The sequence below is a fragment of the Cupriavidus lacunae genome, assembly GCF_003353055.1.
Taxonomy (GTDB): Bacteria; Pseudomonadota; Gammaproteobacteria; order Burkholderiales; family Burkholderiaceae; genus Cupriavidus; species Cupriavidus lacunae.
This window is the reverse complement of sequence record NZ_QKWJ01000030.1, coordinates 1-55,867: the sequence shown is the minus strand read 5'-3', so window position 1 is coordinate 55,867 and position 55,867 is coordinate 1. Positions and strand designations below refer to the sequence as shown.

Sequence of the window (55,867 nt, the reverse complement as noted above, 5' to 3'; positions counted from 1 at the left end):
GCGTGGGCACCATCGCCGCCGCGCACGGCTTCTGCACGCTGCCGCAGCTGGCCTGGGGCACCGAGCTGTTCGGCCCGCTGCTGCTCAAGGACGATATCGTGCAGCAGCGCCCCGAGTACCGCGATTTCAGCCTGCACCTGCCCGAAGGCCCGGGCCTGGGCCTGGCGCTGGACGAAGACAAGCTGGCGCACTACCGCCGCGGCTGATCTGGCAGGCAATTGCCCCGCATGGCACGCCTGTGCCAGGGGACGCATCAAACAGTGAGGAGACTAATGAAGACGTTATTCCAGCGGCTGGCAAGCACCGGCCGCGCAGGGGCGCTGGCACTGGCTGCCGGCCTGTCGTTTGCCGCACCCGCCGCGCACGCGGCCTATCCCGACCATCCGATCCGCTGGATCGTGCCGTTCCCTGCGGGCGGCGCCATGGACAATATCGCGCGCACGCTGGGCGAAGACATGTCGCGCACGCTGGGCCAGGCCATCGTTGTCGAGAACCGTCCGGGCGCCGGCGGCAATATCGGTGCCGAACTGGTGGCGCGCGCGCCCGCCGACGGCTACACGCTGATCATCGTCGCAAACGGCATGGCCGTGAACCCGGCGCTGTACGGCAAGCTGAGCTACGACCCGGTCAAGGACTTCGCGCCCGTGTCGCTGCTGGCGGTGGTGCCCAACGTGCTGGTGGCCAACAAGGCGCGGCGCCAGGAAAGCACCGTCAAGGACGTGGTCGCGCACGCCAAGGCGGCGCCGGGCAAGTACACCTATGCCTCCGCCGGCAACGGCACCTCGCTCCACCTGGCGGGCGAGCTGTTCACGTCGATGGCCGGCGTCGACATGCTGCATATCCCCTACAAGGGCAGCGGCCCGGCCATGACCGACCTGCTGGGCGGGCAGGTCGACTATATGTTCGACAGCATTACCTCGGCCAAGCCGCATATCGAATCGGGCAAGCTGACGGCCATCGCGGTCACCACCAGCAAGCGCTCCAGCGCGCTGCCCAATGTGCCGACGGTGGCGGAAGCCGGCCTGCCGGGCTATGAACTGTCGCCGTGGTTCGCCGCCTTTGTGCCGGCAAAGACGCCACAGCCGGTCATCGACACGCTCAACCGCGCCATGCTCGAGGCGCTGCGCAAGCCTGCCGTGCAGAAGCGGCTGGCGCTGATCGGCGCCGAGCCGATTGGCAGTTCGCCGGCGGTGCTGCGCGAGCACCTGGCGAAGGAAACCGAGAAGTGGGGTGCGCTGATCCGGCAGCGGGGGATTCGGGCGGATTGAACCGGCTCAGTCCCTCAGTCCATAGGTCACACCCTTTCTGTTTACCCTTTCCCCCACTTCCGTAGGGATCAGCTCCCCTTACCCAGACCGTTAGCCAGCGCAACAAAGAGCACGGATGCGAAGACAGTTGCCGGGGCAATGTATCCCTGCCGATCGCGAACGCCGGGCCGAACAGCGGGAACGGGCGCGCAGTGTCATGCAGTTGTCGGGCATGCCAGGGTTGGATCCATAACAAACGAAGCGCATACGTCTTCTGGGACGGCAAGGGGAGTGATCATGAATTTCAGGAGTCTGTCTATCCGCACGCGGCTGCTGGCCGGGTTTGGCACGCTGGCGGGCATGGTGCTGGTGGTGGCCGCGTATTCGCTGCATGCGCTCGGGGATGCGACCGCCGGATTCAACGACTATCTGAACGGGCTGAACGCCCGCGCAGACATGGCCGCGAAAGTGCGCAGGGCGGTGGACCGTCGTGCCGTTGCGGCGCGCAACATGGTGCTGGTGACCGATGCGGCCGAGCTGGAGCGTGAGAAAGCCGAGGCGTTGCGCGCGCACGAGGACGTGCAGGCGCGGCTGGCGCGGCTCAATGAGATGGTGCGCCAGCCCGGCGTCGGCGACGAGGCGCGCAGGCTGGTCGACGAAGTGGCGAAGGTCGAGGCCCAGTACGGCCCGGTCGCCACGGCCATCGTCGGCCTGGCCGCGGAGCGCAAGATCGACGAAGCGGTTTCCCGTATCGACAAGCAATGCCGTCCGCTGCTGGCGGCACTGATCAAGGCGACCAACGCCTACGCCGAGTTCACCGCGGCGCGCCAGAAGGAGATGGAGCGCCAGCTCGAGGCGGACTATGAGCGCCAGCGCAACCTGCTGATCCTGGTTTCGCTGGTGTCCGCGGGTTTGGCCGTTGCCGGCGGCATCCTGATCACGCGTGCCATCACGCGGCCGATCCAACGCGCCGTTGAGGTGGCCGACACCGTGGCCAGCGGCGACCTGGGCGCGCGCATCGAGGTCGACCGCCATGACGAGACCGGCCGCCTGCTGGCGGCGCTGCGCGACATGAACGAGCGCCTCACCGCCACGGTCACCCATGTGCGCGCAAGCAGCGGCAATATTGCCGTAAGCACCAGCGAGATCGCGCGCGGCAATGCCGACCTGAGCAGCCGCACCGAGGAGCAGGCGGCTTCGCTGGAGGAAACCGCGGCCAGCATGGAGGAACTGACCGAGACCGTGCGCCAGAACACCGAGAATGCCCGCCAGGCCAGCGAACTCGCGCGCAACGCGGCGGATGTGGCGCAGCGCGGCAGCACCACGGTGCAGCGCGTGGTCGACACGATGCAGGACATCAGCGCCAGTTCGACCAAGATCGCGGAGATCACCGGCATCATCGAGGGTATTGCCTTCCAGACCAACATCCTGGCGCTGAATGCGGCGGTGGAAGCCGCGCGCGCCGGTGAGCAGGGCCGCGGCTTTGCCGTGGTGGCCAGCGAGGTGCGCGGTCTGGCCCAGCGCTCGTCGAGCGCGGCCAAGGAGATCAAGGAGCTGATCGAGGCCTCGGGGCGCCAGGTGCACGACGGCTCGTCGCTGGCTACTGAGGCCGGCCAGACCATGGCCGAGGTGACCCAGGCCGTGGCGCGCGTGACCGGCATCGTGGAAGAGATTGCCACGGCGTCGGCCGAGCAGACCCGCGGCATCGAGCAGGTCAACCAGGCCATCGTGCAGATCGACCAGGTGACGCAGCAGAACGCATCGCTGGTGAGCGAGGCGGCCGACGCGTCGCGCGCGCTGGAAGAGCAGGGGCGTGAACTCAGCGAGGTGGTGGCGTTCTTCCGCCTGCCGGGCGAGGGCGGCGGCTCGCACCTGGGGACCGGCACGCCGGGCACGCAGCGGCGCACGGCTCAAAGGCTGGCCGCGGCATAGGGCCACGCCAGGGCGGCGTGGCTGCAAGGTGGCCGCGGGGCGGGTAAACTGGCCTGTCCCAGCCCTCCTTGCCATCGCCATCGCCATGACCTCCCTGCCTATCTCCTTCGACGACGTCGCCGCCGCCCACGAACGCATCCGCGCGGCGGCCCACCGCACCCCGGTGCTGACTTCTTCCACCGCCGACGCGGCCACCGGTGCGCAGCTGTTCTTCAAGTGCGAGAACTTCCAGCGCATCGGCGCCTTCAAGTTCCGCGGCGCTTACAACGCCATCGCCCAGTTCACGCCGCAGCAGAAGGCGGGCGGCGTGCTGGCGTTCTCCTCCGGCAATCATGCGCAGGCGATCGCGCTGTCGGCCCGCTTGCTGGGCGTGCCGGCGGTGATCGTGATGCCGCAGGACGCTCCCGCGATCAAGATCGAGGCCACGCGCGGCTACGGCGCCGAAGTGGTGCTGTACGACCGCTACCAGGAAGATCGCGAGGCGCTGGGCCGGCGCATCGCTGCCGAGCGCGGCATGACGCTGATCCCGCCCTACGACCACCCGCATGTGATGGCGGGGCAGGGCACGGCGGCCAAGGAACTGTTCGAGGAAACCGGTCCGCTGGACATGCTGGTGGTATGCCTGGGCGGCGGCGGGTTGCTGTCGGGCTGCGCGGTTGCCGCGCAGGCGATGTCGCCCGGATGCGCCGTGTACGGCGTCGAACCCGAGGCCGGCAACGACGGCCAGCGCAGCCTGCGCAGCGGCGAGATCGTGCGCATCGACACCCCGCGCACCATTGCCGACGGCGCGCAGACGCCGTTCCTGGGCAACCACACCTTCGCTGTAATCCGCGAGCTGGTCACGGACATCGTCACCGTGTCGGATGCCGAACTGGTCGACACCATGAAATTCTTCGCCGGGCGCATGAAGATCGTGGCCGAGCCCACCGGCTGCCTGGCCGCCGCCGCAGTGCTGCACGGCAAGCTGGATGTGAAGGGCAAGCGCGTGGGGGTCATTATCTCGGGCGGCAATGTCGACCTCGGCGCCTTTGCCAGCTTCCTGCTGGGATAAGAGCGGATAAAAAACCCATGTCATCGTACGGCGCCTGATCGGTGTTAGCGATGGCATGGCGCGAAAGCAGTCAATAACGAATGCTGGAAGGCACTGGAATTCAGCGGCAACGGAGAGATTTCCGGGCAGATCGTGGCTGTCTTCAAGCAGTGAAGCGGTGAGAGCCCGAAGACAAGGGAGAGACTGACCTCTATTGGGTAGAGCGCTGGTGCGGTTATACTCCGCGCTTCACAACTAACGGGTAATTGATATGGTCGCAGCAAATAAATCCACGACTCAGGTCAGCGCAGTTGCCAAGAGGAAGCCTGCCGCAAAGAAGGTGGCCGTGCCAACGAAAAAGGCGAGCGTGCTCGCACGTGAGGCTCAGGCAGCGAAGAAGGGCTTGCTGAAGCTGCGCGCCGACACCAAGAAGGCCATCGAAGCGGCAAAGCGCGAAGTTGCGCAGGCAGTGGAAGCGGCAAAGTCCGCGCTCCGCTTTGAAAAGCAAGCCGCGAAGGACAAGCTCGCGGCGAAGAAGGCCAAGGCTGCGGGCGCCCGTAAGGCAACGGGCAACAAGGCTGCTGCCACGAAGGCGGCGCCGAAGAAGGCGGCCCCGAAGACAGCGGCAACGGGTAGCAAGGGCGCGGCGAAAACTGCCCCGAAGACTGCCGCAGTGAAATCCGTGCCGAAGAAGCGTGCTCCGGCGAAGAAGGCCGCGCGGACTGTCGCGGCAGTTGAAGCGTCGGCTTGATCCTTGCCTCGGCTGGCTTGGCAGACTTTGCCAACCGGCCGATCGATGGCAACGGTGCACCGCTGGTGCCCAAAACGGATAGACCGGGAAGGCCAAGGCCTCAGAGGTTTGGCGCTGATGGCTTTCCCCCTGCAGTATCGGGCCGCTGGCTCATGCTTGGTCAGAGCAGCAGACGCATAATGCGTTGGTGCCGAGTCCGACTCACGGGAGGCCCACCATTCAACCGGTCGGGCGTACCCGTTTCTGCGAGCCACTGCCTAGGGGCGGATGTCGGCCACGCCCGGCAAGGGCATTATCTTCATAGCGCCCCATTTACCGCCCAAGGCCAGGCCATGTGCTAATACGCATTGGATCTGAATGGATTACCAGGTTCCCTCTGAGGGTAGAGAATGAATACCTTGCAGACGGACTTCGGAATGCGTATAAGTAAAAAGTGACTGAAAAATTGGAGCCAAAGATGGCGACATATAAAGAACTAATTGCGCAGAAGCAAGCCTTGGAAGCACAGATCGAAGCGGCGCGCGCGACCGAGGTCGCGAGCGTGATCGAGCAGATTCGAGGCCTGATGACTCAGTATGGTCTGACGCAGGAAGACGTCGCGCCGCGCCGCCGCCGGGGCCGCCCCGCCGGTGCCGTTTCTGCCTCCGCTTCCGCTTCCGCGGAAAAGGAACCGCTGCCGCCGAAGTATCTGGATCCCAAGACCGGAAAAACCTGGTCCGGACGAGGCCGCACGCCGGCGTGGCTGGGGAAGAATCCGAAGCGGTTCCTGATTGCAGCAGAGTAGGCGTTCCTCATCTTTGGGCGCCACAGGCCGGCGGCAAGCGCAACGGGCGAGCTGACTGCAATACTCTTGTGGCCGCGATACTGAACCCGTACACCAAGTCTTTCACCAGGCCTGCCAGGCGCAATGGCATCTTGCCAACCTGACATGTAGTCCGGCTCGACCAGGCGCTCCGAACGTCGCCTCGGCATCCATGTCGCGCTGCTCACGATTTGTTGCGGAGTTTTGTTAGTGGCCCTTGGTTGGGCGACCGGGAATCCCGCGTGGGCGTGGGCCGTCTAACCTGCAATCCGCGACGACATTGCCAGGGGCGGCCATGACAGACAAGCGCCACTATGACGTGCTGGACACCGGCGCCGGCAAGCCGGTCAAGCTGTGGACGCGCGGCGTCCCGGTGGAGAGCGCTGCCCGCCAGCAACTGGTGAACACGGCGCAGATGCCGTTTATCTTCCGCCATCTCGCGGTGATGCCGGATGTACATCTGGGCAAGGGCTCGACCATCGGCTCGGTGATCCCGACCGTGGGCGCGGTAATTCCCGCCGCGGTGGGCGTGGACATCGGCTGCGGCATGATGGCCGTGAAGAGCTCGCTCACTGCCGCTGACCTGCCCGACAACCTCGGACCGCTGCGCAGCGCGATCGAGCATGCCGTGCCGCACGGCCGCACCGCGCAAGGCGGGCGGCGCGACCAGGGCGCCTGGGGCTCGGCGCCGGCGCCTGTTGACGCGGCATGGGCCGAAATGGCACCGGGCTTTCGCCGCATCACCGACAAGTATCCACACCTGGCGCGCACCAACCATCGCAATCATCTGGGCACCCTCGGCACGGGCAATCACTTTATCGAGGTGTGCCTGGACGAAGCCCAGTCAGTCTGGTTCATGCTGCACAGCGGCTCGCGCGGCGTCGGCAATGCCATAGGCACCACGTTCATTTCGCTGGCGCAGCAGGACATGCGCAAGCATCTCGCCAACCTGCCGGACCGTGACCTGGCCTACCTGGTCGAAGGCTCCGCGCACTACGAGGACTATATCTTCGCCGTGTCGTGGGCCCAGGCCTACGCGCGCCGCAACCGCGAGCTGATGATGGAGGCGGTGCTGGCCGCAGCGCAGCGCGTGCTGCGCAAGCCCTTCAAGGCGCAGCTGGAGGCGGTCAACTGCCATCACAACTATGTGCAGAAGGAACACCACTTCGGCGCCGACGTGCTGGTCACGCGCAAGGGCGCCGTCAGCGCGCGCGTGGGTGAGCTGGGCATCATCCCGGGATCGATGGGCGCGCGCTCGTTCATCGTGCGCGGCAAGGGCAACCCGGAGTCGTTCTGTTCATGCAGCCACGGCGCGGGGCGCACCATGAGCCGCAGTGAGGCCAAGCGCCGCTTCACCGTGGCCGACCAGGTGCATGCGACTGAAGGCGTCGAATGCCGCAAGGACGCCGCCGTGATCGACGAGATCCCGATGGCGTACAAGGACATCGACGCGGTGATGGCGGCGCAGGCGGACCTGGTGGAGATCGTGCACACGTTGCGGCAGGTGGTGTGCGTGAAGGGGTGAGTGGCTCGCGAAGTGCGTTGGGTAGACGCCGTTCCTGGCTGGCTTGCGTTGCCCGACGAAGGGCCCTCCTGCCGGTCAACTGGATAAACCGGTGGGGATACCTGTTACGTCTGCGTCGCGTCGGCGGCACAAGCGGCACATATGCCGTTCATCGCTTCGCGCACTAGTGGCGCCAGGGCAAGGTGGGAGAGGCCCTGCCATGACATCGGCGTTTGCGTGCGCGCGCTTGAGAAGGCTGGGTTCGTTCCTTACGATCACTTCTTACCGCCAGGATTTTAATAGACGGATCCCTTGGCACCCGCACCGGCACCCGCATTCCCCTTGAACGTTGCAGCAAGGTATTTTGCGGCTCTTACCAATAGCGTGGTGTCGACGCCCACTGCAACGAACAAAGCGCCGGCCTCGATGTAGCGCAGCGCCAGGGCGTTGTCCGCCGTGAGAATGCCCGGCGCCTTGCCGGTGCGGCGTACCGTTTCGATACCGTCGAGGATGGCGCGCTGCACATCCGGATGGGCGGGATTGCCAAGGTGCCCCATTGACGCAGAAAGGTCGGCTGGACCGAAGAACACACCGTCGACACCTTCTGTCGCCGCAATGGCATCGAGATTCGACAAGCCCTTCGTTGTCTCGACTTGCACCAATACACACATCTCCGCGTCGGCTTTGTGAAGGTAGTTGTCGACTTGGTTCCATCGCGACGACCTAGCCAGCGCGCTTCCCACACCACGGATACCGCGGGGCGGATACCGGGTTGCCGCTACCATCTCGGCGGCGTGCTCGGCGGTCTCTACCACAGGCACAAGCAGCGTTTGGGCTCCAACGTCAAGTATCTGCTTAATCAGCGGGACGTCGCCAATGACGGGACGAACTACCGGATGTACCGGGTATGGTGCCACCGCCTGCAATTGGGCGAGGATCCGCCGAACGTCATTCGGAGCGTGCTCGCCATCAATCAGCAGCCAGTCATAGCCTGTCGCGGCCAACGCCTCGGCCGCGTACGGGTCCGCCAAACCGACCCACAGACCAATCTGAACACGGCCCTCCTTGATCGCGGCTTTAAACGTGTTACGTGGAATGTCCATGGCCTTAGTTCCTTAAACAAGTCGGAAATTCAGAACGCCCAGCTAATCATGATCTGCCTCGAATGCGTCGCCGGCCTTTGCCAGAACAGGGCGCGTGAACGGGACAATAGTCGGAACGACTCACCAGGGTTCAGATTGACTTGCGCTGAAGAAGCCACCAGACGGGCCGTCATCGGCGAGTAGGGCAAGCTGGATTGCTGCTGCCGCTCCCTGAGCAACAGTCTGGTGGCCACTGTGGCCGTTCAGGTCAGTAGCCGTAAAGCCCGGATCGGCGGAGTTCACCTTGATTCCCATATCCCTCAGCTCGGCGGCGAGCTGCACCGTTAGCATGTTGAGCGCAGCCTTCGAGGCGTTGTAGCCGAGTAGCTTGACCTGTGCGAACTCCCACGTCGGATCACTGTTGTGTGTGAGCGAGCCAAGCCCGCTCGACACATTGACAATCCGTGAGGCAGTTGATTTGCGCAGCAGCGGCAACATCGCCTGAGTAACAGCCAGCGCGCCGAAAAAATTGGTGTCGAAGATGTGGCGCACGGCGCTGATGCTCGTCTTGCTGGGCCAGCCGTCGGCTTGGTCGGCGATGCCGGCATTGTTGACCAGTACGTCGAGCCGGCCGTACCTGGCTCCGATAGCCGCAGCGGCAGCCTCGATGGTGGACGGCTCGGCGAGATCGATTTGGACGAAATGCGCGTCGATGCCCTCCGACTTGAGGCTGGCAGCGGCTGCTTCGCCACGGGCCGTGTCGCGCGCCCCCAGCAGGATGCTGGCCCCCGACTTGCCCAACTGGCGAGCGATTTCGAAACCGATGCCCTTATTGGCGCCGGTGACCAGCGCAATGCGGTCGGCTGATGCTTGCATGATGAATTCCCTGGTTTGTTTAAGTAGAAACTGCTCTGCGGATGCACTAGAGTTTATGAATATTCCTTCAGCTTTTGCATTCGCATATGGAAGCACTGCACCCAGAGGGCCTGAAGCCAAGAAAGACGCCGAGGCAAGCCCGATCGGAAGCCACCGTCCAGGCTATTTTTGAAGCGACCATTCAGGTTTTGCTGTCTGAAGGCGCCAGCCGGCTGACCACCACGCGGGTGGCCGAGCGAGCAGGTGTATCAGTGGGCACGATGTATCAGTATTTCCCCCACAAGCAGGCCTTGCTCTATGCCGTTCTGAGCAAGCACCTCGAAGCCGTGGCCAGTGCGGTGGAGGCCGCATGTCTGAAGTACCGGGAGACCCCGGCCGCCACGATGGCAAGCGGCCTGGTCACCGCCTACGTCGATGCCAAGACAGCCCACGCGGACTTGTCGCACGCCCTCTACCTGATCGCAGGCGAGTTGGACACCGCCGACCTGGTGGGCGGCGTCACACAGCGCTTGCAAGACGCCATGGCCAAGCTGTTAGCCAGTGCGGTGGATGCCGAGTTCGATGACCTGCCTTCCATCACGTTCGCCTTGGGCGCTGCGATGGCTGGCATGACGCGTGCGGTATTCGAGCGGGGCGCACCGCCGCCCCTGTTGCGGGTGCTCCGCACTCAGCTTGCTACGATGTGCGTTGCGTATTTGCAGGCGATGGCCGTTGAAAAGGTACCCCCCCGTCGTCGAGCGCGTTGAGCGCCCCGGGAAGGGCACAGGTCAGGCGGCCGCGAGCGTGGTGCCCGCCAGAGCTCCGTCAGGACCGGCTAGTGCGGCCGTTGCCTTTGCCCGGGATGCACGAAACCGGGCGCTATGGGCCGATCTGTTCAACGGCTCATGCGGCCACGTTACCGAGCCCGCCCGAACAATTTACCAAATACGTCTCTGAGCCACTGATGACCTGCGTCGCCGTCCTGGCGTGAGTGCCAGAAGATTCGCACGTCGAGTTTGGGTGAGGGAAAGGGCAGCTCGTGAACCTGAATGTCCTCTGCGCTATGTATGCTCGATGCCACCGAACTCGGAACGGTGGCAATGAGATCCGAGTTCAGGATGACGTTGGGCAACGCGAAAAAGTGCGGCAGCGTCAATACAACAGAAGGTGCGACGCTCCTTCGCGTCACCTCGGCCTGCAACACCTTCTCGGCGCCGCTTCCAGGAGGGTTGACCACGACGTGGGGAAACCGTTCGAAGTCGTCTGCGGTGAGGGGAGGATTGCCCGGATAGAAACGTGCTCCCCTTAGCACTACCCAGCGATCTTCGAACAGGCGGGCGTTTCTCAGTAACTTCTCCAGCATGGGCAAATGCCCAACCGTGATGTCAGCCTCGCGCGCGCGCAGCATAGCTTCGTAGTTCGTTCGCGATGCCTGCAGTGCCGTGATGGTGGCGTTGGGTGCGTGCTCTCGGAAGAACTGAAGCAATTTGGGTATGAAGATCAGCTCCCCAACATCGGACAGCAAGAGGCGAAACTCCCGCCGGGTCTTAAGGGGATCGAACGTGGACGACGAGGCGAGGCACTCCTCGATGATCCCCAGCGCCGCCCTGATCGGCCCGATCAGTTCGTCGCTTCTCAGTGTTGGCTCAAGACCCGATGCAGTGCGGATGAACAATGGATCGTTCATGGTCGCGCGTAGCCTGCCGAGCGCATGGCTGACCGCGGGCTGGGTCAAGCTGATTTCATGGGCCACCTGGGTGAGATTGCGCACCCGGTAGATGCACTCGAACACTCCCAGGAGATTCAGGTCGACTTTACGAAGATCCATCACTTGCATCCTGTCACGGAACGTTTTCCATATTAATTCAGTGAATATTGGAGATCAACATTCTTCAGTGGATTGATGGGTGAGCCAGTCCTATAGTCAACTCACTCAGGTCCGGACGCCTTGCCTCATCGAGCGGTGTGGCGAGTCGGCCGAGGCATCGGCAAAGAGGGATCATCCATGAAGCTTGTCCGCTATAGACACAACGGCACCAACTCCTGGGGCGTCCTGGAAGACGGCCTCGTCGCGCCTATGGCGGGCGCATGGGCGACGATGCCGGAAGCGCTTGCCGAGGGGGGCGAGTCCATCGCCAGGGCGATGCATGCCGTGACGGCACGCATCGCCGTGTCGGATCTGGTGCTGCTCAAGCCCGTGGAGCAGGGCGTGCGCATCTTCTGCATCGGACTCAATTACGCGGGGCACGTTGCGGAGACCGCGCGTGAAGCGCCGCAGTTTCCCTCAGTGTTCCTTCGCACCCATGAATCGCTGGTGGGGCCCGGGGACACCATCGTCCTCCCGCTGGCGTCGTCGCGATTCGACTTCGAGGCCGAACTTGCGGTGGTCATCGGCGTCGGGGGGCGACGCATCCGCATGGAGGATGCGGACAAGCACATTGCCGGCTATACGTGCATGGGCGAGCACTCGGTGCGGGATTTCCAACGACACAATGCGCAGGTGACGCCGGGCAAGAACTTCGACGGCAGCGGCGCCATCGGGCCGTGGATCACCACGGCGGACGCTGTGCCCGACCCAGCGTCGTTGCAGGTGCTGGGCCGATTGAACGGCAATTCCGTGCAGCAAGGGCACATTGGGGATCTCATCTATCCCATTGCACGGCTGATCGCTTACATCAGCGAATTTACTTCTCTGAGACCCGGCGACGTCATTGCAACGGGCACGCCCGCCGGCGTCGGCGCCACGCGGGTGCCGCCGCTGTTTATGACCGAGGGTGACCGCTTCGAGGTTGAAATTCCCGGTGTCGGTTCTCTGGTCAACCTGGTTGTGCCTGAGCGCTCGCTGCCGAGCGACGAGGCAACGCAGCCTCGTGCGGCCTGATGTGTTGCGCCGTTGTAGCCGGAATCCTGTCCCAGGACCACGGACAGGACCATCCAAAGCTTAATTTCCTAGATATCCCTTTTGATTGCGATGCCGCAGATCCATACGCCACAGGCTAGTCCGTGCGTTGCCACGGTAATTGATTTTTTCTACTTCCTCGACATGCGCCAGCACGCCGACGCCGCTGCCTTGATGGCGGAGCAGGGTACCTGGACGCGCGGCGAAGAACTGTTGCGGGGGCCTGGAGAAGTGCTTTCGGCGCTCGAACAGCGCCCCCTGAACCGTACCACCTGCCATGTGGTGACCAACCTTCGAGTGGCACACCTCTCAGAATGCAGCGCCACGATTCGCTTTTACATGTCGGCCTATGTGGGAGTCGCGGGCGAAGAAGAGATGCGGCTTGTATCGCTCAGGCGGTGCACCGATGAACTGGTCCTCGCCGATGGCGCCTGGAAGATCGGAAAGAAGACCAGCGCACAGATGCTGCCATGACACGTGCCATGACGTGATCAACGCGCTGACACGGCAGCGTTCACGGCTATAGAGACATCCTTCATAGCCACATCCAGGATCCAGAGGGAATCCGAATGGAGATAAAGATGAATATCACACGTCGCCGGCTCATCGCGGCCGCGGGAATTCTTGCGTCATCACACGTGTTTGGTCAAAAGAGCGACGATGCCAGAATCGTCGTTCCGGTCGGTCCTGGCGGCCAGATGGACGACCTGGGCAGGATGATCGCCCAGGGTCTGGCGAGCGCGCAGAAGCGATCGTTCATCGTCGAGAATCGGGGTGGAGCCGCAGGACAGATCGCGGCCACTGCGACCGCCAGGTCCGCCGGCGATCCAAACACGATGTTCCTCGCTTCGATGGGCATCATGGCTGTGGCGCCGCACCTTTACCCGAACTTGCCTTACGATGTCCAACGCGATTTCACACCGATATCCTTGTGCGCACTTGCCCCCAGCGCGCTCATTGTTAATCCCTCCGTGGTTCCAGCAAGGACAGTGCAGGAGTTCGTCCAATGGGCGCGGAAGCAGAAGGACCCCATTCCGTATGGATCATATGGCAGCGGCTCTGTAGCACACATCGCGGCAGAGATGTTCAAGAACGCCGCATCCGTGCAGATGACGCAGGTGCCATATCGCGACGTGCCGCGCATCCAGGCCGATCTGGTCAAGGGCGACATACCGCTCGTCTTTGATGCACCAAGTGGCTACGTGGGCTATGAGAAGGATAACCGACTGCGCATTCTGGCGATAACTTCCAAGGCGCGTTCGCCGGCGTTCCCGGCGCTACCGACCATGGACCGGTCCGGATTTCCCGGCTTCGATTTCTCGAACTGGTACGCGCTATTCATGCCTCGCAACGTTCCAACGGCCGCAGTGGCGCAGATGCGGATTTCGCTGAGAGCAATCCTGAACTCAAGCAGGATCAGAGAGCATTTTCTGCCGACCGGACTTGAAGTGCCCGGCATCGGCGCCGAGGACTTCCCAGCCTTCTATGGGCGGGAATTTGCCCGCTGGCAAGCTTTTATTCGCCAGAACGACATCCGCATCACCACCTGATTGGAGGAACCCAATGTCTTGGCTGAGAAACACCTGGTATGCGGTGGCATGGTCCGACGAAGTCGAGAGCACACCATTCGGGCGCAGGATCTTGAACGACGCGATTGTGTTCTTTCGTGACGGTGCTGGCCGGTTGGCTGCTATCGGCGGTCGCTGTCCGCATCGATTCGCACCGCTGGCAATGGGGAAAATTGTCGACGATACGCTCGAGTGCCCGTATCACGGCCTACGGTTCGACAAGAGTGGCACATGCGTCCACAATCCGCACGGCGGAGGCCGGATTCCCATGAATGCCCGTGTTCCCAAGTATAGGATCGCGGAGCGTTGGGGACTCGTATGGCTATGGCCGGGTGATCCCGACGCAGCGGACGAAGACAAGATCCCCGATCTTTCGCATCTGCTACGCGACGACCTCGGGCATGTTCGAGGATATATGGGCATGCAGGCGAACTACATGCTCGGCGTGGACAACCTCATCGACCTTAGCCATGCACAGTTCGTTCACGGAGATCGCCTGATGTCTAATAACTTCGACGATGCGAAAGTCGCCGTGGAGCAGAATGGCAACGATGTCACGAATCGCCTGTCCATCCCCAATAGCAGCGTTCCCCCCGCGCTTCGCTCTCGTGTGCCGGCGGAGATCGACGTCGTCGACTATTGGCTCGATTCCACCTGGCGCGTTCCGTCAGTTGTTACCAATGACGTTGGCATTACCTTGCCGGGCAGGCCAAGGGAAGAGGGACAGCGCAGTTTCGGTGTTCACATCGTCACCCCTGAAACCGAAAGATCGTCTCACTACCTGTTTGCCCACTCCAGGAACTACGCGGTCGGCGATCCCTTGATCGACGAGAAGATCCGGGAATGGCAGCGAGTGGGATTCAGTGAGCAGGATAAGCCAATCATTGAGGCAACAGCAAGGATGATGGGCGAGGAAACGGATCCACTCGCGCTGCGGCCCGTATTGTTGCCGACGGACGCCGCGGCGGTGCGTGCGCGACGGCTTCTTTCAAAGCTGATTGACGAAGAGACAAAGGCTTGCGGCGAAGTCAGCATCCCGCTTGACGCGGTACGGCGCACGCTTTCAGGTTGATTTGCTCCGCCCAGGGGCTGAGAGGTGTAGCGCTTAGCGCCAACCGCATGCGCATCGCTTGGCCTCACAGCCACAGGCTCACTCAAGTACAACGGAAGACCGCAGAAGATGGACACCGAGTCGTTGATCGAGGTTCGCGTTGCACGAAAGACAGTCGAAGCTGAAGGCATTGCCGGCTTTTGCCTCGTGCCTACCGGGGGAACTCTCCCTCCGTTTGATGCCGGCGCCCACATCGACGTCCACCTGCCCGGTGGTCTTGTGCGGCAGTATTCGCTGTGCGGACCGCCACAGGCCGTCAATGCATACCATATAGGTGTGCTTCACGACGCGGCATCGCGCGGCGGATCAAGAACGATGCACGAGCTGGTCAATGAGGGGGATGTACTCAGAATCGGCCAGCCAAAGAATCACTTTCGGCTCAACGAAGGCGCGGCTCGCAGCCTGCTGTTCGCTGGCGGGATCGGCGTCACCCCAATCATTGCCATGGCAGATCGATTGGCGGCGATCGGTGCCGACTTCGAGTTCCACTATTGCACTCGTTCGCAGGCTCGAACAGCGTTCATGCGTCGCCTGCTCGGCAGTGCGTTTGCGTCCAAGGTTCGCTTCCACTTCGATGATGGTGCCGCCGAGCAGAAGCTGGACTTTGCCGCGACGCTCGCACACCCCGGGGCGCAGACCCACCTTTACGTGTGTGGGCCTAACGGCTTTCTCGATACTGTGTGCGCCTCCGCGCGCGCCATAGGGTGGAGCGACGCACAGATTCACTTCGAATATTTCGCGGGCCAGCAAAGCAGCTCAACCGGCGACAGCGGCTTTGAACTCGAGTTGCGTCAAAGCGGCCGCGTCATTCGTGTCGAGGCAGAGCAGACATGCGTCGACGCGCTCGCCGCGATCGGTGTGGAAATTCCAACATCGTGCCGCCAGGGGGTGTGCGGCACCTGCCTGACAGGCGTGATCGACGGTCTGGTCGATCACAGGGACCTATACCTTTTGCCGGATGAGCAGGCAGCCAACGACAAGTTCCTGCCGTGTTGCTCGCGTGCCAAGTCGCCGAGGCTTGTCATCGATCTCTAGTGAAAGGATGACCTGAGACTCGGGTGCTTGAGTCCTGGGCGGTGCTCAGGGGCTTGCACTCGGCCTGCTGCGGCATGCGTCTTCCTCGTCCGAGATTAATCGCTGAATCGTTGGATTGTTGCGGCGACGGATCGCGGCCGATAGGGAAACAGAGCCCGTAACTGCACCGCCGACCGTCAGGATAATCGCGGCTACCATAATTACTTTAGTGAATATTCATGCTTCATATTGTTCAGTGGAATAATGATGGTGCCAATTCTATTCTCGATCAATCGAATGACAGGAGATTGAGATGAGTGATCTGGCATGCCGCCTTATCAACGTCAGCGGCACTAAGTCGAACGCGCCCAGGGTATGGGAGCCGCTGCGGGTGCCACGCGAAGCGATTGCGCGGGAGGTCGAACGGCTGGCCGATGAATCCAGGCCTGATGACGGGCGGCGCGCAGCGTCGATCGTGCATCCGCAATCGCAGGCGCCGGGGCTTGGCTTCTCCCCTGGTGTGGACGTCACGATCAACGTACTGAAGCCTGGTGAATCGACTGTGCCGATTCGCCGCAATTCGAATCAGATTGAGTTCTGTATCAGCGGACGCGGGATCGTCCGAGCCGGACAAGAAGTCTCGCACATGGAGCGTTGGGATGTTTGCACGATCCCGTCGATGCAGTTCTATTCCCATTGCAACGATGGCGATGAACTGTGGATCCGCCTGACCTACTCGAACGCGCCATTACTTGAAAAACTGGGCGTCCATTACCTCGAGAGTGCATCGGAGGCGATGAAGGCCGTGCTGGTGCCGCGAGTTGCGGATCGACGTTACACACGTCAGAACGCACCCGATGTCCAGATCGGCGAGGCCGGTGCGCGGTTGCGCGGCTATGAGTTCCTGACCGATATCCAGGTAGTTGATAGCAAAGGCCTCCATTGGCCGTGGAAAGACGTCTCGGAGTACGTTTCGCAGAGCCCGGGGGACGACCGTCGCGGAATCATGCTGCTCTATAACCCGGCCACCGGGCGTCGCAATGGCACGACCCATAGTTTCTTCGCGACCATCTCGTCCGCGCCCGCCGGCTCCCCCCCTCGCCCCGCTGACCGAGGCCATCGCCATAGTTCCGTAGCGATGAACTATCACTTCGAGGGCAGTGGCAAGAGCATCGTCGACGGAAAAACGATTGAATGGCAGGCCGGAGACCTTCTGCTTTCCGCGCCGGCGTGGTCGGAGCATGCCCATTTCATCGGGCCAGATGGTGCCAGGGTGCTAACGGTCCAGGATCATCCATTGCATATCGGCATGGAATCTCTCATCTGGCAGGAGCGCATGGATGGGCCCATTCTCACGCTTGGCTCCGAATCGGGGCAGACAGGCTATGTGGGTCCGCGTCAAGCGGGTGCTTAATCGTCGATCGGATCTGAACATGACAAACTCCGCAATGTGGCTGACGGAACAGGATGTCGCCGCACACGTTTCACTGAAGGACGCTATCTATGCGCTCGAAGCGGGTCTGCTAGACCTTGCTTCCGGATCCGGCTTCAATGTGCCCAAGGCGCTTGGCAGCTTTGGTGACGGGTCCTCGATGCACTCGCTCGGGTCGGCCCTCCCAGTGGCCGGGTACTGCGGCTTCAAGAACTGGATTCATACAAAGCGCGGCGCCAAAGCGGTGTTCGTGCTATTCGATGCAACGGAAGGCCGGATGCTGGCCATGATGGAAGCGAATGTCCTTGGCCAACTGAGGACCTCCGCGATCACAGGCCTCGGAACCAAGTGGATGGCCAACCTGGCTGCAGGCGATCTCGCAATCATCGGAACGGGACGGCAGGCGTTGATGCAAGTGGCCGCAATCAACGCGGTGCGGCCACTTACGCGGATTCGCGTCTGGAGCCCGACACCGGAGAAACGGCTGGCTTTTGCCGGGCAAGTCCGATCCCAGTACGCCGCGGAGGTCAACGTTGCATCGACGTTGGATTCCGCTGTGGATGGCGCTGACATCGTGACGCTGGTGACGCGTGCGCAGACTCCTTTTCTTTCCGGCAAGCTACTCTCGCGAGGCGCGCACCTGAACGCCGTGGGAGCAATTCTCCCGGGCAACGCCGAGTTCCATCAGGACGTATTTGAACGGGCCGGCTTTATCGCCGTCGACAACCTGGCCAATGTCCAGAAGGCATCGCGAGAGTTCTCCGACTACTTTGGGGTGGACGCGACAAATGGCTCGTGGGAGCGCGTCGTTCCCCTGGAACGCATTGTTGCCGGTGACTCACTGCGACCGGACGATTGTGACATCAGCCTGTTCAAGGCAGTGGGCATGGGGATATCAGATCTATCGGTCGCCAGGCTTGCCTACGAGCGTGCCGTCGCAGACAGCGGCAATTCCTCGCGTATGCCGCTGTCTGTGACGGCAACGCTGCGCTAGCCTGATCCCGGAAGATACCTCGACATGTTTTCACCCGAATTCATTCAAGAACTGGCCGACGAATTGCACGCGGCCGAGAAGGACCGACGGCAGATCGAGCAATTCTCGAAGCGCTTCCCGGAGATGACCATCGAGGATGGCTACGCTGTGTCCAGGGCCTGGATCAGGACGAAGCTGAACGAAGGGCGCGTCGTGCGTGGCCATAAGATTGGTTTGACCTCGCGTGCCATGCAGCAGGCCAGCCAGATCACAGAGCCGGACTACGGCACGCTGCTCGATGATATGTTCTTCGACAACGGCACCGACATCCCTGTTTCGCGCTTCATTGCGCCGCGCATTGAAGTCGAGCTTGCCTTCATTCTCGGACGCCGGTTGCAAGGGCCGGCCGTGACGCTCTGCGATGTTCTTGCTGCCACCGAGTATGTCGTGCCGGCCATCGAGATCATTGACGCCCGCATCGAGCAATTCGACCGGCACACGAAGGCCATGCGCAGCGTGATCGATACCATCGCCGATAACGCCGCAAACGCCGGCATCGTGATGGGCGGGCGCCCGGTGAAAGCGGATGCGGTGGACCTGCGCTGGATCGGCGCGCTGCTATACAAGAACGGCGTGATCGAGGAATCCGGGATTGCAGCCGCCGTGTTGAATCATCCTGCCAACGGTGTTGCGTGGCTCGCTAACAGGCTCGCTCCCTGGGGCGAAGCGCTCGAGGCCGGAGAAGTGGTGCTGGCTGGGTCCTTCACCCGCCCTGTCCATGGGGCGGCGGGCGATGACTTCCATGCCGACTACGGCCCGCTCGGTGCGATTACCTTCCGGCTGAATTGAGAGGGCAGGCCACCTCGAGCCAACGGAAGCTCAGGCGACATCCCCCCACTCGAAGTATTTCGGCGTAGAGGGCGGGGAGAGCGCACCTGAGCGGCGGTGATTGACGAGATCCCGATGGCCTACAAGGATATCGACGCGGTGATGGCGGCGCAGGCGGACCTGGTGGAGATTGTGCACACGTTGCGGCAGGAGGTGTGCGTGAAGGGGTGAGAGGTCCATCAGCGTGCGGGCCACGGGACAAGGTGTTCGCGCAATGCTGTCGCGGTCGCCGCGGACAATCGCGTGGCGCTCAGACGGTTTGCCGCGCGCAAGGCATGGCGTTCCGGCAGTTCATGGCTGCGGTTTGCGCGACGCCGTGCAGGCGCCGCAGTTCAGGCTGCGGTGCCAGGCGCAGGTATTCGAGCATCTTCTCGATGAAGGCGGAGGTTGCGGTGCCGGGTGCGCGCGCGATCCAGGCCGCCGCGCCCGCATGCTCTCCGGCAAGCGCCAGCACGCGGGCGTAGTTGAACTGCCCGCGGAAATCGCCGGCTTCGGCGGCGCGGCGGTAATAGTCGGCCGCGATGCGGGCATCGGCCGAGACTTCCCAGCCGTCCTCGTAGAAGCCACCCACGATATTGAGCGATTTGGCGTGTCCCAGGTCCGCCGCCTTGCGGAACCAGGCAAAGGCCGCAGGGAGGTCAGTCGCCAGGCCCCGGCCGAGCGCCAGCGACGTGGCCAGGTTGTACATGCCCCAGTCCGATCCCCGTTCTGCCGCCACCGTGTACCAGTGGGCCGCGGCGGTCTCGTCGGCAGCGGTGCCCCAGCCGTTCTCGTAGCAGCGCCCGGCCAGGTTGGCCGCGCCCGCGTGGCCGGCATGCGCGGCATGCTTGAACCATGCAAAGGCCCGCGCCTCGTCCCGGGCGACGCCACGCCCTTCGAGAAACCACTGGCCGAGCAGCGCCTGTGCCGCCAGCGTGCCGCCGGCGGCCGCGGCGCCGAGCCAGGCCAGCGCGGCCTGGGGCGGCCCGGCAAGCTTGTCGCGCAGGCCGACGGGGCCAAGGTGATCGAGTTCACCCTGGGAGACGATAGGGAAGGGAAGCAGGTCCATGGGAAGACGCGGAGCCAGAGGAGGTGCTCCGCAAAGGGCAAACAGGAGGGACTTGTATTGCGGAAGAAGGGCGAAGGCGGCAGGCCTTCGCTCTGGGGGATCACACGGCGGGCGGCCCGTGCGGGCCGCCGCGATCCGTCAGTAGCGGACGTTCAGGTTGAGCATGGCCCAGCGACCCGGGGCCATGGTCGCGTAGTGCGTGGGGTAAGCCTGGCTGTAATACGTCTTGTTGAACAGGTTTTGCACGTTCAGCTGCAGCGTGAGGGCCTTGTTGATCTTGTACGAGGCCATTGCGTCGAAGCGCCAGTAGGCCGGGACCCACTTGTTGTTGACTTCGCTGCCCCAGACCTTCGATACATAGTAGGCGCCGCCGCCGACCGTGAAGTTCGGGAACAGGCGATAGGTGGACCACAGGCTGAAGCTGTCCTGCGGCGTGTTCGGGAACGAGGTGCCGTTGCTCAGGCCGAACGCCGCGCCCGCGCCGCCGGCGTTGCGCAGCTCGCTCTTCAGGTGCGTGTAGCCGCCGAACACCGCCCAGTCATCGGTCACGTTGCCCGAGAAGCCGAGCTCGAAACCGTCGACGCGCTTGTTGCCAGCCATGGCGGCGGTGCCGTCCTGCAGCGTAATGCGTGCGTTGGTGGTTTCAATGCGGAAGATCGCGGCCGTCAGCGCCAGGCGCTTGCGCAGCACATCCCACTTAGTACCCAGTTCGAATGCCCGGTTCTTCTCCGGGGCGAGCTGCGAGCCGGTGGTCAACGGGTTGCTGTCGCTGCCTTGCGCCAGGAAGGCGCCTGCGGGCGTCGACGACGTGCCATAGGACACATAGACGCTTGCGTTATCGGCAGGCTTGTAGACCACGCCGAACTGGTAGTTGAAGAGATTGTCGTCGCGCGAGTAACTGGTGCGGACGTTGGTGCCGGCGGCTCGCGTCGACAGGAACTCCGTGGCGTAACGGTCGAAGCGCAGGCCGGCGTTCACCATCCATTGCTTGCCCAGTTCCATGGAGTCGAACACATAGGCGGAAGTGGTGTTCGTCTGCGAGTAGCTCGGGTTGTTGGTGCGCGCGATGGAGCCCGCCCACGGATCACCGGGGTTTGGATTGTAGAGGGTCGTGCAGTTGTAGCCGCCTGCCGCGCCGGGGCCCGCCGGGCAGCGATTGCTGCCGGTGGCGACGGTGTAGGTGTCGTTGTTGCTGGTCTCGCGCGAGAACTCGATGCCGGTGGCGTACTTGTGCCTGACCGGGCCAGTCACGAACTCGCCCGAGAGGTCGGTCTGGTTCGACAGCGTCCTGGCGGTGCTGATGCGCGTATTGGCGCGCCGCCAGATCATGTCGTAGTAGAGGTTGCCCTGGCTGTCGTCCGGCTGGGTGTAGATGAAGTCCTGCGACGTGCGCGACATGCGCGTCTGGTTGCGGAACCTGAGTGCGTCGCTGAAATCGTGCTCGAAGCGGATGGTGCCCATGTCCGCCACATCCTTGCGGAAGTCGCGGTCGAGCAGGCCGTAGTACGTGTTGCGCGGCACATTCACCGGCGAGCCGTCACCCGCGGTACGCGTCCTCGCCCGGCCGTCGGTGCGGGCATTGAAGTTCGGGTTGTTGTACGGAGTGCCGACATCGGGAATGTCGTCCGTCTGCATATGGTAGTACGACATCGTCAGGCGCGTGGGCGTGCCAAGGCCGAACGTGACCGTGGGTGCCACACCCCAGCGGTTCTGGTGGGTCGCGTCGCGGCCCGCGACGTCGGAGTCGTGGTACATCGCATTCAGGCGGAAGGCCGCGTGCTCGGCGAACTGCCAGTTGCCGTCGACCGTGGCCCGCTTGTAGTCGGCGTTGCCCACGCCCACATTGCCTTCGGCAAAGTTGCCGAGCTTCGCCGACTTGCTGGTGATATTGATGCTGCCACCCGCCGAACCCCGGCCATCGTAGGCCCCGGCGGGGCCCTTGGTCACCTCGACGGATTCGATATTGAAGACTTCGCGGCTTTGCGAGCCGATGTCGCGAAAGCCGTCAAGGAACGTGCTCGCCTGGGCGTCGTAGCCGCGGATGAACGGCCGGTCGCCGACCGGATTGCCACCTTCGCCAGCGCCGAAAGCGATGCCAGGCACCGTGCGCAAGACATCGGTAAAGGTGGTCGAGCCCGTGCTCTGAATCACTTCCTGGGGAATGACCGTAATCGAGCGCGGCGTATCGAGCAGCGCCTCCGGGTTCTTGATCGACGATGAGTGGTCGACCTTGAACTCGCTCGCGCCCGAGACCGTGACAGTGGGGAGTTCAACCGTGCCCGGTGGCGTCTGGGAGGCCGTCTGGGCCGTCGCGGGCGCGGCGGCGACGGCCACGCCAAGTGCGCCAGTCAGGTGCGGCAAGATGCGCACGCCCTTGGTGATTGCGAGCACGGTTTCGCTCATAGTTAAGCCTTCATGTAAATAATGTTACGAATGAGAAATATTATCATTTGTATTACGGAACGTTCCACTTGTTTTTTTCACAAGACGTTCCATGCTGTCCGGCGCGGCGCTGGCCGACACGCTGAGCGCCTTCGACGAACGCCTGCAGCTGACGCTGGGCCTGCGCTATCAGCAGGTGAAGTCCGGCAACTACAGCAGCAGCGGCGCGAAGACGGCTTAGTATGATGAGAGTGCCGTGACGCCCCTGGCCGGCATCGTGTACAAGCCCTGGCAGCATGTGTCCCTGTATGCCAACTACGTGGAAGGCCTGAGCAAGGGCGACATCACGCCGGCCACCGCATCGAACGCGGGCGAGGTGCTCGCGCCGTACAAGACGAAGCAGCAAGAGGTGGGCGTGAAGCTCGATGCCGGCAAGGTCATGGCCACGCTGGCGGTGTTCCGCATGACCAAGCCCAGCGGGCAGTTGTTCGGCACGGTCTATGCGATCGACAGCGAACAGCGCAACAAGACCACGATGGCGGGGAAAGACACCACCCTTCGCCTCTACCTGCGCAATGTATTCGACCGCCGCTATTGGGCGGCGGTGGACAACTATGGCGGCCTGGCCATTGGCGAGCCGCGCACGTTGATGATGTCGGCGACGGTCGGTTTCTGATCCGGCCTGATGGCCAGCTGGCATAAGCGAGGGGCCACCGGATTGTCGCGGCCATCCCGCAGGGACGAACGCGCTCTCACGGGGGCTGGCTTGCGCCCGTGTGGCAACGATGTCATGCGGGAAGTCGGGGGATCCGCCTGCTGTCGCCTGGCCGGTGCCCCAGGTGGTCAGTCGACGAGCAGGTTGATCTTCGTCGCGAATTTCTGCCAGCGATCGATGTCGGCGGTCACCAGCTTCTGGAATTCGGCGGGGGTGCTCGTGGTCGTGGCAAAGCCGAGTTGGGTCAGCGATGCCTTGATCTCGGGCTTGGCGATGGCCCTGGCGATTTCCGCGTTCAGCTTTTGCACGATCTCGGGCGGCGTGTGCGCCGGGGCGAGGATGCCGAACCACTGGTCGACGTCATAGCCGGCCACGCCAAGCTCGCTCACCGTGGGCACGTCGGGCAGGAACGGCGAGCGCGCCTTCGAGGTGACGGCCAGCGCGCGCAGCTTGTTGCTTTTCAGGTAGGGGATGGTGTTGGTCAGCGTGTTGACGCTGACATCTGCCTGGTTGCCAAGCACGTCGGCGATGGCGGGGGCGCAACCCTTGTACGGCACATGCAGCATCTCCATCTTTGCCGAGACCTTCAGCAATTCGCCGGCCAGATGCTGCGGGGTACCGTTGCCGCACGACGCATAGCTGGGGGGCGAGGCGCTCTTGCCCGCCGCCAGCAGGTCGCTGAAGGTGCGGATCTTCGATTGCGATGGCACGGCAATCACCGACGGCACCGAAGCGAAGGTGATGACGGCGCTGAAATCGGACTTGGGATTGAACTGCAGCTTCCTGAAGACGCTCGGGTTGATGGCAAAGCTGCTGTTGACGATGAGCAGCGTATAGCCGTCGGCAGGGCTCTTGGCGACGAACTCGGCACCAATATTGCCGCTGGCGCCGGGCCGGTTGTCGACGACTACCGGCTGCCCCAGCGACTTGCTGAGGTCATTCCCGATCAGGCGCGCAAGAGAATCGGTCCCCCCTCCGGCCGGGAACGTCACTACCACGCGGATCGGCTTTTGCGGGAAGGTACTGGCGATATTGGCCTCGGCGCGCCCGGGCAGGGTGCCCAGGCTGCCTGCGACAAACAGGAGCGATGCCAGACTGCTGACGACGGATAGGGGTCTCATGGGTGTGCCTCGTCGGTTAGGGTGAAGGAAGCGGAGAAACCGGTCAATCGGGGTCTATACGCACGGCCTGGCAGCACTCGCCGCCGGCGCGCACCAGTGCCGCAGCCGCCTCAAGCGCTTCGGCGGAGCCGGCGTGGATGCGGTAGAGGGGTTGCCCTGGCGCCACCTTTGCACCGATCGCGCACAGCATGTCGACGCCTGCACTGGCATCGCGCGGTGCCCCGGCGGCGCGCGCCACGCCGGAAATCTGCAGGCCATCGACGCCCGTCACCCGGCCCTGCGTTGCGGCAGGCACGACCTGCGTATGCGTGCCAGGCGCCACTGGATCGGGGCGCATGCCCTGCGCGGCGGCGATGCGATCGAACGCGGCCCTGGCTTTGCCTTCATTCAGCAGCGCCGTCGCAATTTGCATGCCGTGCTCGGGCGAGCCCACGCGGGAATCGAATGCGATGATTTCGCCAGCAAAGCGCAGGGCCTTTTCGCGCAGGTCGGCGGGCGCATCGGGCGCGTTGTCGAGCACGAGGCGGACGTCGCGCACTTCCAGTGCGGGGCCGATGCCACGGCCGATCGGGCGGCTGCCGTCCGTGACCAGCGCGCGTACGTGCAGGCCCAGGCCCTTGCCGACGTGTTCGAACAGCGCGCCCAGCGCCTCGGCGTCGGCGCGTGTTGCCAGCTTGGTTTGGGGCCCATAGGGCAGGTCGACAATGACGTGGGTAGCGCCGGCGGTGTATTTCTTCGACAGGATCGAAGCCACCGACCAGCGCCGCGAATCCAGCCGCAACGGCCGCGTGATGGCGTTCATCACATCGTCGATCACGGAATGGTTCAGCCGTCCGTTCCACGCAATGCAGGCGCGCGCCTGGGCCACGCAGCGGCGCACGTCCTCATGCGCCAGGTCGACCCGTGCGATGGTCTCCATGGCATCGGCGGTGCCGGCGGCGGAAGTGATCGCGCGCGACGATGTCTTGGGCATCGCCAGTCCGTAGGCTGCGACAATCGGGACCACGATCAGCGTGATGCGGCTGCCGGGAACGCCACCCATCGAATGTTTGTCGACGACAACCGGTTCGTCCCAGTCGATGCGGGGCGTGAAGGCGGTACGCGCGCGCGCCAGGGCCACCACTTCCTCGTCAGTCAGCGCGCGGGTGGCGGCAACCAGGAACTCGGTCAGTTCTGCCTCGGTGTACCGTCCGGCGATGGCGTCCTGCAGCACGGCAACGTAGGCAGCTTCGTCGAGCGGCTCGCCGCGCAGCTTGGCCATCAGGTTGGTGCGGCTGGCTGGCCGTTCGGTGGCGGATGCCTTGGCGCCGTTGCACAAGGCTTCGACAAAGCGTGCCGTGCCCGCTTCCAGCGTGCTGTCGTTCGATACCGTGATACACGGCACGTGTGGCGGCACCGGAGCCCCCGCTCGCGCCACGCGGCTGGCAACCTGGTCGCCCGATTCCCGCCCGCGCGCGGCAATGCGCCGGGCAAGCACGTCATGCGGCGCCGTCACCAGGACCACCACGAAACCGGGCAAGCGAGCCGCAAGTTCCGCGATGACGGCGCGCGAGCCGTTAGCGACGACGTTGCGCCCGCATTCGAGTTCGCGCATCAGGGACCTGGGCAATCCGTAGCGCAGGTCGTGCGCGTCCCAGGTCACCAGGAACTCTCCGCCTTGTTGGCGCCGCGCGAACTCGGTCTCGGAGACACCCTCGTGATCTTCGCCGGCAGACCCGCCAGGACGCGTAATGACGCGCCGCGCAAAAACGTAGTCGTCATCGAGCGCGGCACGTGCACCGTCGATCAGGGAGTCCTTGCCAGCACCACTGGGCCCCACAACAAAAAAGAACGTGCCGGTCGCCTTCATGGAAATTACCTTAGATGTCGAAGTTATGTGGCTATGCTAGCACCGGTCCAAGTGGTGTCAAGACAAGTTCGATGTCTAAGGTAATGCAAGCCGTGGGCCAGCGCCCGCAAATCCAGTGTGTACGCGGGATTCGCGGGTTTGTAGGGGAAAACACGGGGAAGCGGAATGCGCGGTGACGGTGCCCCATGCACGGGTCGGGCGCATCGTGCACTGATGGAGTGAACGCTACATGGAGCTGCGTTGGCCATCAGGCGCGGTGTCCGCGTGCGAGTGCCAGAGGCGCTATCATGTGCGCTGTCGCCGGCACCGGCTCGTCCGATGCCGCATGCATACGTTTCACTTTCCCTCATGACTATGGCCACCAAAAAGCCGGATGCTCCGGTCCCGATCACGCCTGCGGATGAAGCCGATGAAGAACGGCTTGCCCACCTGGTGAAGGATGCTGCCCGAGCCTATATCCGGGCGCTGCAGCTGCGCCTGGCGGAGCATTCGGTTTCATACGGCCACTGGACCATCCTGCGTATCCTGTGGCGCCATGACGGCCTGTCGCAGCGGGAGCTGAGCGAACAGGCCGGCGTGACCGAGCCGACGACGTTCGCGGCAGTCAAGGCGCTGGAGGCGCTGGGCTACGTGGAACGCACGCATCTTCCCGGCAACAAGAAGAAGGTGCATGTGTTCCTGAGCAAGACCGGACGCGCGCTGCGCCGCAAGCTGGAACCGCTGGCCACCGAGGTGAATGAACTCAGCGTGGAAGGGCTGAGCGAAGAAGATGTGCTGACCACGCGCCGTGTGCTGATCACGATCGCGAAGCGGCTGGTCGCCGACGAAGTCGCGTCGGCAGAGCATGGCCGGCGGGTTCCCTCTACCCAGGAGGTGGGGCGGCTGCTCTCGGACCTGTAGGCGATCCGCCAATGAAAAGACCCCCGCCGGGCGAGACCGGCAAGGGCGAATGCCTTGGGTAGAAGGCGTGAATCGTTTGGGGACCTGAACCCCGCGGGTGTCAGGCCTCGTCGAGCCCGATATCGACGGCAGGGGCGGACTGGGTGATCTTGCTCGTGGAGATGTAGTCCACGCCCGTTTCCGCCACGGCCCGGATCGTTTCCAGGCGGATGCCGCCTGAGGCCTCGACCTTGGTCCGGCCATTGACGATCTGCACGGCTTCCTTCATGTCGGGCACCGACATGTTGTCCAGCATGATCACGTCGACACCGGCTGCCAGTGCCTCGTGCACCTGTTCCAGCCGGTCGCATTCCACTTCCAGCTTGGTCAGCACGGGCAGCTTGCGGCGCACGCGTGCCACGGCGGCAGCGATGCTGCCGCACACGGCGATGTGGTTGTCCTTGATCATCACGCCGTTGTCCAGGCTCAGCCGGTGGTTCAGTCCGCCGCCGCAGGTCACCGCGTGCTTTTCCAGCGCGCGCAGGCCCGGCGTGGTCTTGCGGCTGTCGATCAGGCGCGCCTTGGTGTGGGCAATGGCCTGCGCATACGTTGCCGTATGGTTGGCGATGCCGCACAGCCGCTGCATGATGTTCAGCGCGGTGCGCTCGGCTGTCAGGACGCTGCGTGCATTGCCGCTAACGTTAAGCAGCACCGCGCCTTTTTCCACCTTGTTGCCGTCGGCGACGCGCACATCGACAGACAGCGTCGGATCGTAGCGCGCGAAGATGCGTGCCGCCACATCGATACCGGCGATGAGCATCGGCTCGCGGGCGTTCATGCAGAAGGTGCCGGTCTCTCCCGGTTCAATCATGGTCTGGACGGTCAAGTCGCAGATGCCGATGTCTTCGGTCAGCCAGAGGTCGATCAGCTTGTCCGTGGCGAAAATGTCGTACATGAAGGGCTCCTGAACGGTGGTTGCGGTACCTCAGAAATCTTAGATATCGAAGTACGTGGCGTAATACTAGCCCTTCCATGCGCCATGTCAAGGAATATTCGAGATCTAAGATAGATTCGCGAATCTACCGCGCGAACTGTCCCAGCACCGTTCCCACCGCCTCCAGCCCCGCCTCGATCATATGCTGCATGTAGTTGCCCATCTGCGGCATCACCAGCATCAGCACCAGCAGCCCGCCGGACAGCGTGACCGGGAAGCCGACCGCGAAGATCGACAGTTGCGGCGAGGCGCGGTTCAGGATGCCCATCGCCAGGTTCAGCGTCAGCAGTGCCGCGATCATCGGCAGCGCCAGCAGCAGGCCGGACGAGAACACCATGCCGCCGGCGCGGGCCACGGCCATGGCGCCGCCGGCGGACAGTGGCGTGCCGCCGATGGGCAGGCCGTTGAAGCTGTCGACCAGCGTGCCCAGCATCAGCAGGTGGCCGTCCAGCGCCAGGAACAGCAGCACCGAGATCAGGTTCAGGAAGCGCGACAGCACCATGGTCTGGCCGCCGGCGGCGCGGTCGAAGAAGGACGCGAAGGACAGGCCCATCTGCAGGCCGATGATTTCGCCGGCCTGCTGCACGGTGGCAAAGACCAGGCGCATGGCGAAGCCGGTGGCCAGGCCGATGCCGACCTCGTTGAGGATGATCATCAGCCCGCCGAAGGAATACACCGATACCACCGGCAGCTGCGCGATGGTGGGCGATACCACCATCGCAATCACGGCGGACAGGGCGATCTTGACGCGGCGCGGGATGGTGGATTCACCGAACAGCGGCGCGGTGCCGATCAGGGCCAGGATGCGGAAAAAGGGCCACAGGAACGCCGCGAGCCAGCTGTAGAGCTGGGCTGAGGTGAATTCGATCACTGCGGGGAGTCGGCGGGCAGGGAGGGCGGGGGGGCGACGAATGCGACGAAGGCGACGAAGGCGAGCGCGGCCGCCGTCAGTGCGCCATCGCGGGAATGCTCTGGAACACCTCGCGCATGTAGTCGACCATCGAATTGATCATCCACGGACCTGCCAGCACCATGGTGGCGAACAGCGCGATCAGCTTGGGGATAAAGCTCAGCGTCATCTCGTTGATCTGGGTCGCGGCCTGGAACAGGCTGACCAGCAGGCCGGCGGCCAGCGCCACCAGCAGCAGCGGGGCAGCCAGCAGCAGGGTCATCTTCATCGCCTGGGTGGCGATGGTCATTACGGTCTCAGGTGTCATGGCTCGGACTCTGCGGTGTGTGGCGGACGCTGGCTGGCCGCCTCAGTTCATGAAGCTCTGCGCCAGCGAACCCAGCAGCAGCTGCCAGCCGTCGACCAGCACGAACAGCATCAGCTTGAACGGCAGCGAGATGGTGGCCGGCGGCACCATCATCATCCCCATCGCCATCAGCACGCTGGCCACGACCAGGTCGATGATCAGGAACGGGATGAAGATGGTGAAGCCGATCTGGAACGCGGTCTTCAGTTCACTGGTGACGAAGGCCGGCACCAGGATGCTGAGCGGCACTTCCTCCGGGCCCTGCATCTCCGGCGCCTTGGCCATCTGGGCAAACATGGCCAGGTCCTTCTCGCGGGTCTGGCGCAGCATGAAGCCCTTGAGCGGCTCGACGGCCTTTGCCGCCGCGGCTTCCAGGCTGATCTTGTTTTCCGACAGCGGCTTGTAGGCGTCGTTGTAGACGTGGTCGAACACCGGTGCCATCACGAAGAAGGTCAGGAACAGCGACAGGCCCACCAGCACCTGGTTGGGCGGCGAGGTGGCCGTGCCCAGCGCGTTGCGCAGCAGGCCCAGCACGATGATGATGCGGGTGAAGCCGGTCATCATCAGCATTGCCGCCGGCAGGAACGACAGCGAGGTCAGCAGCACCAGCGTCTGCACCGGCAGCGACCAGATCTGGCCGCCGCCCGGGGCGGGCTTGCTGATGACGCCGGGCAGTGCCTGGGCCCAGGCTGGTGCGGGCGCGAATGCCAGCGCGGCAAGGGCCAGCATCAGTGCCAGCAGGGCCAGCATCGGGAAGTTACGCGCGGCCGCAGTCTCGCGCACGGCGCAGGCATGGCGCCGCAGCGCGGCACGCGGGGAATTCATGATTTGAAGTGATCCTGCATCGAACGCAGCAGCTTTTCGGCAAAGGTGCCGCCGGTCGGCGGTTGCGACGATCCGATGGCGCCGGGGGTGGCCGTCGGGTGGGCGGCGGTGGTGCCCGCCGTCATGGTGTGCAGCGGCCGGATTTCGCCGGGGCTCACGCCCAGCACCAGCCAGGTATCGCCCACCTCGACCAGCACCAGGCGCTGGCGTGCGCCCAGCATGGTGCTGCCGACCACCTTCATGGCGCCGCCGGTGGCATGGCGCACCAGGCCGGCACGCCGCGCCACCCAGGCCATGCCCAGGATCAGCGCGATGATGGCGAACAGCCCCAGCCCGGCCTGCGCCAGGCTGGCCGCGCCGCTGATGGCGGGCACATGCGTGCCGTCGGCGGCCATGACGGCCCCCGGCAGCAGCGCAAGCACGGCCAGGCTGGCGCGCGTCGGCATGGTCATTTGTTCAGCTTCCGGATGCGTTCGGACGGCGTGATGATGTCCGTCAGGCGGATGCCGAACTTGTCGTTCACCACCACCACCTCGCCCTGCGCGATCAGGTAGCCGTTGACCAGCACGTCCATCGGCTCGCCGGCCAGGCCATCCAGTTCCACCACCGAGCCCTGCGCCAGTTGCAGCAGGTTCTTGATGGGCACCTTGGTGCGGCCCAGTTCCACGGTCAGCTGCACCGGGATATCGAGGATCATCTCGATATCGTTGCGGAAGCCGCTCGGCGCTTCCTTGGCCAGCGGCGGGAAGACGGTGGCAGCGGCCGGGGTGGCCGCAGGCGCGGCCGCCGGTGCGGCGGCTGCGGGGATCTCGGCGGATGTGGCGCTGGTCTGCTCGGCCAGCGCGCTGGCCCAGTCGTCCATCGGGTCGACCGGCTTGTCCTCGATGCCGTCAGTCATAATCGGTGTCCTCGGTGTCCAGGTGGGAATCGCCGTCCTGGTGATTGATCATTCGTTCTACCCGCAGCGCATACTGGCCGTTCATCGTGCCGAAGCCGCATTGCATGACGGGCACGCCGTCCACCTTGCCGAAGATCTTCTCCGGCAGCTCGATCGGCAGCACGTCGCCGGCGCGCATCGCCAGCACTTCGGCCACGGTGCTCTGCAGGTGCGCGAATTCGGCCACCAGCTCCACCTCGGCCGCGCGCAGCTGCGTGGACAGTTGCGTGACCCAGCCCTTGTCGACCTCCTTCTCGTCCTGCAGCGGATTCATCAGCAGGTCCTTGAGGGGCTCGATCATCGAGTACGGCAGGCATACGTGAAGCTGGCCGCCGACCGCGCCCAGTTCGATATGGAAGGCGGTGGTCACCACGGCTTCGTTGTGCGTGGCGACGTTGGCAAACTTGGGGTGCATCTCCGAGCGGATGTACTCGGTCTCGATCGGGTGCACGGTGCGCCAGGCGTTGCCGTAGCTGGTCAGCGTCAGCTCCAGCATGCGCTGGATGATGCGCTGCTCGGTCTGGGTGAAGTCGCGGCCTTCCACGCGGGTGTGGAAGCGGCCGTCGCCGCCGAACAGGTTGTCCACCACCAGAAACACCAGGTTCGGGTCGTAGATGAACAGGGCGGTGCCGCGCAGCGGCTTCAGGTGGACCAGGTTCAGGTTGGTCGGCATCGGCAGGTTGCGCGAGAAATCGCCGAACTTCTCGATCCTCACGCTGCCAACTGAGATGTCCGCGCCGCGGCGGATGAAATTGAACAGCGCCGTGCGCATCGAGCGCGCAAAGCGCTCGTTGATGATTTCCAGCGTGTGCAGGCGGCCGCGGATGATGCGTTCCTGCTTCGCCAGGTTGTAGGGGCGCACCGCGCCTTCGTCGGGAGCAGGCTCGCTGGCCTTGGGCGTATCGGCTTCGCCGGATACGCCCTTGAGCAGCTCGTCTACCTCGTCTTGCGAGAGGAACTTGTCGTAGGCCATCTAGTGTCCTGCCCCTTGTGCGGCGTTATGGATGAATCCGGCTGCCCTGGCTTGCGCTTACTGCACCACGAACGAGGTGAAGAGCACATCCAGCACGCGCTGCGCCGGCAGGCCACTGGCAAACGGCTTGCTGATGGTGTCGCGGATGTCGTCGGCCAGCTTGCGCTTGCCTTCGACGGTGGCCAGGTCGGCCGGCTGCCTGGCCGACAGCAGCAGCAGGATGCGGCTGCGCGCTTCGGGCAGGTACTGGGCCAGGCGCGCCTGGGTCTCGGCATCGGCCACCTTCAGCGACAGGCCGGTGTGCAGGAAGCGGTCGCCGTCGTCGCTGCGCAGGTTGACGGTGAACGCATCCAGCGGCACGAAGATCGGCGGCGGTACGACCGGGGCGGCGGGCGCGGCGGCGGCCGCCGGGTGGCGGTTGCTCAGTACGCTGCCCAGCACGAAGCCTCCGGCGCCCAGTGCCACAACCAGCACGCCGGCGCCGATCAGCAGCAGCCGGCCGCGCTTGCCTGTGTTGCCAGTCCGGGGAGGGGAAGCCGTGTTCGCCATGAGAAGCCTGTATCGGAATGCCTGCCATTCTTCCGGAATCGCAGGCCAGCAAAGGGCCGAAAAAAAGGGGGAAACCCTTTCAGCTTGGCCATTTGAGCGGAAAGGGAGCAGGCACGGCTACGCGAGCGGGCGCTTCGTGATGCGCGCCTGCAGGCTGGTTAACGCTTCATGTCGTGTGAACTTGAGTGTCGGTGCGGCTCGCGGCGAATCGGGGCCGGCCCGGCGGGGCGGGTTCGGGCAGCGTCGACGTGCATTCCCTACTGCGCTAGTCGGGTAGTACATCATGTGATCCTGCGGATCGATAAGTCCTTAGTGCCTTGATTGTTAAGCATTTTTTCATCTTTACTCTTATATAAGATATAAGACATTTGACCGAGGAGTCGCTTCGGACTACAATCGCGACGTAACGAGATTTTCTAAACCTAATTACTCAGCAGGTTCCCATGCTTGAAAACTATCGCGCACATGTGGCCGAGCGCGCCGCGCTTGGCATCCCCCCTCTGCCCCTGATTGCCAAGCAGACGGCCGAGCTGGTCGAACTGCTGAAGAACCCGCCCGCCGGTGAAGAGCAGAACCTGGTCGAGCTGATCACCTACCGCGTGCCGGCCGGCGTGGATGACGCCGCCAAGGTCAAGGCTTCGTACCTGGCCGCTGTGGCGCTGGGCAAAGAGAAGTGCGCGCTGATCTCGCGCGCCAAGGCGGCCGAGCTGCTGGGCACCATGCTGGGCGGCTACAACATCTCGCCGCTGATCGAGCTGCTGGACGATGCCGAAGTGGGCACCGTCGCCGCCGAGGCGCTGAAGAAGACCCTGCTGATGTTCGACGCCTTCCACGACGTGAAGGAAAAGGCCGACAAGGGCAACGTCAACGCCAAGGCCGTGCTGCAAAGCTGGGCCGACGCCGAATGGTTCACCAGCCGTCCGGAAGTGCCGCAAAGCCTGACCATCACCGTGTTCAAGGTGCCGGGCGAAACCAACACCGACGACCTGTCGCCGGCCCCGGACGCCACCACCCGCCCGGACATCCCGATGCACGCGCTGGCCACGCTGAAGAACAAGCGCGAAGGCGCGGCATTCCAGCCGGAAGAAGACGGCAAGCGCGGCCCGGTCAAGTTCATCGAGTCGCTGAAGGAAAAGGGCCACCTGGTCGCCTACGTGGGCGACGTGGTCGGCACCGGCTCCAGCCGCAAGTCCGCCACCAACTCGGTGCTGTGGTTCACCGGCGAAGACATCCCGTTCATCCCGAACAAGCGCTTCGGCGGCGTGTGCCTGGGCAACAAGATCGCCCCGATCTTCTACAACACCATGGAAGACGCCGGCGCGCTGCCGATCGAGCTGGACGTGTCGAAGATGGAAATGGGCGACGTGGTCGAACTGCGTCCGTACGACGGCAAGGCGCTGAAGAACGGTGAAGTGATCGCCGAGTTCAAGGTCAAGTCCGACGTGCTGTTCGACGAAGTGCGCGCCGGCGGCCGCATTCCGCTGATCGTTGGCCGTGGCCTGACCGCCAAGGCGCGCGAAGCGCTGGGCCTGGCCCCGTCGACGCTGTTCCGCCTGCCGCAGAACCCGGCCGATACCGGCAAGGGCTTCACGCTGGCCCAGAAGATGGTTGGCCGCGCCTGCGGTCTGCCGGAAGGCAAGGGCATGCGCCCGGGCACCTACTGCGAACCGAAGATGACCTCGGTGGGCTCGCAGGACACCACCGGCCCGATGACCCGCGACGAGCTGAAGGACCTGGCTTGCCTGGGCTTCTCGGCCGACCTGGTGATGCAGTCGTTCTGCCACACCGCCGCTTATCCGAAACCGGTCGACGTCAAGACCCACCACACGCTGCCTGAGTTCATCAGCACCCGTGGCGGCATCTCGCTGCGCCCGGGCGACGGCGTGATCCACTCGTGGCTGAACCGCATGCTGCTGCCCGACACCGTCGGCACCGGCGGCGACTCGCACACCCGCTTCCCGATCGGCATCAGCTTCCCCGCAGGTTCGGGCCTGGTGGCCTTTGCCGCCGCCACCGGCGTGATGCCGCTGGACATGCCGGAATCGGTGCTGGTCCGCTTCAAGGGCAAGATGCAGCCGGGCGTGACCCTGCGCGACCTGGTCAACGCGATCCCGCTGTACGCGATCAAGCAAGGCCTGCTGACCGTGGCCAAGCAAGGCAAGCAGAACATCTTCTCGGGCCGTATCCTGGAAATCGAAGGCCTGCCCGACCTGAAGGTCGAGCAAGCGTTTGAGCTGTCGGATGCTTCCGCTGAGCGTTCGGCCGCTGGTTGCACGGTGCGCCTGAACAAGGACCCGATCATCGAATACATCAACAGCAACATCACGCTGCTGAAGTGGATGATCGCCCAGGGCTACCAGGACCCGCGCAGCCTGCAGCGCCGCATCAAGGCCATGGAAGCCTGGCTGGCCAAGCCGGAACTGCTGCAGCCGGACGCCGACGCCGAGTACGCCGCCGTGATCGAGATCGACCTGGCCGACGTGCACGAGCCGATCGTGGCCTGCCCGAACGACCCGGACGACGTGAAGACGCTGTCGGACGTGTCCGGCGCCAAGATCGATGAAGTATTCATCGGTTCGTGCATGACCAACATCGGCCACTTCCGCGCAGCCTCCAAGCTGCTGGAAGGCAAGCGCGACATCCCGGTCAAGCTGTGGGTGGCCCCGCCGACCAAGATGGACCAGAAGCAGCTGACCGAGGAAGGCCACTACGGCGTGTTCGGCACCGCCGGTGCCCGCACCGAAATGCCGGGCTGCTCGCTGTGCATGGGCAACCAGGCTCAGGTGCGCGAAGGCGCCACGGTGATGTCGACCAGCACGCGTAACTTCCCGAACCGCCTGGGCAAGAACACCAACGTGTACCTGGGCTCCGCCGAACTGGCCGCGATCTGCTCGCGCCTGGGTCGTATCCCGACCAAGGAAGAGTACATGGCCGACATGGGCGTGCTCAACGCCAATGGCGACAAGATCTACAAGTACATGAACTTCGACCAGATCGAGGACTTCAAGGAAGTGGCCGACGGCGTGACGGTGTAAGTCGCACAGTCAGGCTGGCATGAAGAGAGGGCCCCGCGTTGCGGGGCCCCTTTTGCTTCTGGCGCCTGGGTCCTGCCGGCTTGCTTGAACGTCAGTCCAGTGGAATCCCCTGGCGCGCGGCGTCAGCCACCACCTCGGCGGTGTTGTGCGGATCCAGCTTGCGCATCAGGTTTTCGCGGTGCTTGCGTGCGGTCAGCGGGCTGATGTCGAGTTGCGCGGCAATGTCGCCGGCGGTGGCGCCGCGCGCGATCAGCATCAGGATCTGCTGTTCGCGCCGGGTCGGCGAGGCGAGGGGGTCCGTGGTCGCGTCGGCGGTCGCCGGGTCGCGCGCGTCGCGCCCACTGCAAGCAGGGCAGGGCCGGTTTATGATCTGGCTTTTCCGTTGTCCGGCGCTTGCCGCAGTGCGCAAGCGCCCGAACCAGGAGCCAGTGTGCCCGATCTGTCCGCTTTCCCCATCACCCGCAAATGGCCGGCGCAGCATCCCGACCGCATCCAGCTCTATTCCCTGCCCACGCCCAACGGGGTCAAGGTGTCGATCCTGCTGGAGGAGTCCGGCCTGGCGTATGAACCGCACCTGGTGCGCTTCGACACCCACGACCAGATGTCGCCGGAGTTCCTGTCGCTGAGCCCGAACAACAAGATCCCCGCGATCCTCGACCCCAATGGCCCGGGCGGCAAGCCGCTGGCGCTGTTCGAATCGGGCGCGATCCTGCTGTACCTGGCCGACAAGTCGGGCAAGCTGATTCCCGCCGACCCGGCGCGCCGCTATGAAACCATCCAGTGGGTGATGTTCCAGATGGGCGGCATCGGGCCGATGTTCGGGCAGGTGGGCTTTTTCCACAAGTTCGCGGGCAAGGACTACGAGGACAAGCGCCCGCGCGACCGCTACGTGGCCGAAAGCCGCCGCCTGCTGAACGTGCTGAACCAGCGGCTGGCGGGGCGCGACTGGATCATGGGCGACGAGTACACCATCGCCGACATCGCCACCTTCCCGTGGGTGCGCAACCTGGTCGGCTTCTATGAGGCGGGCGAACTGGTCGGCATCCAGGACTTCCCGCACGTCAGGCGCGTGCTGGAGGCGTTCGTCAAACGCCCGGCCGTGGTGAAGGGGCTGGATACGCCGCACCGCGGCTGAGGTTTGCGACGCGGCGCGCCACGAGCTTGGGTATCGGCCTACACGGTGGCTTCTTCTGCGCCGACAGAGGGCCGGGTGCCGCGCATCCTATAGTCCAGGAACAGGCGCGCCGACCTGCGTTGCCTGAGGAGCCCGGATCATGCCGACGCCCACCGCTTTCTCCCTGCTGCGCGTCGCATTGCTGGCGAGCGCCATCGCCACCCTCGGCGCGCTTGCCGGCTGCGGCGAAACGGCCAGGCTGCCGTCCGAAGCCGGCTTCGGACCCACGCCGCAGCTGCCGCCGCCCAACCCGACCGCCATTCCCACCGTCAACATCGCACCCGCCATCGGCTGGGCAGCGGGCCAGCGCCCGGTGCCGGCTGAAGGCATGGCCGTGACGGCCTTTGCCGACAAGCTGGATCATCCGCGCTGGATCTACGTGCTGCCCAACGGCGACGTGCTGGTGGCCGAGAGCAATGCCCCGGCCAAGCCCGACGACGGCAAGGGCATCCGCGGCTGGATCATGAAGAAGCTGATGAAGCGCGCCGGTGCCGGCACGCCCAGCGCCAACCGCATCACGCTGCTGCGCGATACCAACGGCGACGGCGTGGCCGACCAGCGCTCGGTGTTTCTGAAGGACCTGAACTCGCCGTTCGGCATGGCGCTGGTCGGCAACGACTTCTACGTGGCCACCACCGACGCGCTGCTGCGCTTCCCGTACCAGCCGGGCCAGACCCGGATCAGCGCCGCGCCGCAGAAGGTGGTGGACCTGCCCGGCGGGCCGCGCAACCATCACTGGACCAAGAGCCTGATCGCCAGCCGCGACGGCAGCAAGCTGTACGTGACGGTGGGCTCCAACAGCAACGTGGGCGAGAACGGCATGGACCAGGAGGTCGGCCGCGCCGCCATCTGGGAGGTCGACCCGAAGACCGGCATGCACCGGATCTTTGCCAGCGGCCTGCGCAATCCCAACGGCATGGCGTGGGAGCCGGTCACCGGCATGCTCTGGACCGCGGTCAACGAGCGCGACGAGATCGGCAGCGACCTCGTGCCCGACTACATCACCTCGGTGCGCGACGGCGGCTTCTATGGCTGGCCCTACAGCTACTACGGCCAGCATGTCGACACGCGCGTGAAGCCGCCGGCGCCGGACCTGGTGGCCAGGGCCATCGCGCCGGACTATGCCGTGGGGGCGCATACCGCATCGCTCGGCCTGGCCGCCGCCGGCGGCAATAGCCTGCCGGCGCGCTTCAGCGAAGGCATGTTCGTCGGCCAGCACGGTTCGTGGAACCGCCGGCCGCTGGCGGGCTACAAGGTGATCTTCGTGCCGTTCAGCCAGGGCCGGCCCAATGGCGCGCCGTTCGACGTGCTGGCCGGCTTTCTCGACAAGGATGGCAACGCGCGCGGGCGGCCGGTGGGCGTGGCCATCGACAAGCAGGGCGGCTTGCTAGTGGCCGATGACGTTGGCAATACGATCTGGCGGGTCAGCGGGGCGAAGTAGGGTGGGCCATCGTGCGGCCCCGCTAGAATGACTGCGTCCCGCGCTGATCCCTGCTGATGTCCATGTCCCTGACCGTCTTTGCCGTCGTCCTGCTTGCCGCATTCCTGCATGCCGCCTGGAATGCCGTGGTCAAGGGCGGCGGCGACAAGATGCTGTCGGCGGTGATGGTGGCCGTGACGGCGGGCCTGATGGCCGCCGTGGCGCTGCCGACTCTGCCGCAGCCCGCGCCGGCCAGCTGGCCCTTCATCGCCGCGTCGGTGGGCGTGCACGTGGTGTATTTCGCGCTGGTCGCGCGCATCTACCACAGCGCGGACATGAGCCAGACCTATCCCCTGATGCGCGGCACCGCGCCGTTGCTGGTGGCGGTGGCCAGCGTGGGCTGGCTGGGCGAGCACCTGTCGGCGCTGGCGTGGGGCGGCATCGCGGTGATCAGCCTCGGCATCCTGGCCATGGCGGGCGGCGGGCGTGGTGCCGGTGGTATGCCGGGCGGCCGCGAGGGCATGTGGCTGGCCCTGCTGAACGCGCTGGTGATCGCCACCTATACGCTGATCGACGGCACCGGCGTGCGCCGCTCCGGCGCGCCGGTGGCGTATGCGTTCTGGATCTTTGTACTGACCGCGGTACCGCTGGCGGCCTGGGCGCTGGTGGCGCGCCGGCCGGCGCTGGGCGGCTACGTGCGCCGCAACCTGGTGTTCGCACTGGTGGGAGGCGGCGGCACGCTGGCGTCCTACGCGCTGTCGCTGTGGGCGATGACGCGCGCGCCGGTAGCCCCGGTGGCGGCCCTGCGCGAGTCCTCGATTCTGTTCGGCGCGCTGATCTCCGGGCTGCTGCTGAAGGAGCGCGTGGGTGCCGCCCGCCTGGGCGCGGCCTGCCTGATCGCCGCCGGCGTGGCCACGCTGCGCTTCGCCTGAGGGCAGGCCGGGTGCCCGCCTGAGCGACTGGCCGCTGTGCGCCGCCAGCGCTGTCTATACTTGGTTTTACCGGGGTCTTACGGCGGAGGAGCACTGTGTCCGCGCAAACCGGGAGCCTGACATCGACGCCGAGGAGAGGGCATGGACCACACCGCAGATTCGTTTCGGGACTTTGAGCTGGCTGGCTGGGAGGATCCCGAGGTCGTCAGCCAGTACCAGGAGCATCTGTCGCACGTGACCCGGCAATCGGTCGAGTCCCTGCTGGACGAGGCCCGTGTGGCCAGCGGACAGCGCGTGCTGGACGTGGCCACCGGCTCCGGCCATGTCGCGGCGGGGGCCGCGCAACGCGGTGCCGAGTCGGTTGGCGTCGACTTTTCGCTGGCGCAGGTACAGTTGGCCCGCAAGCTCCATCCGGCGGTCCACTACGAACAGGCCGATGCGCAGGCGCTGCCGTTCGGCGACGCCAGCTTCGATGCCGTGGTCAATGGATTCGGCATGTGCCACCTGTCGGAGCCCGATACCGCGCTGGCCGAAGCGTTCCGCGTGCTGCGCCCGGGCGGGCGCATCGCCTTCACCGTGTGGGACACACCCGAGCGCGCGGTCGGCTTCGGCGCAATCTATGCCGCGATCCGCGCCTATGGCTCGATGGAGGTCGATATCCCGGTGGGGCCCAACTTCTTCCTGTTCAGCGATCCAGGCAATTGCCGCGCCGCATTGCAGCAAGCCGGCTTTGTCTCGCCCACCTGCCGCAGCGTGCCGCAGGTATGGCGCTTCTCCACGCCCGACCAGCTGTTCGACGCGCTGGCCCAGGGCACCGTGCGCGCCGCCGCCACGCTGCGCGCGCAGACCCCCAGGGCCCGCGATGAAATCCGCGCCGTGCTGCGCGGCACCGTCGCCGGCTACATGCGCGGCAACGGTTTCGAGGTGCCGATGCCGGCGGTGCTGGCGGCGGCGGTCAAGCCCTGAGGGCGGCGCGGCTGGCGAGGCGCGCAGCCGCCGCTGAGGGTGTTGGACATCGACAGACATCCCCAGGGCCAGCGTCGGGCCGGCCCCACCACTCCATCTCCGGAAAGTGCCGCAATCCAGCCCGCAGCCAGCGCTGCGGCGGTGGCACGGTCATTGCGCAATGGACAACGAGCGCGGCGCCGCGGCTCGTTGTGCCACCCGCCAGCAATGGCTTCCCGGAGAACCCCGATGAATACCCGACCCCAATGCCAGACAGGGCAGGCCGCGCCGCGCCCGCACACAATGCTGCACCGCTCGCGCCGAGCCATGGCGCTGCTGCGTGTGCTGGGCCTATGCATCAACAGCGTCGCCTGCGCGCAGTCCGAGGCGCCGCAGGCCGCGGCACCCGCCGTGCAGGCCGTGACGCCGGAACAGAAATTTGCACCCGGATACCTTGAGGCCGCCGCCACCGGCTATGACAATGGCCTGGCCTTCCGGGAGCCGGAAGGCATTGCGCCGCTGAGGCCGCCGCGCGAGGTGCGCAGCGTGCCGGCGGCGCCGATGGCGGGCGCCGTGCCAGTGGCCATGCCTGCGGGAGTGCGGCCGCAGCCGGCGCGTTGAACCGGTGGCCGTGCCTTGAGTTCAGCCGTGGGATGGCGCGGTCCAGTCCTCAATGCGCAGGCCCGGATACGCTGCGAAGTCGCGGGCGTTGCGCGTGACCACCGTCAGGTCCTCGGCAATAGCATGAGCCGCAATCAGCTTGTCCAGGGCATCCGCCTTGCGTTCGCGCGTGGCGGCGCGGACCGGGCCATAAGCGCGCGCGGCCGCAGCATTCAGCGGTAGCACCGGCACGCGTGCGACCAGCGCCTCCAACGCGCGCCGCGCTGCGAGGGGATCGCCCGAGACTGCGACACCGTATTCCAGTTCGGCCAGGGTGATAGCGGACAGCACCACATCGCCCTCGAAGCATTGAGCAAAGCGCTCGGCTACTTGCGGTGGCTGGTTCTTCATCAGGTAAATGCACATATTGGTGTCGAACATATACCTGGCCATCAGAACCCCTCCCGCTCAGCCTGCGTCTGGTCTTCGCGACCTTGTGCCAGGAAGTCGTCCGGGAATGCGGCGAAGGCGTCAAGCAGCCCGGTCAGGCGCCGCCGCGCGGGCCGAATGCGCAACTCATCGCCGATCCGCTCGATTTCCAGCGGCATGTCGGTATCGGGATAGGCCAGCTCGGCGGGAATTCGCACCGCCTGCGAGTTGCCGTTGCGGAAGATCCGGGTGAAAGGCATTGTGATTTCCGTGTACATCCTGTAGGTACAAGCATAGCATCATTGGATCAGAGGTACATCCGCGTGTGTACGTCCATGGTTCTCAATTTTGCCAGCCATTGCCTACAATTCGTCACATCGGCCAAGCCTGTCGCCACAATGGACATTGATCTCGCCCGCACCTTCCTGCAAGTCGTCCGCACCGGCAGCCTGCTGGCGGCGGCTGACAAGCTGCATGTCACGCAGACCGCCGTGACCGCGCGCATCAAGAGCCTGGAGGCGCAGCTGAACTGCCGGCTGTTCGAGCGCAACAAGGCCGGTGCACGGCTGACACCCGATGGCCAACGCTTTCTCGGCTATGCCAGCCAGCTGGTGCAGACCTGGGAGGCGGCCTGCCGCGAGTTGCCGTTGCCGGCGGGGCTGGCCAGCCTGTTTCGCTTCGGCACGGAAATCAGCCTGGGCAACCCACTGGTGCTGCTGTGGACCACGCGGCTGCGCCAGCTGATGCCGGCGCAGGCGGTGCGGGCGGAAGTGGGAGAAGGGGCGGAGCTGCAGCGCAAGCTGCAGTCGGGCACGCTGGACGCGGCGCTGGTCTACCAGCCGGAGTACGCGCCGGGCATGCATGTCGAGGCGCTGATGGAAGAGAAGCTGATCCTGATCCGCTCGACGCAGCGCGACGGCGGCTATGTCTATGTCGACTGGGGGCCGGAGTTCCGCCGCCAGCATGACAGCGTGCTGCCGGAGCATGCACGCGCCTCGCTGTACTTCAACCTGGGGCCGCTGGCGCTGCAGTACATCCTGCAGTTCGGCGGCAGTGGCTATTTCCGGACGCGCGTGGTGCAGAGCTACCTGGACAGCGGGGTGTTGGCGCGGCTCGAAGGCGCGTCGGAGTTCTCATATCCTGTATTCCTCGTCTGCGCCAGGACCCCGGCTGGCGCGGCGCAGGAGGCCGTGCGCATCCTGCGTGACATCGTGCGCGAGGACTCCGACTGGTCGCAGCGCTGGGATTTCCCGCAATAACGCCAGGCTGTCAGATCCGGACCGGCACCAGTTGCCCCATGGGGCCGGGCACGGCCACCAGGCGCCATTGGCGCACGCGCCGTACCCGGCGGCCCCGGCCGCCGCCGCTGCGGGGCGGGCGCGGTTCCAGCCTGGCAAAGCGCCCGTGCAGTTGCGCGCGTGCGAGTACAGGTTCCGGCACCCGTGTCCCGATCAGCCATGTGACGGTGCCTCCTAACGCCACCAGTGCCAGTGCCAGGGCAAACCAGAGGATGGCTTCCATGTTCCCGCTCCCTCGAATTGGTATCTGTGCTTCCGCTATCAGTATTGGCACAAAGTGTGCCGGAGGGTAAATGAAAGTTATTTCGACTTAATATCAATAAAATTGCATTCAAGCCGGCTTTTCCTTCAAGCCAGCCCGTTCGGCGGTGGTAGGAAAAATCATCCGTTCCGACGAATCTCGTAGGCGCCGCACGGCAGACACTCACGCGGTCACTCTCAAAAACACCAGGAGACCCCGCCATGGCCATGCAACGCCTGATCTTCGAAGCCGAACACGACGCCTTCCGCGAATCCGCCAGCCGCTTCTACCAGCGCGAGGTCGGGCCGCACGGCGAGCGCTGGCGCGAACAGGGCTGCGTGGACCGCGAGGTGTTCCGCAAGGCCGGCGAACAGGGCTACCTGCTGATGTGGGCCGACGAGAAATACGGCGGCGCCGGCGTGGAGGACTTCCGCTATGAACAGATCCTGATCGAAGAAAACGCGCGCCACGGCGACTCGGGCTTCTTCGGCACGCTGCACTCGCGTCTGGTGGCACCGTATATCGGCCGCATCGGCAATGAGGAGCAACGCCAGCGCCTGCTGCCGGCAGCGGCGCGCGGAGAGTCGATCTTCGCTATCGCCATGACCGAGCCGCAGGCGGGCTCGGACCTGGCCGGCATGCGCACGCGCGCCGTGGACCATGGCGACCACTGGGTGCTGAACGGCGCCAAGACCTATATCTCGAACGGCCAACTGGCCGACTGCGTGGTGGTGGTCGCGCGCACCGATCCCGACCGCAGCCACGGCCTGGGCCTGTTTATCGTCGAGCGCGGCATGCCCGGTTTCGAGCGCGGGCGCAAGCTGCGCAAGATGGGTCTCCACTCGCAGGACACGTCCGAGCTGTTCTTCGACAACGTCAAGGTGCCCAAGGCCAACGTGCTGGGCGAGCCCGGCCAGGGCTTCCGCTACCTGACGCGCCACCTGGCCGAAGAGCGGCTGATCGGCGCCTGCGGCTACATGGCATCGGCGCAGGTGGCCTTCGACATCACGCTGGACTACGTCAAGGAGCGCAAGGCCTTTGGCCGGGCCATCGGCACGTTCCAGAACTCGCGCTTCAAGCTGGCCGAGCTGCGCGCGCAGCTGGATGCGCTGCAGACCTTTGTCGACCAGTGCGTGCTGCAGCACAATGCCGGCAAGCTGACCGTGGAGACAGCGGCCTCGGCCAAGCTGCTGACCTCTGAACTGCAGGGGCGGATGGTCGACGAGGGCGTGCAGTTGCACGGCGGCGCCGGCTATATGGAGGAGTACCGCATCTGCCGCATGTACGCCGACGCGCGTATTTCGCGGATCTATGCCGGCAGCAGCGAGATCATGAAAGAGATCATTGGCCGCGGGTTGGGGCTGGACGATCGCGCCAAGTCCTGACGACGAGGCAAGCGTTGCATGGACGCGACGCTTGGACCACTTTTAGCTATCGGGTTTTCCCGCACTTTCTGACAATTCGCCGCTTTTCCTTCATTTTGTTGGCAGGATGAAAGCAATTTGAAATGGATTTCGGTTTGAATGCGGGCGGGAGATCGTGCGGAGGTGCCGAATAGAGGCAGTACAGATGCTATCGGGGCCGGATCTGGCGTGAAAATTCGCCAATCCGGTGCACCGTTCGGCAGGCACGGTCGTTTACCTCAGACCGTTTTCGAATCGAGCCTGACTGACCGTGCATTTTTCCTTTACCCGAGCCGCCATGGCGACCCTGCTCGCCGTTGTGGCGACCGCGGGGCGAGCCGCCTCCGCGCCGCTCCCGCCCGATGGCCCGTGCATCCCGCCGCCTGCGAAAGCCAGCCTGACCCTGGCCCAGGCGCGCCTTGACGCCATCCGCTGCAACCGCGACATCATCGCCGCCCGGCGCGGCGAGGAAGCCAGCCAGGCCGATATCCAGATTGCCTCGCAGCGCCCGAACCCGGTGCTGAGCCTGGGCGTGGCCAATATCAATCCGCATGCCGGCATCGGCTCGGGCAACCTGCGCAGCAAGACCGTGGATTCGACCCTGCGGGTCGACCAGCTGATCGAAACCGCCAACAAGGGCGGCCTGCGCCTGGATGCTGCGCGCAAGGCCAGCGTGGCCGCCGGCGAGGTGGTGCAGGCGGTGGTGACACAGCAGACCAGCGCCGTCGAGCAGGCCTTTTTTGATGCCGTGGTCAGCCAGGAGCGGGTCGAGGTGCTGACTGAAACACTGGCGCTCTACAACCGTACCCAACAGGCCAATGAAGCCCGGCTCAAGGCCGGCGATGTCTCGCGCGCCGACGTGACCAAGCTCCAGCTCGACGGGCTGCGCGCACAGAACGACCTGCGCCAGGCCATGGCCGACCATGCCCGCGACAAGGCGCAGCTTGCCCAGTCCATGGGCGTGCCGGGCACGCTGGCGGACAACCGGCTGGTGTCGGACTGGCCGTCGCTGGAGGCGCCCGCGCCCCAGGTCGATCCGGATACGCTGCAGCGCCGCCCCGATGTGACCGCCGCCGAAGCCCGTCTTGCCGCCGCCGCCTCCGCGCGCGACCTGGCGCGTGCCGGGCGCGTGCCGGATGTGACGGTGGGCGCGCAGGCCGAGCATTATCCGGTTTCGCCCGCCAATACCAATGGCAGCGGCAACAGCTACGGCGTGTTCGTCACGATCCCGCTGTTCGTGCGCCACAGCAATGGCGGCGAGGCGCGCCGCGCCGAGGTGGACTATTACGCCGCCCTGGACGATCGCAACCGGGTACTGCTGGAGGCCCAGAACGAGGTCGAGCGCTTGCGCAGCCAGCTCGAGGCCTCGCGCCTGTCGCTCAAGCAGATGCGCGAAGCCGTCGTGCCCGCCGCCGAAAGCGTCGCCGGCAGCGCCGAGTTTGCCTATTCCAAGGGCGCCACCGGCGTGCTCGACCTGCTCGACGCGCGCCGCGCCCTGCGCCAGACCCGTCTCGATGCCGTCAACGCGCAGGGCGACTACGCCAAGGCCCTGTCGGCCTATCGCGCCGCGTTGCAGGCTTCCACGACTCCCGCCAGCTCCCTTCCGAATTCCCAGGTCCGTACCGATGCGCCGCGTCCCTAATCTGCTGTCCGAAGTATTCCGTGTTTCCCGCGCTGGCGTGCCCGCGCGCGTTGCCGCGCTGTCCCTGTGCGCGCTGGCGCTGGCCGCCTGCGGCAAATCCGAAGCCCCGAAGGCCGATGACGAGCCCAAGGTCACCGGCAATACCATCCAGTTCCCGGCCAGCGTGAGGGCCTTGCCCGGCATCGCCGGCGAGCCGGCAAAGTCCGGCGGCGAGCGCATGCTCAGCCTGCCGGGCCGCCTGGTCTGGAACGAAGACAAGACCGTGCGCGTCGCCACGCCGTTCGCCGGCCGCGTGACCGAGATCCTGGTCCAGCCGGGCGCCACTGTGAAGGCGGGGCAGCCGCTGGCCAACCTGACCTCGCCCGATTTCGGCGTGGCGCAGGCCGATGCGCGCAAGGCCGCCGCTGACAGTGCCGTCGCCGGCAAGGCGCTGGCACGCCAGCGTGAGCTGTACACAGCCGGCGTGATCGCCCAGAAGGACCTGGAGCAGGCGCAGGCGGATGCCGCCCGCGCATCCGCCGACCTGCAGCGCACGCAGGCCGCGCTGCGCATGTATGGCGCGGGCGCGGGCGGTGACGGCGTGAACCAGCGCTTTGCGCTGCGCAGCATGATCGACGGGCTGGTGGTGGAGCGCAATATCAATCCGGGCATGGAACTGCGCCCGGACCAGCAACCGGCCGCACCACTGTTCCTGGTGACCGATCCCACCACGCTGTGGGCCCAGGTCGATGCCGGCGAGGCTGACCTCAGCCTGTTCAAGCCCGGCGTGACGGTAAAGCTGGTGACCGCCGCCTATCCGGGCCAAACCTTTGAGGGCACCGTCATCAAGATTGCCGACTACGTCGACCCGACCGCGCGCAGCATCAAGGTGCGCCTGGCCGTGCCCAATCCCGACCGCCGCCTGAAGGCCGAGATGTTCGTCACCGCCAGGCTGAAGGCGGCGTCGTTCCAGGGCATTGCCGTGCCGTCCAAGGCTGTGTTCCTGGCCGAAAACCGCAACTACGTGTTTGTGCGCACCGCTCCGAACACGTTCGTGCGCCGCGAAGTGAAGCTGGGCGTCACGCTGCCGGGCACCTCGGAAGTGCTCGACGGCATCAAGGAAGGCGAGACGGTCATTACCGACGGCAACCTCTACCTGCAGGACATCCTGCGCGATGCCACCGCCGTCAACGCGGCGCGCGCGGGCGCCAAGCACTGAGGACTGCCGCCACATGATTTCGCGTATCGTCAGTTTTGCCCTGCATCAGAAGCTCTTTGTCTGGCTGGGCCTGCTCATCTTCGTCGGAGGCGGCCTGGCTGCCTTCAAGAACCTGCCGATCGAGGCCTTCCCCGACGTCTCGGACATCCAGGTCAACATCATCACGCTGTATCCTGGCCGCGCCGCGGAGGAAGTCGAGCGGCAGGTGACCATTCCGATCGAAACCGCCATGGCGGGCACGCCTAACTCGGTGCGGGTGTTCTCGCACACGCAGTTCGGCCTGTCCTTCATGATGGTGACCTTCAATGACCGCGCCACCGACGTGACCGCGCGCCAGCAGATCCTTGAGCGCCTGCGCAGCGTCGACCTGCCTGACGGTGTCCATCCGGACCTGGCGCCGCTGTCCACCGCCATCGGCGAAATCTTCCGCTTTCGCCTGACCGGCAAGGGCTACACGGCGCAGGAACTGCGCACGCTGCAGGACTGGGTGGTGGAGAAGAACATGCGCCAGGTGCCCGGCGTGGCCGACGTGGTCACCATCGGCGGCACCATCAAGCAGTACGAGGTGAATCCCAACCTCGCGCGCATGCGCGACGCCAAGATCTCGCTGTCGCAGTTGTTTGCGGCGCTGCAGCGCGCCAACTCCAACGCCGGCGGCGGTGCCGTGGCGCAGGGGCGCCAGCAGTTCCTGCTGCGCTCGCTGGGCAGCTTCCGCACCTCGGCCGACATTGCCAACGTAGTCGTGGCCGAGAACAACGGCACACCGATCCTGGTCAAGGACATTGCCGATGTGAAGATCGGCAGCGCGCCGCCGCAGGGCCTGATGGGCCAGGACGACGAGGACGACATCGTCTCGGGCATCGTGGTGATGCGCAAGGGCGAGAACCCGTCGCTGGTGCTGGAGGCGCTCAAGAAGAAGATCGACCTGCTGGACGACCAGATCCTGCCCAAGGGCGTGAAGATCGTGCCGTACTACGACCGTTCCACGCTGATCGACAAGACCTTGCACACGGTGTTCGGCAACCTGGTCGAAGGCGCGCTGCTGGTGATGGCCGTGCTGTACCTGTTCCTGGCCAATGTGCGTGCCGCCGCCATCGTGGCGCTGATCATTCCGCTGGCGCTGCTGTCGACCTTCATCGGGCTGACGTGGGTGGGCATTCCGGCCAACCTGCTGTCTCTTGGCGCGATGGACTTCGGTATCATCGTCGACGGCGCGGTGATCGTGGTCGAGAACATCTTCAAGCGGCTGGGCGAGCTCAAGGAGCAGCAGATCAAGGACAGCAGGGCGCGCCTGCATGCCATCCTGCAGGCCACCACGGAGGTGGGCCGCCCGACCGTGTTCTCGATGGTCATCATCATCGCGGCGCACATCCCGATCTTCACGCTGCAGCGGCACGAGGGCAAGATCTTCGCGCCGATGGCCTACACGGTGACGGGCGCACTGATCGGTTCCCTGATCCTCTCGCTGACGCTGGTGCCGCTCTTGTGCCACCTGCTGCTCACGAAGAACATCGCGCACGAAGACAACTTCCTCGTGCGCCACTGCAAGCGGCTCTATGAGCCGATGCTGGCCTGGGCGCTGGACCACAAGAAGATGGTGGTCGGCATCGCGCTGGGCATGCTGGTGGCGACGGTGGGCGTGGGCAAGTTCCTCGGCAGCGAATTCCTGCCCGAGCTGGACGAAGGCTCGATGTGGGTCAGCTTCGATCTGCCCGCGTCGGTGTCGACCGTCGAGGCGCGCGACCAAGCGCGGCTGCTGCGCAGCGTGATCCGCAAGACCCCGGAGGTCAACACCACCATCTCCAAGGTGGGGCGTCCCGACGACGGCACCGACCCCAAGCTGATCAACACGGTCGAGATCCTGGTCGACCTGAAGCCCGAGAAGCAGTGGCGCGACGGCTTCAACAAGCGCAGCATCATCAACGAGATCAACGCCAACCTGCGCAAGTTGCCCGGCATCGAGCCCAATTTCTCGCAGCCGGTGCGCGATAACATCCTGGAGAGCATCTCGCAGATCAAGGGCCAGATCGTGATCAAGGTCCAGAGCGACAGCCTTGAGCACAACAAGCAGGTGGCCGACCAGATCCTGGCCAACGTGCAGTCGGTCCAGGGTGTGATGCGCGCCTTTATCGACCGCGACGGCGAGTTGCCGCAGTATGTGCTGGAGTTCGACCGTGCCCAGGCCGCGCGCTACGGCATCAATGTGGCCGATGTGCAGGATCTGATGGAGACCGCGCTGGCCGGCAAGGCCGCGACCGAGCTGTGGGAGGGCGAGAAGCACTTCAGCGTGGCCGTGCGCCTGAAGCCGTCGGAGCGCGAGCTGCCGAACCTGCCGAACATCTTCATGCAGACGGCTGACGGCGCGCAGGTGCCGCTGTCGCAGCTGGTGACCTTCCGCGCGGCTTCGGGCGCGATGAACATCAGCCGCGAGAACGGCCAGCGCACCACCTCGATCGGCATCTTCATCCACGACCGCGACATGGGCAGCGTGGTGAAGGACATGCAGGATCTGGTGGCCAAGAACGTCAAGGCCGAGGACGTGAAGATCAGCTGGTCGGGCGAGTTCGAGAACCAGGAACGCGCCATGGCGCGGCTGTCCATCGTGGTGCCGCTGTCGGTGCTGGTGATCTTCCTGCTGCTGTTCAATGCGTTCAAGTCGTTCAAGAGCGCCACGCTGATCATCTCGAACATCCCGTTCGCGCTGATCGGCGGCGTGTTCGCGCTGTTCCTGACCGGCATCCCGCTGTCGGTGTCGGCGGCGATCGGCTTTATCGCGCTGTTCGGCCAGGCGGTGCTCAACGGCGTGGTGATGGTGACCTACTTCAACCAGCTGCGCGATGAAGGCATGCCGGTGCGCCAGGCCGTGCTGACGGGCTCGATGGACCGGCTGCGCACGGTGCTGATGACCGCGTTGCTGGCCATGCTGGGCCTGTTCCCGATGGCCATCTCGCGCGCCATCGGCTCGGAGACGCAGCGTCCGCTGGCCATCGTCATCATCGGCGGTCTGATCACGGCCACCATGCTGACGCTGATCGTGCTGCCCACCCTGTACGAATGGATGGTGGGGCGCAACTGGCCGGACGAGGAGGGCGATGCGCCTGAAGAGAGCCGGTTGACGCCGTCGATTTCAGAATAATGGCGGGCTGCGTGGGGGCATACCCCTCGCGCCCTGCCTGACATCGATCGCAGACAATGGTCTGGTATGACGCCGCCCCGTGCCGGGCGGCGTTTTTCTTTCCTGCGGCGCATTTCACCAGCGCCTGCGCAACCCGACGCATGCGCGTCGCGTGCCTCGCCCGAATCGTCATGTCGGAATCGTCTGACGCACCTTTCGGAGCCCCACGCCTGCTTCCCCAATCCCCCCGAGCCTACTCTGTACTTACGGCGTGGCCAGCAGCGTAGCCGCCGGCCTCTCATGCGTACCCATACGCAATTCTTCGGAAAGGAGCTCGACATGATGAAGAAATGGCTGACCGCAGCAGCGTGTTCGATGATGATTGCCGCCCCGGCAGGTTTTGCCCTGGCACAGACAACGACTGCTGGATCCAAAGCGGACTATGAGGCCGCGGTGAAGCAGGCTGACGCGGACTACAAGGCTGCCGCCGCCAAGTGCGATGGCATGAAGGCCAATGCCAAGGACGTCTGCAAGGCCGAAGCCATGCGCGACCGCGACGTCGCCAAGGCCCAGGCCGAAGCCCGCCGCGACGGCACGCAGAAGTCGATGGCTAAGGCCGAAAAGACCAAGGCCGACCGCGACTATGACGTAGCCAAGGAAATGTGCGACGACAAGAAGGGCAACGACAAGGACGTCTGTAAGAAGGACGCCAAGGCCGCCCATGAAAAGGCCCTGACCGCTGCCAAGGTCGACAAGGCCGCGGCGACCGGCTCGCGTGCCGAAGTGGCGGAAGCCCGCGCCGATGCGAAGAAGGACACCATGGACGCCGCCTACAAGGCCGACAAGGAACGTTGCGACGCGATGTCCGGCGAGTCCAAGGAGAAGTGCCAGGCCGACGTGCGGGCCAAGTACGGCAAGTAAGCACCATCCCGCCGGCTGATGGCGGGTCAGGCTGATGGCGGGTCATTCACCGTACCACTCGCAAGGGGACGCCTCCGATGGCCCCCCTTGCCACCGGATGAAGGAGCACGACATGAACTGGGATCAGATCGAAGGCAAGTGGGAACAAGCCAAGGGCAAGGTCAAGGAAAAGTGGGGCAAACTTACCGACGACGACATCACGCAGATCAACGGCAAGCGTGATCAGCTCGCCGGCCGTATCCAGGAGCGCTATGGCTATACCAAGGAGCGCGCCGAGGAAGAAATGAAGGCGTGGGAACGGGATGAGCGGTGGTAACAGAAGAGCCGCCTGGAAGTAGCAGCGGGACACCTTTGGGTGTCCCGCTTTTTTTCTTGCTGCACGCCAATACCCAGAGGTTTACCCTAGTAGTCTAGATATGTAGACTTTTTATACTGTCCGGTCTGGACGCCGCCATGCCGGAGGCGCCTTCATGCACCCGGGACCGGGTGCCTTCCCCATGCCGGACCCACTTTCCAGCGAAATCCTCGCGCGCAGCCGCCAGCCGGTCTATCTCCAGCTGGCCACCATCTTCCGCCGCCAGATCGAAAGCGGCGCCTGGCGCCAGGGTGAGCGCATCCCGTCCCTGGACGAACTGTGCCGCCAGTACGGCGTGGCGCGCATGACCATGCACCATGCCTTGTCGATGCTCGACGAAGAAGGGCTGGTTGAGCGCTCGCGCGGGCGCGGCACCTTTGTCAGGGCGCCGTGCCAGGCGCGGCGGCAGGTGTCGCTGTCGACCAGCTGGGACGAGGCGGTGGCCGTGGGCGCGCAACTGGACACCGAAGCCATGGTCGAGTCGGCCGGCAACGTGCCGCTGCCCGACGACCTGGGCATGCCCTGCACCGGCGAGCGCGCGGCCGAATACCACTTCCTGCGCCGGCTGCACCGGATCGACGGGCGGCCGTTCGCCGTGGGCGAGGTCTATATTGAGGCCGGCGTCTTTGCGCGCGAGCCCGAGGCCTTCCGCCAGGGCGCCTCGGTGCCGGTGCTGGACCGCTTTCCCGGCCTGTCGGTCAGCACCGCGCGCCAGCGCCTGTCGATCGTCGCGGCGGGCGCGGAATCGGCCGCCGCGCTGGCGGTTGCGGTGGGGGCGCCGGTGGCCGAATTGCGCCGCTTTGCCAGCGTGCCCAGCGCCGCGGCCGCAAGCGGCGAACGGATCGTCTATTACGCCCGCATCGAATTCCCGACCGAATTTGTCTGCCTCGATTTCGACCTGCTGGCGGCGCGCCCGCATCCGGCATGACGCCCCCGGCAACCCATCCCAACCCTGCAACCTCCGAACCCGATACATGGACAACTCCCAAGCGATGAACGGCGCCGAGAGCCTGGTCAAGACCCTGCTCGCCAACGGCGTGGACACCTGCTTTGCCAACCCCGGCACCAGCGAGATGCACTTCGTCGCGGCGCTGGACCGCATCCCGGGCATGCGCTGCGTGCTGGGCCTGTTCGAAGGCGTGGTCACCGGCGCGGCCGACGGCTATGCGCGCATGGCCGGCAAGCCCGCCGCCACGCTGCTGCATTGCGGCCCGGGACTGGCCAACGGGCTGGCCAACCTGCACAACGCGCGCCGCGCGCAGACGCCGGTGGTCAACATCATCGGCGACCAGGCCACTTACCACCGGCCGCTGGATGCGCCGCTCACCGCGGATACCGAAGGCTGGGCCCGGCCGGTTTCGGTGTGGACGCGCACGGCCACGCAGGCCGCTTCCGTCGGCGCCGATGCCTCGGCCGCGGTGCAGGCCGCCTGCACCGCGCCGGGCGGCGTCGCCAGCCTGATCCTGCCGTCCGACGTGTGCTGGGATGCAGGCGGCGTGGTGGCCGCGCCGCTGCCGCCGCTGGCGGCGCCCAAGGTCTCTCCCGATACCGTGCAGCAGGCCGCGCGCGTGCTGCGCTCGGGCCAGCCGACGCTGGTCGTGCTGGGGGGCAGTGCGCTGCGCGAAGGGCCGCTGGCCGATGCGCACCGCATCGCCGCGGCGACCGGCGCCCGGCTGATCTCGCCCATGTCCAATGCGCGCGTGGCGCGCGGGCGCGGCCGCCTGGCGGTGGACCGCGTGCCGTATTCGGGCGATGTCGCGCGCGACAAGCTGGCCGGCATCCGCAACGTGATCCTGGTCGGCGCGCCGCCGCCGGTGACGTTCTTCGCCTACCCCGGCAAGTCGCCGCGCCCGTATCCGGAAGATGCCGTGATCCATGTGCTGGCACGTCCGGAGGAAGACCTGGCCGAGGCGCTGGCGCGGCTGGCCGACGAACTGGGCGCGCGCAATGCGGCGCTGCCCGCGGCCGATGCCCATGCACCGGTGGAACCCGCGCGTGGCGCGGTCACCTCCGAAGCGGTGGCACGCACGCTGACCGCGCTGCTGCCCGAACAGGCCATCGTGGTGGAAGAGAGCGTCAGCTTCGGCCGCGCGTTCTATCCGGGCACGGTGCACGCGGCCCCGCACGACTGGCTGCAACTGACCGGCGGCGCCATCGGCGAAGGCCTGCCGCTGGCCACGGGCGCGGCGGTGGCGGCGCCGGACCGGCGCGTGGTGGCGCTGCAGGCAGACGGCTCGGCCATGTACACGCTGCAGTCGCTGTGGACCATGGCGCGCGAACAGCTCGACGTCACCGTGGTGCTGCTGGCCAACCGCAAGTACGCCATCCTGCTGGGCGAACTGGCCGGCGTCGGGGCCAACCCGGGCAAGACCGCGCTGGACATGCTCGACATCGGCAACCCCGACCTGGACTGGGTCAAGCTGGCCAATGGCATGGGCGTGGAAGCGGCGCAGGCCCGCGACATGGAGAGCTTTGCCGAGCTGTTCCGCATGGCCAACGCGCGCAAGGGGCCGTTCGTGATCGAACTGGTGATCTGAGCGCGGGCGCGGCAGCGCCCCCGCGCGCCGCGCTTTCCGCATGCATAAATCCAGCCTTCCGCAGATGTGAATTGTTGCCATGCACAGACTGCGGCAAGCTTGCTGCCTTGCCATGGAAGCCCATGGCGGCCATCAAAAGTGAAGGAGACTCTATGCCCCAACAAGATGTGGCGGTGGGACCAACTGTTGGGCCAGACAAGGCTTACGCGGACCTGCTCGCCGCTGGCCAGTTCCGGATCCAGCATTGCCAGGACTGCAAGCGCCACGTGTTCTTCCCGCGCAATATCTGCCCGCACTGCGGCGGCGACACGCTCGCCTGGGTCGATCCCAAGGGTACCGGCACGGTCTACTCCACCAGCGTGATCCGGCGCAAGCCGGATGCCGGCGGCGACTACAACGTGGTGCTGGTCGACCTTGACGAAGGCGTCCGCATGATGAGCCGCGTGGAAGGCATTGCGCCCGCCAGTGTGCGCATCGGCATGCGTGTGAAGGCACGCGTGGCGCAGGGCAAGGAAGGCGAGTCCGCTCTCGTCGTGTTCGATCCGGTGGAGGGCTGAGGCCATGAGTTTGTCCAATTTGCGCGGCAGCGTCGCCATTGTCGGTGTCGGCCAGGCGGGTCTTGGCGAAGCGCACGGCAAGACCGAAATGGAAATCCTGGTGGAGGCCGCCAAGGCCGCCGTCAGGGACGCGGGCCTGTCGATGCGCGACATCGACGGCATCGCCACCGCCAGCGTCGGCGCCAGCATGTGGGTGATGCCGGTGGCCGAATATCTTGGCATCAAGCCGAAGTTTGTCGACAGCACCATGATCGGCGGATCCAGCTTTGTCTCGCACATGCTGCCGGCGATGATGGCGCTGGAATCGGGCCAGTGCGACGCGGTGCTGGTGTGCTATGGCAGCAACCAGCGCACCTCGACCGTCGGCCGCGCCGGCATCTCCAAGGTGCGTGCGGTGCTGGACCCGCAGCCGTATGAGCAACCGTACAGCCCGCTGCAGCCGATCACGTCATACGCGCTCGCCGCGGCGCGCCATATGCACCAGTACGGCACCACGCGCGAGCACCTGGCCGAAGTCGCCGTGGCCGCGCGCAAGTGGGCACAGCTCAACCCGGAAGCGATGATGCGCGACCCGCTCAGCATCGACGACGTGCTCAACGCGCGCATGGTGTCCGACCCGCTGTCCGTGCGTGACTGCTGCCTGGTCACCGATGGCGCCGGCGCCTACGTGATGGTGCGCGCCGACCGCGCCAAAGACCTGGCCAAACCGCCGGTCTATGTGCTGGGCAATGCCACCGCCACGTGGCACCGCCAGATCTCATGCATGCCAGACCTGACCGTCACCGCGGCCAAGGAGTCCGGCGAGCGCGCGTTTGCCATGGCGGGGCTGAAGCCGTCGGATGTCGACGTGGCTGAGCTTTATGATGCGTTCACGATCAATACGCTGCTGTTCCTGGAGGACCTGGGGTTCTGCGCCAAGGGTGAAGGCGGTCAGTTCGTCAGCGGCGGCGGGATTGCGCCGGGCGGCCGGCTGCCAGTGAACACCAATGGCGGTGGGTTGTCATGCGTGCATCCTGGGATGTATGGCATGTTCATTACCATCGAGGCGGTGCGGCAGTTGCGGGGCGAATGTGGTGAGCGGCAGGTGCGGGGTGCTGAGGTTGCTGTGGTGCATGGGAATGGGGGGACGTTGTCTAGTCAGGCTACGGCGGTTTTGGGGACTGGGGCGACGGTGTAGGGGGGCATTGGGGGGGCTTTGGGGCCTGTTTCGATGTTGTCGTAGGATTAACCGCCTGGTTCCGCCCTGCTGGGCGGGTCACTTTTTGTCCGAGCGACAAAAAGTAACCAAAAAACGCGTCGCCTCAGGCGGCTGGCCATCCATTGGATGGTGTGGGTGGTTCGGGCGGCGGTGATTTCCGTTCGATGGGGTTGGTGGTTCGACCCTGCTACGCACCCTGTCCGGTGCCTTGCGTCGACGGACTATTGGACGAACCCGACTTTAGGCTATTG

The 55,867-nt window shown here is 65.1% G+C and carries 53 protein-coding genes and 3 pseudogenes (1 of these 56 cut by a window edge); 36 read left to right on the top strand and 20 right to left on the bottom strand.

Annotation, left to right across the window (positions count from 1 at the left end; genetic code table 11):
• The 6 genes from DN412_RS22465 to DN412_RS22435 form a co-directional block, all read left to right on the top strand.
• On the top strand, positions 1 to 206 hold the end of the coding sequence (locus tag DN412_RS22465) for a muconate/chloromuconate family cycloisomerase (protein WP_078199385.1). The gene continues 913 nt to the left of window position 1, outside the view; the window shows 206 of its 1,119 coding nt (coding positions 914-1,119); its start codon lies off the left edge, out of view; the stop codon is at positions 204 to 206.
• A gap of 66 nt (positions 207 to 272) precedes the next feature.
• Positions 273 to 1,268, top strand: coding sequence for a tripartite tricarboxylate transporter substrate binding protein (locus DN412_RS22460; RefSeq protein ID WP_115213596.1), 996 nt, complete (start codon positions 273 to 275; stop codon positions 1,266 to 1,268).
• 276 nt (positions 1,269 to 1,544) lie between these two features.
• Entirely contained in the window at positions 1,545 to 3,179 is a 1,635-nt protein-coding gene (locus DN412_RS22455; protein WP_115213621.1) for a methyl-accepting chemotaxis protein, read from the top strand.
• Positions 3,180 to 3,264: 85 nt separating this feature from the next.
• A complete protein-coding gene (locus tag DN412_RS22450) occupies positions 3,265 to 4,230 on the top strand; it encodes a threo-3-hydroxy-L-aspartate ammonia-lyase (protein WP_115213595.1) in 966 nt (321 codons plus the stop codon).
• Between the two features lie 250 nt (positions 4,231 to 4,480).
• Entirely contained in the window at positions 4,481 to 4,960 is a 480-nt protein-coding gene (locus tag DN412_RS22445; protein WP_115213594.1) for a fumarate hydratase, read from the top strand.
• Positions 4,961 to 5,417: 457 nt separating this feature from the next.
• Positions 5,418 to 5,744 (top strand): H-NS histone family protein, encoded by a 327-nt coding sequence (locus tag DN412_RS22435; protein WP_115213593.1) that lies wholly within the window; start codon positions 5,418 to 5,420, stop codon positions 5,742 to 5,744.
• Here the strand turns inward: DN412_RS22435 and DN412_RS44580 are convergent.
• Positions 5,741 to 5,932, bottom strand: a pseudogene (locus tag DN412_RS44580) (PHA-granule associated protein 4); the annotation flags it as partial. The gene DN412_RS22435 and the pseudogene DN412_RS44580 sit on opposite strands and share 4 nt — an antisense overlap.
• 125 nt (positions 5,933 to 6,057) lie before the next feature.
• Between DN412_RS44580 and DN412_RS22425 the strand changes: the two are divergent.
• The gene (locus DN412_RS22425; protein WP_115213592.1) at positions 6,058 to 7,287 is read left to right on the top strand and encodes an RtcB family protein; all 1,230 of its coding nucleotides are present in this window, start codon (positions 6,058 to 6,060) and stop codon (positions 7,285 to 7,287) included.
• A 275-nt stretch (positions 7,288 to 7,562) separates the two neighbouring features.
• Here the strand turns inward: DN412_RS22425 and hpaI are convergent, their stop codons facing one another.
• Positions 7,563 to 8,369: a 4-hydroxy-2-oxoheptanedioate aldolase gene (gene hpaI, locus DN412_RS22420; RefSeq protein ID WP_115213591.1), complete on the bottom strand. Its 807-nt coding sequence runs from the start codon at positions 8,367 to 8,369 to the stop codon at positions 7,563 to 7,565.
• 120 nt (positions 8,370 to 8,489) lie between these two features.
• Entirely contained in the window at positions 8,490 to 9,224 is a 735-nt protein-coding gene (locus DN412_RS22415; RefSeq protein ID WP_115213590.1) for an SDR family oxidoreductase, read from the bottom strand.
• Between the two features lie 86 nt (positions 9,225 to 9,310).
• Here DN412_RS22415 and DN412_RS22410 point away from each other — a divergent pair, with 86 nt between their 5' ends.
• Positions 9,311 to 9,970, top strand: a complete 660-nt coding sequence (locus DN412_RS22410) for a TetR/AcrR family transcriptional regulator (protein ID WP_115213589.1) — start codon at positions 9,311 to 9,313, stop codon at positions 9,968 to 9,970.
• 149 nt (positions 9,971 to 10,119) lie between these two features.
• Here the strand turns inward: DN412_RS22410 and DN412_RS22405 are convergent, their stop codons facing one another.
• Positions 10,120 to 11,031, bottom strand: coding sequence for a LysR family transcriptional regulator (locus tag DN412_RS22405; protein WP_161564030.1), 912 nt, complete (start codon positions 11,029 to 11,031; stop codon positions 10,120 to 10,122).
• Positions 11,032 to 11,208: 177 nt separating this feature from the next.
• On the opposite strand from DN412_RS22405, the gene DN412_RS22400 reads away from it, so the two are divergent.
• From DN412_RS22400 to DN412_RS22360, 9 genes and pseudogenes are all read left to right on the top strand, one after another.
• A complete protein-coding gene (locus DN412_RS22400) occupies positions 11,209 to 12,084 on the top strand; it encodes a fumarylacetoacetate hydrolase family protein (protein WP_115213587.1) in 876 nt (291 codons plus the stop codon).
• Positions 12,085 to 12,174: 90 nt separating this feature from the next.
• Positions 12,175 to 12,576 carry a nuclear transport factor 2 family protein gene (locus DN412_RS22395; protein WP_115213586.1) on the top strand — a complete coding sequence of 134 codons (402 nt, stop codon included), beginning with the start codon at positions 12,175 to 12,177 and terminating at the stop codon, positions 12,574 to 12,576.
• A gap of 107 nt (positions 12,577 to 12,683) precedes the next feature.
• Positions 12,684 to 13,652: a Bug family tripartite tricarboxylate transporter substrate binding protein gene (locus tag DN412_RS22390; RefSeq protein WP_161564029.1), complete on the top strand. Its 969-nt coding sequence runs from the start codon at positions 12,684 to 12,686 to the stop codon at positions 13,650 to 13,652.
• Between the two features lie 13 nt (positions 13,653 to 13,665).
• On the top strand, positions 13,666 to 14,742 hold the full coding sequence (locus DN412_RS22385; RefSeq protein WP_161564028.1) for an aromatic ring-hydroxylating oxygenase subunit alpha: 1,077 nt from the start codon (positions 13,666 to 13,668) through the stop codon (positions 14,740 to 14,742).
• 108 nt (positions 14,743 to 14,850) lie between these two features.
• Positions 14,851 to 15,816 carry a PDR/VanB family oxidoreductase gene (locus DN412_RS22380; protein WP_115213583.1) on the top strand — a complete coding sequence of 322 codons (966 nt, stop codon included), beginning with the start codon at positions 14,851 to 14,853 and terminating at the stop codon, positions 15,814 to 15,816.
• A 292-nt stretch (positions 15,817 to 16,108) separates the two neighbouring features.
• Positions 16,109 to 17,209, top strand: a complete 1,101-nt coding sequence (locus DN412_RS22375) for a cupin domain-containing protein (RefSeq protein ID WP_115213582.1) — start codon at positions 16,109 to 16,111, stop codon at positions 17,207 to 17,209.
• A 19-nt stretch (positions 17,210 to 17,228) separates the two neighbouring features.
• On the top strand, positions 17,229 to 18,221 hold the full coding sequence (locus tag DN412_RS22370; protein WP_115213581.1) for an ornithine cyclodeaminase family protein: 993 nt from the start codon (positions 17,229 to 17,231) through the stop codon (positions 18,219 to 18,221).
• 24 nt (positions 18,222 to 18,245) lie between these two features.
• The gene (gene hpaH / locus DN412_RS22365) at positions 18,246 to 19,049 is read left to right on the top strand and encodes a 2-oxo-hept-4-ene-1,7-dioate hydratase (RefSeq protein ID WP_115213580.1); all 804 of its coding nucleotides are present in this window, start codon (positions 18,246 to 18,248) and stop codon (positions 19,047 to 19,049) included.
• 90 nt (positions 19,050 to 19,139) lie between these two features.
• Positions 19,140 to 19,259: pseudogene (locus DN412_RS22360) on the top strand (RtcB family protein); the annotation flags it as partial.
• 79 nt (positions 19,260 to 19,338) lie between these two features.
• On the opposite strand, the gene DN412_RS22355 reads toward DN412_RS22360, so the two are convergent.
• Together DN412_RS22355 and DN412_RS22350 are read right to left on the bottom strand one after the other, a co-directional pair.
• A complete protein-coding gene (locus DN412_RS22355; protein WP_115213579.1) occupies positions 19,339 to 20,136 on the bottom strand; it encodes a tetratricopeptide repeat protein in 798 nt (265 codons plus the stop codon).
• A gap of 138 nt (positions 20,137 to 20,274) precedes the next feature.
• The gene (locus DN412_RS22350) at positions 20,275 to 22,518 is read right to left on the bottom strand and encodes a TonB-dependent receptor (RefSeq protein ID WP_244222743.1); all 2,244 of its coding nucleotides are present in this window, start codon (positions 22,516 to 22,518) and stop codon (positions 20,275 to 20,277) included.
• Positions 22,519 to 22,618: 100 nt separating this feature from the next.
• Here DN412_RS22350 and DN412_RS22345 point away from each other — a divergent pair.
• A pseudogene (locus DN412_RS22345) lies at positions 22,619 to 23,194 on the top strand (TonB-dependent receptor domain-containing protein); the annotation flags it as partial.
• Positions 23,195 to 23,361: 167 nt separating this feature from the next.
• Here the strand turns inward: DN412_RS22345 and DN412_RS22340 are convergent.
• Together DN412_RS22340 and phnN are read right to left on the bottom strand one after the other, a co-directional pair.
• Complete coding sequence (locus DN412_RS22340; protein ID WP_115213577.1) at positions 23,362 to 24,354, bottom strand: tripartite tricarboxylate transporter substrate binding protein; 993 nt, start codon at positions 24,352 to 24,354, stop codon at positions 23,362 to 23,364.
• 43 nt (positions 24,355 to 24,397) lie between these two features.
• The gene (phnN, locus tag DN412_RS22335) at positions 24,398 to 26,203 is read right to left on the bottom strand and encodes a phosphonate metabolism protein/1,5-bisphosphokinase (PRPP-forming) PhnN (RefSeq protein WP_115213576.1); all 1,806 of its coding nucleotides are present in this window, start codon (positions 26,201 to 26,203) and stop codon (positions 24,398 to 24,400) included.
• Between the two features lie 354 nt (positions 26,204 to 26,557).
• Between phnN and DN412_RS22330 the strand changes: the two genes are divergently transcribed.
• The gene (locus tag DN412_RS22330; RefSeq protein WP_078199396.1) at positions 26,558 to 27,103 is read left to right on the top strand and encodes a MarR family winged helix-turn-helix transcriptional regulator; all 546 of its coding nucleotides are present in this window, start codon (positions 26,558 to 26,560) and stop codon (positions 27,101 to 27,103) included.
• A 100-nt stretch (positions 27,104 to 27,203) separates the two neighbouring features.
• Here the strand turns inward: DN412_RS22330 and nadC are convergent, their stop codons facing one another.
• The 8 genes from nadC to fliL all read right to left on the bottom strand — a co-directional run bounded on the left by nadC (position 27,204) and on the right by fliL (position 32,616).
• A complete protein-coding gene (nadC, locus tag DN412_RS22325) occupies positions 27,204 to 28,037 on the bottom strand; it encodes a carboxylating nicotinate-nucleotide diphosphorylase (protein ID WP_035816292.1) in 834 nt (277 codons plus the stop codon).
• A 124-nt stretch (positions 28,038 to 28,161) separates the two neighbouring features.
• A complete protein-coding gene (gene fliR, locus DN412_RS22320) occupies positions 28,162 to 28,947 on the bottom strand; it encodes a flagellar biosynthetic protein FliR (protein ID WP_115213575.1) in 786 nt (261 codons plus the stop codon).
• Positions 28,948 to 29,023: 76 nt separating this feature from the next.
• A complete protein-coding gene (gene fliQ / locus DN412_RS22315) occupies positions 29,024 to 29,293 on the bottom strand; it encodes a flagellar biosynthesis protein FliQ (protein WP_078199399.1) in 270 nt (89 codons plus the stop codon).
• 42 nt (positions 29,294 to 29,335) lie between these two features.
• On the bottom strand, positions 29,336 to 30,082 hold the full coding sequence (fliP, locus tag DN412_RS22310; RefSeq protein WP_425267437.1) for a flagellar type III secretion system pore protein FliP: 747 nt from the start codon (positions 30,080 to 30,082) through the stop codon (positions 29,336 to 29,338).
• Positions 30,083 to 30,153: 71 nt separating this feature from the next.
• The gene (gene fliO / locus DN412_RS22305) at positions 30,154 to 30,609 is read right to left on the bottom strand and encodes a flagellar biosynthetic protein FliO (protein ID WP_115213573.1); all 456 of its coding nucleotides are present in this window, start codon (positions 30,607 to 30,609) and stop codon (positions 30,154 to 30,156) included.
• Positions 30,606 to 31,055, bottom strand: a complete 450-nt coding sequence (gene fliN / locus DN412_RS22300) for a flagellar motor switch protein FliN (protein WP_115213572.1) — start codon at positions 31,053 to 31,055, stop codon at positions 30,606 to 30,608. Before fliN ends, fliO begins: the two co-directional genes overlap by 4 nt.
• Entirely contained in the window at positions 31,048 to 32,067 is a 1,020-nt protein-coding gene (fliM, locus tag DN412_RS22295; protein WP_115213571.1) for a flagellar motor switch protein FliM, read from the bottom strand. The genes fliN and fliM overlap by 8 nt, the downstream gene beginning before the upstream one ends.
• Before the next feature lie 57 nt (positions 32,068 to 32,124).
• Positions 32,125 to 32,616: a flagellar basal body-associated protein FliL gene (gene fliL, locus DN412_RS22290; RefSeq protein WP_115213570.1), complete on the bottom strand. Its 492-nt coding sequence runs from the start codon at positions 32,614 to 32,616 to the stop codon at positions 32,125 to 32,127.
• Between the two features lie 443 nt (positions 32,617 to 33,059).
• On the opposite strand from fliL, the gene acnB reads away from it, so the two are divergent.
• Complete coding sequence (gene acnB, locus DN412_RS22285) at positions 33,060 to 35,651, top strand: bifunctional aconitate hydratase 2/2-methylisocitrate dehydratase (RefSeq protein WP_115213569.1); 2,592 nt, start codon at positions 33,060 to 33,062, stop codon at positions 35,649 to 35,651.
• A 91-nt stretch (positions 35,652 to 35,742) separates the two neighbouring features.
• Here the strand turns inward: acnB and DN412_RS45510 are convergent, their stop codons facing one another.
• Positions 35,743 to 36,132 (bottom strand): response regulator transcription factor, encoded by a 390-nt coding sequence (locus DN412_RS45510; protein ID WP_279635223.1) that lies wholly within the window; start codon positions 36,130 to 36,132, stop codon positions 35,743 to 35,745.
• On the opposite strand from DN412_RS45510, the gene DN412_RS22275 reads away from it, so the two are divergent.
• The 5 genes from DN412_RS22275 (at position 36,082) to DN412_RS22255 (ending at position 40,743) form a co-directional block, all read left to right on the top strand.
• The gene (locus tag DN412_RS22275; protein WP_115213568.1) at positions 36,082 to 36,786 is read left to right on the top strand and encodes a glutathione binding-like protein; all 705 of its coding nucleotides are present in this window, start codon (positions 36,082 to 36,084) and stop codon (positions 36,784 to 36,786) included. The genes DN412_RS45510 and DN412_RS22275 overlap by 51 nt on opposite strands.
• A gap of 139 nt (positions 36,787 to 36,925) precedes the next feature.
• On the top strand, positions 36,926 to 38,266 hold the full coding sequence (locus DN412_RS22270; protein WP_115213567.1) for a PQQ-dependent sugar dehydrogenase: 1,341 nt from the start codon (positions 36,926 to 36,928) through the stop codon (positions 38,264 to 38,266).
• 62 nt (positions 38,267 to 38,328) lie between these two features.
• Entirely contained in the window at positions 38,329 to 39,177 is an 849-nt protein-coding gene (locus DN412_RS22265; protein ID WP_115213620.1) for an EamA family transporter, read from the top strand.
• Positions 39,178 to 39,318: 141 nt separating this feature from the next.
• Positions 39,319 to 40,143, top strand: coding sequence for a class I SAM-dependent methyltransferase (locus DN412_RS22260; RefSeq protein WP_115213566.1), 825 nt, complete (start codon positions 39,319 to 39,321; stop codon positions 40,141 to 40,143).
• 228 nt (positions 40,144 to 40,371) lie between these two features.
• On the top strand, positions 40,372 to 40,743 hold the full coding sequence (locus DN412_RS22255) for a hypothetical protein (protein WP_115213565.1): 372 nt from the start codon (positions 40,372 to 40,374) through the stop codon (positions 40,741 to 40,743).
• Between the two features lie 21 nt (positions 40,744 to 40,764).
• On the opposite strand, the gene DN412_RS22250 is transcribed toward DN412_RS22255, so the two are convergent.
• Both DN412_RS22250 and vapB read right to left on the bottom strand, forming a co-directional pair.
• Complete coding sequence (locus DN412_RS22250) at positions 40,765 to 41,175, bottom strand: type II toxin-antitoxin system VapC family toxin (RefSeq protein WP_115213564.1); 411 nt, start codon at positions 41,173 to 41,175, stop codon at positions 40,765 to 40,767.
• On the bottom strand, positions 41,175 to 41,411 hold the full coding sequence (gene vapB, locus DN412_RS22245; RefSeq protein WP_115213563.1) for a type II toxin-antitoxin system VapB family antitoxin: 237 nt from the start codon (positions 41,409 to 41,411) through the stop codon (positions 41,175 to 41,177). Before vapB ends, DN412_RS22250 begins: the two co-directional genes overlap by 1 nt.
• Positions 41,412 to 41,549: 138 nt before the next feature.
• Between vapB and DN412_RS22240 the strand changes: the two genes are divergently transcribed.
• Complete coding sequence (locus DN412_RS22240) at positions 41,550 to 42,410, top strand: LysR family transcriptional regulator (RefSeq protein WP_115213619.1); 861 nt, start codon at positions 41,550 to 41,552, stop codon at positions 42,408 to 42,410.
• 10 nt (positions 42,411 to 42,420) lie between these two features.
• Here DN412_RS22240 and DN412_RS22235 read toward each other — a convergent pair whose 3' ends face one another.
• Positions 42,421 to 42,672, bottom strand: coding sequence for a hypothetical protein (locus DN412_RS22235; protein WP_115213562.1), 252 nt, complete (start codon positions 42,670 to 42,672; stop codon positions 42,421 to 42,423).
• A gap of 245 nt (positions 42,673 to 42,917) precedes the next feature.
• Between DN412_RS22235 and DN412_RS22230 the strand changes: the two genes are divergently transcribed.
• The 10 genes from DN412_RS22230 to DN412_RS22185 all read left to right on the top strand — a co-directional run bounded on the left by DN412_RS22230 (position 42,918) and on the right by DN412_RS22185 (position 55,595).
• On the top strand, positions 42,918 to 44,075 hold the full coding sequence (locus DN412_RS22230; RefSeq protein WP_115213618.1) for an acyl-CoA dehydrogenase family protein: 1,158 nt from the start codon (positions 42,918 to 42,920) through the stop codon (positions 44,073 to 44,075).
• A 316-nt stretch (positions 44,076 to 44,391) separates the two neighbouring features.
• A complete protein-coding gene (locus DN412_RS22225; RefSeq protein ID WP_115213561.1) occupies positions 44,392 to 45,735 on the top strand; it encodes a TolC family protein in 1,344 nt (447 codons plus the stop codon).
• Entirely contained in the window at positions 45,719 to 46,933 is a 1,215-nt protein-coding gene (locus tag DN412_RS22220) for an efflux RND transporter periplasmic adaptor subunit (protein ID WP_115213560.1), read from the top strand. The genes DN412_RS22225 and DN412_RS22220 overlap by 17 nt, the downstream gene beginning before the upstream one ends.
• Positions 46,934 to 46,946: 13 nt before the next feature.
• The gene (locus DN412_RS22215) at positions 46,947 to 50,069 is read left to right on the top strand and encodes an efflux RND transporter permease subunit (RefSeq protein ID WP_115213559.1); all 3,123 of its coding nucleotides are present in this window, start codon (positions 46,947 to 46,949) and stop codon (positions 50,067 to 50,069) included.
• Positions 50,070 to 50,387: 318 nt separating this feature from the next.
• Positions 50,388 to 50,969, top strand: a complete 582-nt coding sequence (locus DN412_RS22210; RefSeq protein ID WP_115213558.1) for a hypothetical protein — start codon at positions 50,388 to 50,390, stop codon at positions 50,967 to 50,969.
• A gap of 112 nt (positions 50,970 to 51,081) precedes the next feature.
• On the top strand, positions 51,082 to 51,285 hold the full coding sequence (locus DN412_RS22205) for a CsbD family protein (protein WP_078199422.1): 204 nt from the start codon (positions 51,082 to 51,084) through the stop codon (positions 51,283 to 51,285).
• A gap of 181 nt (positions 51,286 to 51,466) precedes the next feature.
• Entirely contained in the window at positions 51,467 to 52,252 is a 786-nt protein-coding gene (locus tag DN412_RS22200; RefSeq protein WP_115213557.1) for a GntR family transcriptional regulator, read from the top strand.
• Between the two features lie 64 nt (positions 52,253 to 52,316).
• Positions 52,317 to 53,861: an acetolactate synthase large subunit gene (locus DN412_RS22195; protein ID WP_115213617.1), complete on the top strand. Its 1,545-nt coding sequence runs from the start codon at positions 52,317 to 52,319 to the stop codon at positions 53,859 to 53,861.
• Between the two features lie 152 nt (positions 53,862 to 54,013).
• The gene (locus DN412_RS22190; protein ID WP_115213556.1) at positions 54,014 to 54,418 is read left to right on the top strand and encodes a Zn-ribbon domain-containing OB-fold protein; all 405 of its coding nucleotides are present in this window, start codon (positions 54,014 to 54,016) and stop codon (positions 54,416 to 54,418) included.
• A gap of 4 nt (positions 54,419 to 54,422) precedes the next feature.
• Entirely contained in the window at positions 54,423 to 55,595 is a 1,173-nt protein-coding gene (locus DN412_RS22185) for a thiolase (protein WP_115213555.1), read from the top strand.
• Positions 55,596 to 55,867 lie beyond the last annotated feature (272 nt).

Excerpts from the sequence above, each read along its gene's own strand:
- DN412_RS22340 (WP_115213577.1), bottom strand. The coding sequence starts at position 24,354 with ATGAGACCCCTATCCGTCGTCAGCAGTCTGGCATCGCTCCTGTTTGTC.
- DN412_RS22395 (WP_115213586.1), top strand. The coding sequence starts at position 12,175 with ATGCCGCAGATCCATACGCCACAGGCTAGTCCGTGCGTTGCCACGGTA.
- DN412_RS22240 (WP_115213619.1), top strand. The coding sequence starts at position 41,550 with ATGGACATTGATCTCGCCCGCACCTTCCTGCAAGTCGTCCGCACCGGC.
- DN412_RS22195 (WP_115213617.1), top strand. The coding sequence starts at position 52,317 with ATGAACGGCGCCGAGAGCCTGGTCAAGACCCTGCTCGCCAACGGCGTG.
- DN412_RS22215 (WP_115213559.1), top strand. The coding sequence starts at position 46,947 with ATGATTTCGCGTATCGTCAGTTTTGCCCTGCATCAGAAGCTCTTTGTC.
- fliQ (WP_078199399.1), bottom strand. The coding sequence starts at position 29,293 with ATGACACCTGAGACCGTAATGACCATCGCCACCCAGGCGATGAAGATG.
- DN412_RS22370 (WP_115213581.1), top strand. The coding sequence starts at position 17,229 with ATGACAAACTCCGCAATGTGGCTGACGGAACAGGATGTCGCCGCACAC.
- DN412_RS22375 (WP_115213582.1), top strand. The coding sequence starts at position 16,109 with ATGAGTGATCTGGCATGCCGCCTTATCAACGTCAGCGGCACTAAGTCG.
- DN412_RS22185 (WP_115213555.1), top strand. The coding sequence starts at position 54,423 with ATGAGTTTGTCCAATTTGCGCGGCAGCGTCGCCATTGTCGGTGTCGGC.
- DN412_RS22270 (WP_115213567.1), top strand. The coding sequence starts at position 36,926 with ATGCCGACGCCCACCGCTTTCTCCCTGCTGCGCGTCGCATTGCTGGCG.
- DN412_RS22210 (WP_115213558.1), top strand. The coding sequence starts at position 50,388 with ATGATGAAGAAATGGCTGACCGCAGCAGCGTGTTCGATGATGATTGCC.
- DN412_RS22460 (WP_115213596.1), top strand. The coding sequence starts at position 273 with ATGAAGACGTTATTCCAGCGGCTGGCAAGCACCGGCCGCGCAGGGGCG.
- fliO (WP_115213573.1), bottom strand. The coding sequence starts at position 30,609 with ATGACCATGCCGACGCGCGCCAGCCTGGCCGTGCTTGCGCTGCTGCCG.
- DN412_RS22255 (WP_115213565.1), top strand. The coding sequence starts at position 40,372 with ATGAATACCCGACCCCAATGCCAGACAGGGCAGGCCGCGCCGCGCCCG.
- DN412_RS22380 (WP_115213583.1), top strand. The coding sequence starts at position 14,851 with ATGGACACCGAGTCGTTGATCGAGGTTCGCGTTGCACGAAAGACAGTC.
- DN412_RS22205 (WP_078199422.1), top strand. The coding sequence starts at position 51,082 with ATGAACTGGGATCAGATCGAAGGCAAGTGGGAACAAGCCAAGGGCAAG.
- fliM (WP_115213571.1), bottom strand. The coding sequence starts at position 32,067 with ATGGCCTACGACAAGTTCCTCTCGCAAGACGAGGTAGACGAGCTGCTC.
- fliP (WP_425267437.1), bottom strand. The coding sequence starts at position 30,082 with ATGCTGGCCCTGCTGGCACTGATGCTGGCCCTTGCCGCGCTGGCATTC.
- DN412_RS22200 (WP_115213557.1), top strand. The coding sequence starts at position 51,467 with ATGCCGGACCCACTTTCCAGCGAAATCCTCGCGCGCAGCCGCCAGCCG.
- DN412_RS22190 (WP_115213556.1), top strand. The coding sequence starts at position 54,014 with ATGCCCCAACAAGATGTGGCGGTGGGACCAACTGTTGGGCCAGACAAG.
- DN412_RS22445 (WP_115213594.1), top strand. The coding sequence starts at position 4,481 with ATGGTCGCAGCAAATAAATCCACGACTCAGGTCAGCGCAGTTGCCAAG.
- DN412_RS22410 (WP_115213589.1), top strand. The coding sequence starts at position 9,311 with ATGGAAGCACTGCACCCAGAGGGCCTGAAGCCAAGAAAGACGCCGAGG.
- nadC (WP_035816292.1), bottom strand. The coding sequence starts at position 28,037 with ATGTACGACATTTTCGCCACGGACAAGCTGATCGACCTCTGGCTGACC.
- DN412_RS22450 (WP_115213595.1), top strand. The coding sequence starts at position 3,265 with ATGACCTCCCTGCCTATCTCCTTCGACGACGTCGCCGCCGCCCACGAA.
- DN412_RS22455 (WP_115213621.1), top strand. The coding sequence starts at position 1,545 with ATGAATTTCAGGAGTCTGTCTATCCGCACGCGGCTGCTGGCCGGGTTT.
- DN412_RS22390 (WP_161564029.1), top strand. The coding sequence starts at position 12,684 with ATGAATATCACACGTCGCCGGCTCATCGCGGCCGCGGGAATTCTTGCG.
- DN412_RS45510 (WP_279635223.1), bottom strand. The coding sequence starts at position 36,132 with ATGCTGCGCCGGCCATTTGCGGGTGATGGGGAAAGCGGACAGATCGGG.
- DN412_RS22385 (WP_161564028.1), top strand. The coding sequence starts at position 13,666 with ATGTCTTGGCTGAGAAACACCTGGTATGCGGTGGCATGGTCCGACGAA.
- hpaH (WP_115213580.1), top strand. The coding sequence starts at position 18,246 with ATGTTTTCACCCGAATTCATTCAAGAACTGGCCGACGAATTGCACGCG.
- DN412_RS22355 (WP_115213579.1), bottom strand. The coding sequence starts at position 20,136 with ATGGACCTGCTTCCCTTCCCTATCGTCTCCCAGGGTGAACTCGATCAC.
- acnB (WP_115213569.1), top strand. The coding sequence starts at position 33,060 with ATGCTTGAAAACTATCGCGCACATGTGGCCGAGCGCGCCGCGCTTGGC.
- DN412_RS22435 (WP_115213593.1), top strand. The coding sequence starts at position 5,418 with ATGGCGACATATAAAGAACTAATTGCGCAGAAGCAAGCCTTGGAAGCA.
- DN412_RS22330 (WP_078199396.1), top strand. The coding sequence starts at position 26,558 with ATGGCCACCAAAAAGCCGGATGCTCCGGTCCCGATCACGCCTGCGGAT.
- vapB (WP_115213563.1), bottom strand. The coding sequence starts at position 41,411 with ATGCCTTTCACCCGGATCTTCCGCAACGGCAACTCGCAGGCGGTGCGA.
- DN412_RS22225 (WP_115213561.1), top strand. The coding sequence starts at position 44,392 with ATGGCGACCCTGCTCGCCGTTGTGGCGACCGCGGGGCGAGCCGCCTCC.
- DN412_RS22220 (WP_115213560.1), top strand. The coding sequence starts at position 45,719 with ATGCGCCGCGTCCCTAATCTGCTGTCCGAAGTATTCCGTGTTTCCCGC.
- DN412_RS22405 (WP_161564030.1), bottom strand. The coding sequence starts at position 11,031 with ATGGATCTTCGTAAAGTCGACCTGAATCTCCTGGGAGTGTTCGAGTGC.
- DN412_RS22235 (WP_115213562.1), bottom strand. The coding sequence starts at position 42,672 with ATGGAAGCCATCCTCTGGTTTGCCCTGGCACTGGCACTGGTGGCGTTA.
- phnN (WP_115213576.1), bottom strand. The coding sequence starts at position 26,203 with ATGAAGGCGACCGGCACGTTCTTTTTTGTTGTGGGGCCCAGTGGTGCT.
- hpaI (WP_115213591.1), bottom strand. The coding sequence starts at position 8,369 with ATGGACATTCCACGTAACACGTTTAAAGCCGCGATCAAGGAGGGCCGT.
- DN412_RS22400 (WP_115213587.1), top strand. The coding sequence starts at position 11,209 with ATGAAGCTTGTCCGCTATAGACACAACGGCACCAACTCCTGGGGCGTC.
- DN412_RS22425 (WP_115213592.1), top strand. The coding sequence starts at position 6,058 with ATGACAGACAAGCGCCACTATGACGTGCTGGACACCGGCGCCGGCAAG.
- DN412_RS22260 (WP_115213566.1), top strand. The coding sequence starts at position 39,319 with ATGGACCACACCGCAGATTCGTTTCGGGACTTTGAGCTGGCTGGCTGG.
- DN412_RS22250 (WP_115213564.1), bottom strand. The coding sequence starts at position 41,175 with ATGGCCAGGTATATGTTCGACACCAATATGTGCATTTACCTGATGAAG.
- DN412_RS22265 (WP_115213620.1), top strand. The coding sequence starts at position 38,329 with ATGTCCCTGACCGTCTTTGCCGTCGTCCTGCTTGCCGCATTCCTGCAT.
- DN412_RS22230 (WP_115213618.1), top strand. The coding sequence starts at position 42,918 with ATGCAACGCCTGATCTTCGAAGCCGAACACGACGCCTTCCGCGAATCC.
- fliL (WP_115213570.1), bottom strand. The coding sequence starts at position 32,616 with ATGGCGAACACGGCTTCCCCTCCCCGGACTGGCAACACAGGCAAGCGC.
- fliN (WP_115213572.1), bottom strand. The coding sequence starts at position 31,055 with ATGACTGACGGCATCGAGGACAAGCCGGTCGACCCGATGGACGACTGG.
- DN412_RS22415 (WP_115213590.1), bottom strand. The coding sequence starts at position 9,224 with ATGCAAGCATCAGCCGACCGCATTGCGCTGGTCACCGGCGCCAATAAG.